General features: G+C 72.0%; 53 protein-coding genes, 3 pseudogenes and 1 riboswitch (1 of these 57 running past the window's edge). Of the genes and pseudogenes, 20 read left to right on the top strand and 36 right to left on the bottom strand.

All coding sequences use genetic code 11. The annotated features are described in order from the left end of the window. The 3 genes in view from ACGFIE_RS07765 to pdhA are tightly spaced (each overlapping or abutting the next) and all read right to left on the bottom strand, a layout consistent with a single transcriptional unit that may run on beyond the window. Positions 1-109: the 5' portion of a dihydrolipoamide acetyltransferase family protein gene (locus tag ACGFIE_RS07765; protein ID WP_393293195.1), read on the bottom strand. Its footprint begins 1,307 nt before the window's first position; 109 of the gene's 1,416 nt are visible here — the first part of the coding sequence; its start codon is at positions 107-109; the stop codon falls past the left edge of the window. Then, positions 94-1,098 carry an alpha-ketoacid dehydrogenase subunit beta gene (locus ACGFIE_RS07760; RefSeq protein ID WP_393293194.1) on the bottom strand — a complete coding sequence of 335 codons (1,005 nt, stop codon included), beginning with the start codon at positions 1,096-1,098 and terminating at the stop codon, positions 94-96. The genes ACGFIE_RS07765 and ACGFIE_RS07760 overlap by 16 nt, the downstream gene beginning before the upstream one ends. Next, positions 1,095-2,261, bottom strand: coding sequence for a pyruvate dehydrogenase (acetyl-transferring) E1 component subunit alpha (pdhA, locus tag ACGFIE_RS07755; RefSeq protein ID WP_393292182.1), 1,167 nt, complete (start codon positions 2,259-2,261; stop codon positions 1,095-1,097). Before pdhA ends, ACGFIE_RS07760 begins: the two co-directional genes overlap by 4 nt. Before the next feature lie 169 nt (positions 2,262-2,430). Between pdhA and ACGFIE_RS07750 the strand changes: the two genes are divergently transcribed. After that, complete coding sequence (locus ACGFIE_RS07750; RefSeq protein ID WP_363688198.1) at positions 2,431-2,874, top strand: Lrp/AsnC family transcriptional regulator; 444 nt, start codon at positions 2,431-2,433, stop codon at positions 2,872-2,874. A 75-nt stretch (positions 2,875-2,949) separates the two neighbouring features. Further along, positions 2,950-5,109 carry an acyltransferase family protein gene (locus ACGFIE_RS07745; RefSeq protein ID WP_393292180.1) on the top strand — a complete coding sequence of 720 codons (2,160 nt, stop codon included), beginning with the start codon at positions 2,950-2,952 and terminating at the stop codon, positions 5,107-5,109. Positions 5,110-5,130: 21 nt separating this feature from the next. Here ACGFIE_RS07745 and ACGFIE_RS07740 read toward each other — a convergent pair whose 3' ends face one another. Both ACGFIE_RS07740 and ACGFIE_RS07735 read right to left on the bottom strand, forming a co-directional pair. Continuing rightward, positions 5,131-6,102, bottom strand: coding sequence for a DNA polymerase domain-containing protein (locus ACGFIE_RS07740; protein ID WP_393292178.1), 972 nt, complete (start codon positions 6,100-6,102; stop codon positions 5,131-5,133). Positions 6,103-6,139: 37 nt separating this feature from the next. Then, positions 6,140-6,319: a hypothetical protein gene (locus tag ACGFIE_RS07735; RefSeq protein ID WP_393292176.1), complete on the bottom strand. Its 180-nt coding sequence runs from the start codon at positions 6,317-6,319 to the stop codon at positions 6,140-6,142. Between ACGFIE_RS07735 and ACGFIE_RS07730 the strand changes: the two genes are divergently transcribed. From ACGFIE_RS07730 to ACGFIE_RS07720, 3 genes are all read left to right on the top strand, one after another. Then, positions 6,318-7,049, top strand: coding sequence for a histidine phosphatase family protein (locus ACGFIE_RS07730; protein WP_393292173.1), 732 nt, complete (start codon positions 6,318-6,320; stop codon positions 7,047-7,049). The two genes, ACGFIE_RS07735 and ACGFIE_RS07730, sit on opposite strands and share 2 nt — an antisense overlap. Then, positions 7,033-7,902 (top strand): NAD(P)H-hydrate dehydratase, encoded by an 870-nt coding sequence (locus ACGFIE_RS07725; RefSeq protein ID WP_393292171.1) that lies wholly within the window; start codon positions 7,033-7,035, stop codon positions 7,900-7,902. The genes ACGFIE_RS07730 and ACGFIE_RS07725 overlap by 17 nt, the downstream gene beginning before the upstream one ends. A gap of 79 nt (positions 7,903-7,981) precedes the next feature. Further along, complete coding sequence (locus ACGFIE_RS07720; protein ID WP_358100694.1) at positions 7,982-8,482, top strand: hemerythrin domain-containing protein; 501 nt, start codon at positions 7,982-7,984, stop codon at positions 8,480-8,482. A gap of 61 nt (positions 8,483-8,543) precedes the next feature. Here ACGFIE_RS07720 and ACGFIE_RS07715 read toward each other — a convergent pair whose 3' ends face one another. Continuing rightward, on the bottom strand, positions 8,544-9,350 hold the full coding sequence (locus tag ACGFIE_RS07715) for an SDR family NAD(P)-dependent oxidoreductase (RefSeq protein ID WP_393292168.1): 807 nt from the start codon (positions 9,348-9,350) through the stop codon (positions 8,544-8,546). Between the two features lie 128 nt (positions 9,351-9,478). Continuing rightward, positions 9,479-9,568, top strand: a riboswitch (ZMP/ZTP riboswitch). A gap of 19 nt (positions 9,569-9,587) precedes the next feature. On the opposite strand from ACGFIE_RS07715, the gene ACGFIE_RS07710 reads away from it, so the two are divergent. After that, a complete protein-coding gene (locus ACGFIE_RS07710; protein WP_363688092.1) occupies positions 9,588-11,024 on the top strand; it encodes a glycine hydroxymethyltransferase in 1,437 nt (478 codons plus the stop codon). Positions 11,025-11,145: 121 nt separating this feature from the next. On the opposite strand, the gene ACGFIE_RS07705 is transcribed toward ACGFIE_RS07710, so the two are convergent. From ACGFIE_RS07705 to ACGFIE_RS07680, 6 genes and pseudogenes are all read right to left on the bottom strand, one after another. Further along, the gene (locus ACGFIE_RS07705) at positions 11,146-11,406 is read right to left on the bottom strand and encodes a hypothetical protein (RefSeq protein ID WP_007460594.1); all 261 of its coding nucleotides are present in this window, start codon (positions 11,404-11,406) and stop codon (positions 11,146-11,148) included. Then, positions 11,406-12,734, bottom strand: a complete 1,329-nt coding sequence (locus ACGFIE_RS07700; RefSeq protein WP_393292165.1) for a PLP-dependent aminotransferase family protein — start codon at positions 12,732-12,734, stop codon at positions 11,406-11,408. Before ACGFIE_RS07700 ends, ACGFIE_RS07705 begins: the two co-directional genes overlap by 1 nt. A gap of 3 nt (positions 12,735-12,737) precedes the next feature. After that, positions 12,738-13,853 (bottom strand): alpha-hydroxy acid oxidase, encoded by a 1,116-nt coding sequence (locus ACGFIE_RS07695; RefSeq protein WP_393292163.1) that lies wholly within the window; start codon positions 13,851-13,853, stop codon positions 12,738-12,740. Between the two features lie 115 nt (positions 13,854-13,968). After that, positions 13,969-14,889 (bottom strand): annotated as a pseudogene (locus ACGFIE_RS07690) (alpha/beta hydrolase); the annotation flags it as partial. A gap of 9 nt (positions 14,890-14,898) precedes the next feature. Continuing rightward, positions 14,899-16,110 (bottom strand): cytochrome P450, encoded by a 1,212-nt coding sequence (locus ACGFIE_RS07685; RefSeq protein WP_393292161.1) that lies wholly within the window; start codon positions 16,108-16,110, stop codon positions 14,899-14,901. Positions 16,111-16,177: 67 nt separating this feature from the next. Next, on the bottom strand, positions 16,178-17,482 hold the full coding sequence (locus ACGFIE_RS07680; protein WP_393292159.1) for an SGNH/GDSL hydrolase family protein: 1,305 nt from the start codon (positions 17,480-17,482) through the stop codon (positions 16,178-16,180). Between the two features lie 262 nt (positions 17,483-17,744). On the opposite strand from ACGFIE_RS07680, the gene ACGFIE_RS07675 reads away from it, so the two are divergent. From ACGFIE_RS07675 to ACGFIE_RS07655, 5 genes are all read left to right on the top strand, one after another. Next, positions 17,745-19,301 (top strand): AMP-binding protein, encoded by a 1,557-nt coding sequence (locus ACGFIE_RS07675; RefSeq protein WP_393292157.1) that lies wholly within the window; start codon positions 17,745-17,747, stop codon positions 19,299-19,301. Continuing rightward, positions 19,298-20,521 (top strand): MFS transporter, encoded by a 1,224-nt coding sequence (locus tag ACGFIE_RS07670; protein ID WP_393292155.1) that lies wholly within the window; start codon positions 19,298-19,300, stop codon positions 20,519-20,521. Before ACGFIE_RS07675 ends, ACGFIE_RS07670 begins: the two co-directional genes overlap by 4 nt. A 196-nt stretch (positions 20,522-20,717) precedes the next feature. Then, a complete protein-coding gene (locus ACGFIE_RS07665; RefSeq protein WP_393292153.1) occupies positions 20,718-23,465 on the top strand; it encodes an ATP-binding protein in 2,748 nt (915 codons plus the stop codon). Then, positions 23,428-23,994, top strand: coding sequence for a hypothetical protein (locus tag ACGFIE_RS07660; RefSeq protein ID WP_393292151.1), 567 nt, complete (start codon positions 23,428-23,430; stop codon positions 23,992-23,994). Before ACGFIE_RS07665 ends, ACGFIE_RS07660 begins: the two co-directional genes overlap by 38 nt. Before the next feature lie 100 nt (positions 23,995-24,094). Then, entirely contained in the window at positions 24,095-25,006 is a 912-nt protein-coding gene (locus ACGFIE_RS07655; protein WP_393292149.1) for an aminoglycoside phosphotransferase family protein, read from the top strand. A gap of 216 nt (positions 25,007-25,222) precedes the next feature. Here the strand turns inward: ACGFIE_RS07655 and ACGFIE_RS07650 are convergent, their stop codons facing one another. Further along, positions 25,223-25,633, bottom strand: coding sequence for a hypothetical protein (locus ACGFIE_RS07650; protein ID WP_393292147.1), 411 nt, complete (start codon positions 25,631-25,633; stop codon positions 25,223-25,225). A gap of 300 nt (positions 25,634-25,933) precedes the next feature. Between ACGFIE_RS07650 and ACGFIE_RS07645 the strand changes: the two genes are divergently transcribed. The 3 genes and pseudogenes from ACGFIE_RS07645 to ACGFIE_RS07635 form a co-directional block, all read left to right on the top strand. Next, on the top strand, positions 25,934-26,878 hold the full coding sequence (locus ACGFIE_RS07645; RefSeq protein ID WP_393292145.1) for a hypothetical protein: 945 nt from the start codon (positions 25,934-25,936) through the stop codon (positions 26,876-26,878). After that, positions 26,875-27,558, top strand: a complete 684-nt coding sequence (locus ACGFIE_RS07640; RefSeq protein ID WP_393292144.1) for a hypothetical protein — start codon at positions 26,875-26,877, stop codon at positions 27,556-27,558. The genes ACGFIE_RS07645 and ACGFIE_RS07640 overlap by 4 nt, the downstream gene beginning before the upstream one ends. Positions 27,559-27,678: 120 nt before the next feature. Further along, positions 27,679-28,353, top strand: a pseudogene (locus tag ACGFIE_RS07635) (SGNH/GDSL hydrolase family protein); the annotation flags it as partial. Between the two features lie 137 nt (positions 28,354-28,490). Here the strand turns inward: ACGFIE_RS07635 and ACGFIE_RS07630 are convergent. The 12 genes from ACGFIE_RS07630 to ACGFIE_RS07575 form a co-directional block, all read right to left on the bottom strand. Continuing rightward, positions 28,491-29,849, bottom strand: a complete 1,359-nt coding sequence (locus ACGFIE_RS07630) for a hypothetical protein (RefSeq protein WP_393292142.1) — start codon at positions 29,847-29,849, stop codon at positions 28,491-28,493. Continuing rightward, complete coding sequence (locus ACGFIE_RS07625; RefSeq protein WP_393292139.1) at positions 29,846-30,814, bottom strand: alpha-ketoacid dehydrogenase subunit beta; 969 nt, start codon at positions 30,812-30,814, stop codon at positions 29,846-29,848. Before ACGFIE_RS07625 ends, ACGFIE_RS07630 begins: the two co-directional genes overlap by 4 nt. Positions 30,815-30,869: 55 nt before the next feature. Continuing rightward, the gene (locus ACGFIE_RS07620) at positions 30,870-31,841 is read right to left on the bottom strand and encodes a thiamine pyrophosphate-dependent dehydrogenase E1 component subunit alpha (RefSeq protein ID WP_393292137.1); all 972 of its coding nucleotides are present in this window, start codon (positions 31,839-31,841) and stop codon (positions 30,870-30,872) included. Next, complete coding sequence (locus ACGFIE_RS07615) at positions 31,838-32,629, bottom strand: DUF3050 domain-containing protein (RefSeq protein WP_393292135.1); 792 nt, start codon at positions 32,627-32,629, stop codon at positions 31,838-31,840. The genes ACGFIE_RS07620 and ACGFIE_RS07615 overlap by 4 nt, the downstream gene beginning before the upstream one ends. Position 32,630: 1 nt before the next feature. Then, positions 32,631-33,539, bottom strand: a complete 909-nt coding sequence (locus ACGFIE_RS07610) for a phytanoyl-CoA dioxygenase family protein (RefSeq protein WP_393292133.1) — start codon at positions 33,537-33,539, stop codon at positions 32,631-32,633. Next, a complete protein-coding gene (gene hppD / locus ACGFIE_RS07605) occupies positions 33,536-34,627 on the bottom strand; it encodes a 4-hydroxyphenylpyruvate dioxygenase (RefSeq protein WP_393293193.1) in 1,092 nt (363 codons plus the stop codon). The genes ACGFIE_RS07610 and hppD overlap by 4 nt, the downstream gene beginning before the upstream one ends. 74 nt (positions 34,628-34,701) lie before the next feature. Next, positions 34,702-35,940 (bottom strand): beta-ketoacyl-[acyl-carrier-protein] synthase family protein, encoded by a 1,239-nt coding sequence (locus ACGFIE_RS07600; RefSeq protein ID WP_393292131.1) that lies wholly within the window; start codon positions 35,938-35,940, stop codon positions 34,702-34,704. A 22-nt stretch (positions 35,941-35,962) separates the two neighbouring features. Further along, positions 35,963-37,579 carry a class I adenylate-forming enzyme family protein gene (locus tag ACGFIE_RS07595; RefSeq protein WP_393292129.1) on the bottom strand — a complete coding sequence of 539 codons (1,617 nt, stop codon included), beginning with the start codon at positions 37,577-37,579 and terminating at the stop codon, positions 35,963-35,965. Next, positions 37,576-38,070, bottom strand: a complete 495-nt coding sequence (locus tag ACGFIE_RS07590; protein WP_393292127.1) for a beta-ketoacyl synthase chain length factor — start codon at positions 38,068-38,070, stop codon at positions 37,576-37,578. The genes ACGFIE_RS07595 and ACGFIE_RS07590 overlap by 4 nt, the downstream gene beginning before the upstream one ends. Before the next feature lie 80 nt (positions 38,071-38,150). Then, the gene (locus ACGFIE_RS07585; RefSeq protein WP_393292125.1) at positions 38,151-39,263 is read right to left on the bottom strand and encodes a beta-ketoacyl-[acyl-carrier-protein] synthase family protein; all 1,113 of its coding nucleotides are present in this window, start codon (positions 39,261-39,263) and stop codon (positions 38,151-38,153) included. Then, positions 39,256-39,501 carry an acyl carrier protein gene (locus ACGFIE_RS07580; RefSeq protein WP_393292123.1) on the bottom strand — a complete coding sequence of 82 codons (246 nt, stop codon included), beginning with the start codon at positions 39,499-39,501 and terminating at the stop codon, positions 39,256-39,258. Before ACGFIE_RS07580 ends, ACGFIE_RS07585 begins: the two co-directional genes overlap by 8 nt. Continuing rightward, positions 39,501-39,767 (bottom strand): acyl carrier protein, encoded by a 267-nt coding sequence (locus ACGFIE_RS07575; RefSeq protein ID WP_007460627.1) that lies wholly within the window; start codon positions 39,765-39,767, stop codon positions 39,501-39,503. The genes ACGFIE_RS07580 and ACGFIE_RS07575 overlap by 1 nt, the downstream gene beginning before the upstream one ends. Before the next feature lie 15 nt (positions 39,768-39,782). Here ACGFIE_RS07575 and ACGFIE_RS07570 point away from each other — a divergent pair, with 15 nt between their 5' ends. Then, positions 39,783-40,550, top strand: coding sequence for a 4'-phosphopantetheinyl transferase family protein (locus tag ACGFIE_RS07570; RefSeq protein ID WP_393292121.1), 768 nt, complete (start codon positions 39,783-39,785; stop codon positions 40,548-40,550). On the opposite strand, the gene ACGFIE_RS07565 is transcribed toward ACGFIE_RS07570, so the two are convergent. Then, entirely contained in the window at positions 40,478-41,872 is a 1,395-nt protein-coding gene (locus ACGFIE_RS07565) for a class I adenylate-forming enzyme family protein (protein WP_393292118.1), read from the bottom strand. The two genes, ACGFIE_RS07570 and ACGFIE_RS07565, sit on opposite strands and share 73 nt — an antisense overlap. Positions 41,873-42,172: 300 nt before the next feature. Further along, positions 42,173-43,000 carry a M55 family metallopeptidase gene (locus ACGFIE_RS07560; RefSeq protein WP_393292116.1) on the bottom strand — a complete coding sequence of 276 codons (828 nt, stop codon included), beginning with the start codon at positions 42,998-43,000 and terminating at the stop codon, positions 42,173-42,175. A 112-nt stretch (positions 43,001-43,112) separates the two neighbouring features. Between ACGFIE_RS07560 and ACGFIE_RS07555 the strand changes: the two genes are divergently transcribed. Further along, positions 43,113-43,685 carry a dihydrofolate reductase family protein gene (locus ACGFIE_RS07555; protein ID WP_393292114.1) on the top strand — a complete coding sequence of 191 codons (573 nt, stop codon included), beginning with the start codon at positions 43,113-43,115 and terminating at the stop codon, positions 43,683-43,685. Between the two features lie 13 nt (positions 43,686-43,698). On the opposite strand, the gene ACGFIE_RS07550 is transcribed toward ACGFIE_RS07555, so the two are convergent. The 9 genes from ACGFIE_RS07550 to ACGFIE_RS07510 are packed head-to-tail and all read right to left on the bottom strand — an operon-like array spanning position 43,699 to position 52,003. Then, a complete protein-coding gene (locus ACGFIE_RS07550; protein WP_393292112.1) occupies positions 43,699-44,016 on the bottom strand; it encodes an antibiotic biosynthesis monooxygenase family protein in 318 nt (105 codons plus the stop codon). After that, positions 44,013-45,263 (bottom strand): beta-ketoacyl synthase N-terminal-like domain-containing protein, encoded by a 1,251-nt coding sequence (locus ACGFIE_RS07545; RefSeq protein ID WP_393292110.1) that lies wholly within the window; start codon positions 45,261-45,263, stop codon positions 44,013-44,015. The genes ACGFIE_RS07550 and ACGFIE_RS07545 overlap by 4 nt, the downstream gene beginning before the upstream one ends. Beyond that, a complete protein-coding gene (locus ACGFIE_RS07540) occupies positions 45,260-46,534 on the bottom strand; it encodes a beta-ketoacyl-[acyl-carrier-protein] synthase family protein (RefSeq protein WP_393292108.1) in 1,275 nt (424 codons plus the stop codon). Before ACGFIE_RS07540 ends, ACGFIE_RS07545 begins: the two co-directional genes overlap by 4 nt. 55 nt (positions 46,535-46,589) lie before the next feature. Then, positions 46,590-46,994 carry a cupin domain-containing protein gene (locus ACGFIE_RS07535; protein ID WP_393292106.1) on the bottom strand — a complete coding sequence of 135 codons (405 nt, stop codon included), beginning with the start codon at positions 46,992-46,994 and terminating at the stop codon, positions 46,590-46,592. Then, positions 46,987-47,742 (bottom strand): SRPBCC family protein, encoded by a 756-nt coding sequence (locus ACGFIE_RS07530; RefSeq protein WP_393292105.1) that lies wholly within the window; start codon positions 47,740-47,742, stop codon positions 46,987-46,989. Before ACGFIE_RS07530 ends, ACGFIE_RS07535 begins: the two co-directional genes overlap by 8 nt. Continuing rightward, entirely contained in the window at positions 47,739-49,202 is a 1,464-nt protein-coding gene (locus tag ACGFIE_RS07525) for an acetyl/propionyl/methylcrotonyl-CoA carboxylase subunit alpha (RefSeq protein ID WP_393292103.1), read from the bottom strand. Before ACGFIE_RS07525 ends, ACGFIE_RS07530 begins: the two co-directional genes overlap by 4 nt. 19 nt (positions 49,203-49,221) lie before the next feature. Further along, entirely contained in the window at positions 49,222-49,953 is a 732-nt protein-coding gene (locus ACGFIE_RS07520; protein WP_393292101.1) for an acetyl-CoA carboxylase biotin carboxyl carrier protein, read from the bottom strand. Further along, positions 49,950-51,668: an acetyl-CoA carboxylase carboxyltransferase subunit alpha gene (locus ACGFIE_RS07515; RefSeq protein ID WP_393292099.1), complete on the bottom strand. Its 1,719-nt coding sequence runs from the start codon at positions 51,666-51,668 to the stop codon at positions 49,950-49,952. Before ACGFIE_RS07515 ends, ACGFIE_RS07520 begins: the two co-directional genes overlap by 4 nt. Beyond that, entirely contained in the window at positions 51,665-52,003 is a 339-nt protein-coding gene (locus tag ACGFIE_RS07510; protein ID WP_363688162.1) for a TcmI family type II polyketide cyclase, read from the bottom strand. Before ACGFIE_RS07510 ends, ACGFIE_RS07515 begins: the two co-directional genes overlap by 4 nt. 447 nt (positions 52,004-52,450) lie before the next feature. On the opposite strand from ACGFIE_RS07510, the gene ACGFIE_RS07505 reads away from it, so the two are divergent. From ACGFIE_RS07505 to ACGFIE_RS07490, 4 genes and pseudogenes are all read left to right on the top strand, one after another. Beyond that, positions 52,451-53,263, top strand: coding sequence for a BTAD domain-containing putative transcriptional regulator (locus tag ACGFIE_RS07505; protein ID WP_393292097.1), 813 nt, complete (start codon positions 52,451-52,453; stop codon positions 53,261-53,263). A 93-nt stretch (positions 53,264-53,356) separates the two neighbouring features. After that, positions 53,357-53,704 carry a TcmI family type II polyketide cyclase gene (locus ACGFIE_RS07500; protein WP_393292095.1) on the top strand — a complete coding sequence of 116 codons (348 nt, stop codon included), beginning with the start codon at positions 53,357-53,359 and terminating at the stop codon, positions 53,702-53,704. A gap of 1 nt (position 53,705) precedes the next feature. Further along, positions 53,706-55,055, top strand: coding sequence for an FAD-dependent oxidoreductase (locus ACGFIE_RS07495; RefSeq protein ID WP_393292093.1), 1,350 nt, complete (start codon positions 53,706-53,708; stop codon positions 55,053-55,055). Between the two features lie 240 nt (positions 55,056-55,295). Next, a pseudogene (locus ACGFIE_RS07490) lies at positions 55,296-55,815 on the top strand (hypothetical protein); the annotation flags it as partial.

Below are 55,815 nucleotides of genomic sequence, written 5' to 3'. Positions count from 1 at the left end.
CGCCCACGGCGACCCGCCACTCGACGATCTCGGCCTCGCTCAGCCCCTCCCCGAGGTCGGGCAGGAGGAAGACCTGGGTCCGCTCGACGGTGGTCATGCCGCCGCCCAGCGCGCGTCCGGCTGGTCGTCCCACTGCAGGCGGGCCACCGCGTCGAGCACCCGGTCCACCCCGGGCAGGTGGGTGTGCTCAAGCATCGGCGCCGGATACGGGATGTCCAGCCCGGCGACCCGCAGCACCGGGGCGTGCAGCGCGTGGAAGCAGCGCTCCTGCACCCGGGCCGCGATCTCGGCGCCGACGCCGGCGAACCCGGGTGCCTCCTGGATCACCACGCACCGGCCGGTACGCCGGACCGACGCGGTGATGGTGGCGTCGTCGAACGGCACGATGGTGCGTACGTCGACGACCTCCAGGTCCCAGCCCTCCTCGCGGGCGGCCTCGGCGGCCTCCAGCGCGACGGGGACGGCCGGCCCGTACGCCACCAGGGTGGCGTCGCGGCCCCGACGGCGCACGACGGCCCGGCCGAACGGCTCGGTACGCGCCGGCAGCTCCGCGTCGGCGCTGCCGAAGTAGAGCTTCTTGGGCTCCATGAAGACCACCGGGTCGGGGTCGTCGATCGCCTCGCGCAGCAGCGAGTACGCGTCCTCGACTGTCGCCGGGGTGACGACCTTCAGGCCGGGGGTGTGCGCGTAGTACGCCTCGGACGAGTCGCAGTGGTGCTCCACCCCGCCGATGCCACCGGCGTACGGCACCCGGATGACGATCGGCACGCTGAGCTTGCCGCGGGTCCGGTTGCGCAGCTTGGCGACGTGCGAGGCGATCTGCTCGAACGCCGGGTACGCGAACGCGTCGAACTGCATCTCGACCACCGGCCGCAGCCCGGACATGGCCAGGCCGACGGCGAAGCCGACGATGCCGGCCTCCGCGAGCGGGGTGTCGAAGCAGCGCTTCTCGCCGAAGCGGGCCTGCAACCCGTCGGTGATCCGGAAGACGCCGCCGAGCGCGCCGACGTCCTCGCCGAAGACGACCACCCGGTCGTCGGCCGCGAGGGCGTCGGCGAGCGCGGTGTTGAGCGCCTTAGCCATGGTGGTGGCCATCAGGCGTCACCCTCCTCGTCGCGCGCGGCGGCCAGCTCGGCGCGGACCTGCTCGCGCTGCTCGACCAGCTGCGGGGTGGGCTCGGCGTAGACGTGGTCGAAGAGGCTCAGCGGGTCGACAGTGGGCTGGGTGTTCATCCGGGCGCGCAGGTCCGCCGCGTACGCCTCGGCCTGCTCGGCGACCTCGGCGACCGCCGCGTCGTCGAGCACGCCACGGGCGCGCAGGTACGTCTCCAGGCGGGCCAGCGGGTCGCGGTCGCGCCAGGCGTCGACCTCGGCGCCGTCGCGGTAGCGGCTGGCGTCGTCGGCGTTGGTGTGCGGCTCCATCCGGTAGGTGTGCGCCTCCACCAGGAAGGGCCCCTTTCCGGCGCGGGCGTGCGCGACCGCGCGGGTCAGCACGGCGAGCACCGCGACCGGGTCGTTGCCGTCGACCTGCTCGCTGGGCACGCCGTAGCCGACGCCCTTGTACGCCAACGACGGCGCGGCGGTCTGCCGGGACAGCGGGACGCTGATGGCGTACCTGTTGTTCTGGACGAAGTAGACGACAGGCGCTTTGAACACGGCGGCGAAGTTGATGCCCTCGTGGAAGTCGCCCTCGCTCGTCGCGCCGTCACCGATGAAGGCAAGCGCCACCGTGTCACGCCCCTGGTACGCCTCACCGTGCGCCAGACCGGCGGCGTGCACGCACTGGGTGGCGAGCGGGGTGCACTGCGGCGCGGTGTGCACAGCGGTGGGGTCGTAGCCGCAGTGCCAGTCGCCGCGTAGCAGCGTGAGCACCTCGACCGGGTCGATGCCCCGGGCAACCAGCGCCATCGATTCGCGGTAGGTGGGGAACACCCAGTCGGTGTCGCGAACGGCGAGCACGGCTGCCACCTGGCACGCCTCCTGGCCGCGCGACGACGGGTAGACGGCCAACCGGCCCTGCTTGGTAAGCGCGGTCGCCTGGGTGTCGAACCGGCGGCCGAGCACCATCCGGCGGTACAACTCCCGCAGCGCCTCCACGGGCGGCTCCGGGTAGTCGGTGCGGGCCGGCAGCGGCGTACCGGTCGGATCGAGCAGGCGGACCGGTTCGGCGTCCGGCAGCAGCGGGCGTGCCGGGTCGGGCGGGGTGACCGTCCGACGAGCGCGCGGGGATGCCCTGCGGACCGCCTGGGGTGTGGTCGTCACGGCGGGACCTCCTGGGACGTGTGGTGTGCCTATGCTTCCGCCTGAGGGATGATTGACTCAAGATCCACGCAGAAGGCGGGACGTCTGGCATGCGGGAGGCGTGTAGGTGAGCCAGGAGACCGGAGACACGGCGGGCGGGCCAACCGGATCGGGACGATCGGCCCGAGCCATGGACGAGGTCGACAGGCGGATCCTGGACGAGCTGGTCCGCGACGGGCGGACGTCGGTCCGCACCCTGGCCGAGCGGATCCACATCTCGCGCACCAACGCGTACGCCCGGGTGGAGCGCCTGCTGCGCGACGGCGTGATCACGGGCTTCCGGGCGCAGGTGGCGCCCGAGGCGGCCGGGTTGGGCACGTCGGCGTACATGGCGTTGACGATCGAGCAGAACACCTGGCGGGAGGTGTCGGCCGAACTGGCCCGAGTGCGCTACGTCGAGCACGTCGCGTTGCTCAGCGGCGAGCACGACGTGCTGGCCCTGGTCCGGGCTCCGGACAACGCCACCCTGCGGGACGTGGTGCTGGACCGGGTGCAGCGGATCGCCGGAGTCCTGTCGACGCGGTCGTGGCTGGTCTTCGAGGAGTTCGACGGGACACAGAGCCCGTGGCAGTAGCTCTATAACACGAACCAGTTGACAAATACCCCGATCGGCGGGTTCGGGGAATAAATCCCCCGTACGCTCCGCGACGTGGCTATCGCAAACGAGTTGTGGACACAGGCCAGGGTCGTCGCCACCCCGCCCCCACCGCCCGCGCCGACATCGACGTCCGCCGACCCGCGCTCCTTCCGCGGGGACATCGAAGGCATGCGGGCCGTGGCCGTACTGCTGGTGCTCCTCGGCCACGCCGGAGTGCCGCACCTGCCGGCCGGCTTCGTCGGCGTGGACGTGTTCTTCGTGATCTCCGGTTTCCTCATCACCGGCCTGCTGCTCGACGAACTCGACAACCGTGGGCGGCTCTCGCTCGCCACCTTCTACGCCCGGCGGGCGAAGCGCCTCCTTCCCGCCGCCGCGACGGTGCTCGTCGCCACCCTGGTGCTCACCTACTTCTTCCTACCTCGCGGCCGCTGGTCCACGACGGCCTGGGACGTCATCGCCAGCGCCTGCTACGCCATGAACTGGCGCATGGCCGGGCAGTCCGTCGACTACGTCGCGGCCAACAGCGCCCCGAGCATCGCCCAGCACTTCTGGTCCCTCGCCGTCGAGGAGCAGTTCTACCTCGTCTGGCCACTGCTGCTGCTCGCCCTGGGCTGGTTCGCCCGCCGTCGGGGACGCGGGCACCGCGGCCTCTACCTGCTCGGGCTCGCCCTGATCGCGGTCCCGTCGTTCGCCTGGGCGCTGTACGCCTCGCCGACCGACCCGTCGGCGTACTACGTCACCACCACCCGGATGTGGGAGCTGGCCCTCGGCGGTGCCGTCGCCGTCACGGCGACCCGGTTGAGCCGGTCTCCGCGCCTGGTGGCCGTACCCCTGGCCTGGGCCGGGCTGCTCGCCGTCGGCACGTCGGCCGTGCTGATCGGCTCGACGGCCGGCTTCCCCGGGTACGCCGCGCTCGGCCCCACAGTCGGCACCGCCGCCGTCATCGCGTTCGGACCGGCGGCCGGCCGCGCCGGGCCCGCCCTCCTGCTGGGCAGACAACCACTGCGCTACGTCGGCGGGATCTCGTACTCGCTCTACCTGTGGCACTGGCCGGTGCTGATCGCCGCGCAGGCGCAGTTCGGCGACCTCGGCGTCGGCGCCGCGCTCGCTGTCGTCGCCGTCTCGGCGATCCCCGCCGCCCTGACGTACCACCTCGTCGAGAATCCGGTACGCCGCTCACCGACCCTCACCGACCAGCCGGCCGTCGCCCTGCGCGTCGGCGCGGTGTGCACCGGCGCGGCCGCGCTGGCCGGCCTCGCGTTCCAACTGGCCATCCCCTCGACGGACAACCCGACCCCCGCCTCGTCGGTCATCATGGGCCAGGTGCCCGGCGCCAGTACGCAGGCGGCGCCACCGGCGGCGCCCGGGGCCGTGGCTCTCGGCTCCTCGCCGCGCACCAGCCCGGCCGGACGACCCGTCGACCGGGTCGACTCGATCACCCCCAACCCGGTGACGGCGGCGCGCGACGCACCGTCGTTCCTGACGACGAAGAGTTGCCACGTGTCGGTGGAATCCTCGACGCCCGAGGTGTGCGTCTACGGCAACCAGAACGCGGCGACCACGATCGCGCTCGTCGGCGACTCCCACGCCGACCACTGGGTTCCGGCCATGCGGCGGGCAGCGGAGACGAACGGCTGGCGCCTCGCCACCTACACCAAGTCCGGCTGCCCGTTCCTCACGGCGGAGATCACCCAGAACGACAGGCCCTACACCTCCTGCACCGAGTGGAACCGGAAGGTACGGGAGGGACTGCTCGGCGGGAACCGGCCCGACCTCCTGATCGTCACCAACGCCGAGTACCCGGTCGACGGCGAGCCGGGGCGGTCCGCGATGGCCCGCGAGATGCGCAAGACGTGGAGCGGCATGGTCGCGGAGAAGATTCCGGTGGTGGTGCTGCGGGACACGCCGCTGCACCTCACCGACATCGCCGAGTGCGTGTCCAAGAACCCGAAACGCCTGACGAAGTGCGCCACTCCCCGGCAGGAGGCCCTCGGCCGTGGGGGCGGCCCCGCCCAGGAGGAGGCCGCCGACGGTCTCGACGGCGTCCGGCTGGTCGACCTCAACGACTGGATCTGCCCCGCGGACCGCTGCGCCCCCGTCATCGGAGGCGTCCTCGTCTGGCGCGACGCGCACCACCTGACCGCCACCTACTCGGCGACCCTCGCACCTCGGGTGGGCGCCGCGCTCAAGCCGATAATCGCCGGGCTGTGACAGCTACGACCGGCGGGAGGCTCACCGCTCGGGCGGGGCCTCCAGGCCCTCGCGGTCGGCAAGCTCCAGCAGGGGCTCCAGCGAGTGCCGGTCACCGTCGAGGCCGGCGTGCGGGTCACCGCGCTCGGCGAACCGGGCCGGGACGGTGAGCACGTCGAAGTCCTCCGGTCGGGCATCGTCCAGCTCGGCCCAGTCCAACGGCGCCGACACCGGCGCCCGGGGGGTCGGCCGAATCGAGTACGCCGAGGCCATCGTGTGGTCGCGCGACATCTGGTTGTAGTCGACGAAGACCGGCTTGTCCCGCTGCTCCCGCCACCACGTCGTGGTCACCAGCTCCGGCAGCCGGCGCTGCATCTCGAGACCCAGCGCGAGGACCGCCCGGCGACACTCGCCGAAACTCCACCTCGGCTCGATCGACAGGTAGACGTGCAGGCCCCTACCGCCGGTGGTCTTCGGATAGCCGGTCATGCCCAGCTCGGCGAGGAACGCCCGCACCTCCCGGGCCACCGGCACCACCTGCTCGAAGCCGACGCCAGGCATCGGATCGAGGTCGATGCGCAGCTGGTCCGGGCGCTCCACGTCGGTGGCCGACACCGGCCACGGGTGGAAACGCAGGGTGCCCAGGTTGGCCGCCCAGATCACCACCGCCAGCTCGCTCGGCGCGACCTCGTCGGCGGTCCGGCCGCTGGGAAAGGTGATGTGGGCGGTCCGCACCCAGTCGGGCGCGCCCGCCGGCAGCCGCTTCTGGTAGAACGCGTCGCCGCGGTTGGTCTGCCGGGTCGCTATCGTCGCGCCCTCGAAGACGCCGCGCGGCCAGCGTTCCAGCATGGTCGGCCGGTCGCGCAGCGCGCGCAGGATGCCGTCGCCGACAGCCAGGAAGTAGCGGACCACGTCCAGCTTGGTCAGGCCGCGCTCCGGGAAGTACGGCTTGTCGGGGCTGGAGACGCGGACCAGCCGCTCCCCCACCCGGATCTCCTCCGCCGCCGTGGCCACGCCCCAGAGGGTACGGCGTGGGACGCCGGCCCGGGGGCTACCGGCCGGACAGCGTGGCGCAGTGCCGCGGCATCGGCCGGCCGGCCGCAGAGGAGCCGGTGGCCGGGACCCGGCACCGTCGGGCGGGCACCGCGGTCTCGGCGTGCCGGTCATCGCTCGGCACCCGGCCGAGCACCGCGCGGTTACGCGGTGCGGCGCCCGGGTAGGGGGTCGGCATGGCGGAACTGTCGACGCTCTGGATCATCCGGCACGGGGAGAGCACCGCGAACGTGGCGGCCACCCGGGCCGAGGCTGACGGCGCGGAGTTGATCGGGCTCAGCCACCGCGACGCCGACGTGCCGCTCTCCCCCACCGGCGAGGAGCAGGCGCGGGCGACCGGCCGGTGGCTCGCCGGGCTGCCCGAGGACCGGCGCCCCGACGTGGCGGTGGTGTCGCCGTACCTGCGGGCGGTGTCCACGGCCGAGCTGGCGCTGCACGGCACCGGGGTGCCGGTGAGCCGGGACGAGCGGCTGCGCGACCGGGAGTTGGGCATCCTCGACGGCCTCACCGGGCACGGGGTGCGCCGACGGTTTCCGGACGAGGCCGAGCGCCGCGACCGGCTGGGCAAGTTCTACTACCGGCCGCCCGGCGGTGAGGCCTGGACCGACGTGGCGCTGCGGCTGCGGACGCTGCTCGGTGACCTGCGCCGCGACCACGAGGGCCAGCGGGTGCTGCTCTTCGGTCACGACGCGCTCGTCTTCCTGCTGCGTTACCTGGTGGAGGGGCTGACCGAGCCGGAGCTGATGGCGCTGACCCGCGAGCACGTGATCGCCAACTGCTCGATCACCGACTGGACCGCCGACGGCGACGGCCAACTGACGCTCGGTGGATTCAACGAGATCGGCCACCTGCACCGGCAGGGCGCCGAGCCGACCAGGGAGGACGAGATCCATGCCGAACCGGTCTGAGGTGAAGGTGATCACGCCGGGACTGCTGCGGGACTGGGCGCTGCCGGTGCCGGCCGGCGGCAAGGAGAGCCGGGGCACCGTGCTCGTGATCGGCGGTTCCCGCTTCACCCCCGGGGCGGTCCTGCTCGCCGGGGTGGCCGCGCTGCGCGCCGGCGCCGGGGTGCTCCAGCTCGCCGCCGCCGAGTCCACCGCGGCCACGCTGAGCATCCAGGTGCCCGAGGCACTGGTGGTCGGGCTGCCGGAGACCTCCGACGGCGCGGTCGCCGCCGATCGGGACGGCCAGCTCGGTGAGCTGGTCGCCGCCGCCGACGTGGTGGCGCTGGGCCCCGGCCTGAAGGGCATCGACGAGACGGGCCGGCTGCTGGATCTCGTCCTGGAGGCGGCCGGGCAGCACACCCCACTGGTCCTGGACGCGTACGCCCTGGGCGCGCTCAGCCACGAGCCGAAGCTGTTGGTCGGCTCGGGCCGCCCGGTGGTGCTCACCCCCAACGTCACCGAGGCCGGGCACCTGCTCGGCCGGGATCCGGGTGACGACCTGGGCGCCGAGGCCGCCGAGCTGGCCGGCCGGTACGAGGCCGTCGTCTCGCTCTACGGCCACGTGGCCGCCCCGGACGGGCGCGGCTGGCGGGAGGAGAGCGGGGACGCGGGGCTCGGCACGTCCGGCAGCGGCGACGTGCTCGCCGGCCTGCTGGCCGGGCTGCTCTCCCGGGGCGCCGACCCGGCGCAGGCGGCCTGCTGGGGGGCGTTCGCGCACTCGGTGAGCGGCCAGCGGTTGATCCCCCGCTACGGCCGGATCGGTTTCCTGGCCCGGGAACTGCTCGACGAGATCCCCCGCACCCTGGCGATGGTCTGAGGCGGTTTCACCTGTTTCCCCGTTCGGCGTGGGGGTACCGGATGCCCACCAGCCAAGACTTTTCAGGGAGGTCATGCCGGTGTCGACCGATGCCATCGTCCTGCTCAAAGAGGACCACAAGGAGATGCGCCGCCTGTTCAAGGCCTTCCAGGATGCCGAGGAGGGGCCTGCGAGCAAGCGGCAGAAGCTGGTGGACCAGATCCTGGAGGCCCTCACGGTCCACACCTACCTGGAGAACGAGGTGATGTACCCGGAGGTCCGCCGGCTCCTGCCCGACCTGGAGGACGACATCCTCGAGTCGTACGAGGAACACCACGTCGCGGACGTGCTCTGCCTCGAACTGGCCGCCATGAACGCCGACGACGAGCGCTTCAACGCCAAGACGACAGTGCTGATCGAGAACGTCACCCACCACGTCGAGGAGGAAGAGGAGGAGTGGTTCCCCAAGGTCCGCGAGGCGTTGGGCCGTAAGCAGCTCCAGGAGATCGGCGAGAAGATGATCGCGCTGCGTGCGGACGCGCCGCGTACCCCCACCCAGCCGAAGGCGATCAAGAAGGCACGCGACGCGGTGACGGCCTGAGCCCACCACCGTCCGACGAGGGGCCCGGCGCGATGCCGGGCCCCTCGTCGCGTACCGCGGATCAGTCGCCCGAGCCCGGCTCGGCCATCCGACGGTGCTGCTCGGCCTTGAGCTTGTCCGGGATGATCTTCCCGGCGGCCGTCTGCACCTTGTTGACCAGCGAGCCGGCGGTGACGGTCTGGTCCCCCTTCATCAGCGCGGCGAAGCCCTGCGCGGCGACCTCGGCCGGGTCGTCCTTCTTTCCGGCGCCCACCCGGGTGTCCTGCATCTCGGCCCGCTCGAAGAACGCGGTGTCGGTCGGCCCGGGCATCAGCGCGGTAACCGTGACGCCGGTGTCCTTCAGCTCGTTGCGCAGCGCCTCGGCGAACGACTGCACGAACGACTTCGACGCGTTGTAGACCGCCTGGAACGGTCCCGGCATGGTGGAGGCGATCGACGAGGTGAACAGCACCCGGCCCGCGCCCCGCTCGACCATGCCGGGCAGCAGTCGCTTGGCCAGGTGCACGGTCGACCGCACGTTGAGATCGACGATCTCCAACTCGTCACGCAGGTTGGTGCCGCCGACGAACGCGCCGCCGGCTCCCCGACCGGCGTTGAGCGCCAGCGCGTCCAGGGGGCGTCCGGTCCTGGCGACCGCGCTCACCAACTCCTCGACGCCCTGCTCGGTGGACAGGTCGACGCGGACCGGCTGGATCTGGGCGCCTCCGTCGCGGCGCAGCTTGTCGGCGGCCGCGGCGATGGCGTCGTCCTCGGCGGCGACGACCAGGTCGAAACCGTGCTCGGCGAACTGCACGGCCAACTCGTAGCCGATTCCGCTGGACGCCCCGGTGACCAGTGCGAGCGGCCGGCCGGTGGTCGGTGTGGTCATGGTTGTCGACTCCTCTCCTACGGGTGCGGCAGACCTCATTCGAATGCCCTCCCACGGGCGGTCCAACCACCTCGGCGTGTCACGTCGGTAGGTCGGCCGGGTCCGCCCCGGCCGACCCCGGTAGGATCGGCGCGGGCCGTTACTGGCGCGTGGGGATGGAGAACCATCGGGGAGCGGCCCCGTCACACGGACGTTTGCCGAGCGCCTGGGCCTTCCCGCACGTCTGTTGGAGGTCGCATGTCGCACAACGCCGAATCCACCGCATTCCGGAGCGCCCTCGAGGTGATCCGGGCTGTCGAGCCGCGGGTGGCCGACGCCATCGGCGCCGAGCTGACCGACCAGCGGGAGTCGCTCAAGCTCATCGCCAGCGAGAACTACGCCTCCCCGGCGACCCTGCTGGCCATGGGCAACTGGTTCAGCGACAAGTACGCCGAGGGCACCGTGGGGCGTCGCTTCTACGCCGGCTGCCAGAACGTCGACACCGTCGAGGCGCTCGCCGCCGAGCACGCCCGTGAGCTGTTCGGCGCGGCGCACGCCTACGTGCAGCCGCACTCGGGCATCGATGCCAACCTGGTCGCGTTCTGGGCGGTGCTCGCCGACCGGGTGGAGTCCCCCGCGCTGAAGAAGGCCCAGGTCCGCCAGGTCAACGACCTCACCGAGGCGGACTGGTTCGCGCTGCGCCGCGAGCTGGGCAACCAGCGGATGCTCGGCATGTCGCTGGACGCCGGCGGTCACCTCACCCACGGTTTCCGGCCGAACATCTCCGGCAAGATGTTCGACCAGCGCAGCTATGGCACCGACCCAGCGACCGGCCTGATCGACTACGACCGGGTGGCCGAGGCGGCGCGCGAGTTCAAGCCGCTGATCCTGGTCGGCGGCTACTCGGCGTACCCCCGGAAGGTGAACTTCCGGATCCTGCGGGAGATCGCCGACTCGGTCGGCGCCACCTTCATGGTCGACATGGCGCACTTCGCGGGCCTGGTGGCCGGCAAGGTCTTCACCGGCGACTTCGACCCGGTGCCGCACGCGCACATCGTCACCACCACCACCCACAAGTCGCTGCGCGGCCCGCGTGGCGGCATGGTGCTCTGCCAGCCGGAGCTGGCCGACCAGGTGGACCGGGGCTGCCCGATGGTGCTCGGCGGTCCGCTGCCGCACGTGATGGCCGCCAAGGCCGTCGCCCTCGCGGAGGCCCGCCGCCCCGACTTCGCCGACTACGCCCAGCGGATCGTGGACAACTCGCAGGCCCTCGCCGAGGGGCTGCTGCGCCGGGGCGCGACGCTTGTCACCGGCGGCACCGACAACCACCTGGTGCTTATCGACGTGTCCGGCTACGGGCTCACCGGCCGGCAGGCCGAGCAGGCCCTGCTCGACTCGGGCATCGTCACCAACCGCAACTCGGTCCCGCAGGACCCGAACGGCGCCTGGTACACGTCCGGCATCCGGATCGGCACCCCGGCGCTCACCACGCGCGGGCTGGGCACCGCCGAGATGGACCAGACCGCGGAGCTGATCCACACCGTGCTGACCCAGACCACGGCCGGCGCCAACGCCGACGGGACCCCGTCCAAGGCGAAGTACACGCTCGACGCCGACCTGGCCGACAAGATCGCCCGCCAGGCCACCGACCTGCTGGCCCCGTACCCGCTCTACCCGGCCATCGACCTGGCCTGACGGTCGCGCCGGCCGAGCGGTCGGCGGCACTCGCCCCCACGAGCGGTATACCGCGGCGTCATGACCATGACTCCGCGGTATACCGCTCAGCGGTGTGACCGCCCCGGCGGGCGGGCGGGGGTCAGTTCAGGGGACGCTTGAGGTGATAGCGGTGGACCTCGGTGCTGCCCTGCACGTTGTTCACGTCCTCGGCGGCAGAGACCAGCTCCCAGCCCTCCCGGCCGGCCCGGTTGAGGTGCGCGATGGCCGTGTCGCCGTAGGCGGTGATGTCCTTACGCGACCCGTCCGGGCCGTACCAGACGAACGAGACGGTGAAATTGCGGCCCTGTCCCTGATAGCGGCGGACGAGCAAGGCGTACTCCCAGGCAACCATGCGGCCCATTATGACCGTCCACGCAGGAGCTCGTCGGTGATGAGGGCGGCGAGCCGGTCCAACCCCGTGTCGATCTGCTCGGGCGTCACCGCGCTCACCGACAACCGCAGCGCGCACACCGGCGCCGTGTCGTCGTAGAAGTGCGCCATCGGCGTCCAGAGCACCCCGTAGTCCCGCGCCGAGCGGTCCAGCAGCGCGTCGTCGACAGCGAACGGCACGGTCACCACCACGAAGAACCCGCCGGCCGGCACCGTCCACCGCACCACCGCCGGCCGGCCGGGCCGGTCCGGGAAACGCCGCGCCAGCCCGGCGACGAGATGGCGCAGATTGCGGGCGTACGCGGCCCGCTCCCGGGTGTTCGCGGGCACCAGGCTGCACCCGTGCTCCAGCAGCCGACCGCCGATCACCGCCTGCGCGATCGGCGAGGTGTTCACAGTGACCATGCTCTTGATCATGGCGAGCTGGTCCGCGAGCGGGCCGACCCGACCGTCCGGCCCGGCCACCCGCTGGTCGGCGACCACGTAACCGACCCGCGCCCCGGGCAGCACGGTCTTGGCGAACGAGCCGAGGTAGACCACCCGACGGTCGGTGTCCAGCGCCTTGAGGGTGGGCGGACGCGGCCCGTCCTCGACGGGAAACAGCCCGTACGGGTTGTCCTCCAACAGCAGCAGATCCTCCTCGGCGGCCAGCGCCAACAGCCGCCGTCGGTCGGCGACGTCGATGCTGACCCCGGACGGGTTGGCGAAGTCGGGCAACACGTAGCAGGCGCGCGGCCGGCGGCCCTCCGCCCGGGCCCGGCGCACCTGTGCCCGCAGGTCGGCGAGATCCACCCCGGACGGTCCACCGGCGACCGGCCACACCGGCAGGTCCACCAGGCGAGCCGCCCCGGTCAGCCCGACGTAGGTCGGGGCGACCGCCAGCAGCACGTCCGCCGGACTGGCCCGCAACGCCCGCAGCACCAGGAACATCGCCTCCTGGCAGCCGACGGTCACCACGACGGCCTCCGGGTCGACGGTGATCCCCTCGTCGATCGCGAGGTTGCGGGCGATGAGGTGGTGCACGATGCCCTTGGTCCGGCCGTACTGCAGCAGCAGCCGTCGCGCCTGCTCGGGCGTGTGACCCCGCTCATCGACGAGGTGCCTGTGGAACGTGTCCAGGTGCCGGTGCACCGCCGCGACGTCGAAGAACTCCTCGTACGGGCGTCCGGCCGCGAGCGACACCGCCGCCGGATAGCGTTCGGACACCTCGTTGAGGAAGTTCATCGAGGTCAGCGCCGGGTCACCCAGCGCAGGGTGCAGGTCGGCGACGCGCAGGTCGGCAGGCTCGGTCGCGGCCACCGCTCAGCCCACCCCGAGCGTCCGCAGCTCGGCCGCCCCCGCCGGGTCCGCGCAGCCGGCCAGGGTCAGGGCGTCGCGCACCTCGGCGGCGAGCACCGCCAACGCGTCCTGCGCGCCGCGCCGCCCGCCGACGGCCAGCGCCCAGAGCAGCGGACGACCCACCAGGACACCCGCCGCGCCCAACGCCAGTGCTCGCAGCACGTCGGTGCCCCCACGGATGCCGCTGTCCAGCAGCACCTGCGCACCGTCGCCGACGGCGTCGACGACCTCCGGCAGCATGGTGACGCTTGCCGGCGCTCCGTCCAACTGCCGGCCGCCGTGGTTGGACACCACCACCGCGTCCGCCCCGATGCGTACCGCCTCGACCGCGTCGCGGGGATCCAGCAGCCCCTTGACGACCAGCGGCAGGTCGACGTGCTCCCGCAGCCAGGCCAGATCCGCCCAGCCCAGGGCCGACTCGAACGACGCGTCGGTGTGCGCGGCGATCGCGGACACACCGGGGGCGCCGGCGTGCGCCAACGCGTCCCGGCCGTGCGGCAGGTTCGCGGCGACGACGTCGGCCGGGAGGCGGAACGCGTTGCGCAGGTCACGCGGGCGACGACCGAGCACCGGAACGTCCACGGTGACCACCAGCGCGTGGCAGCCCGCCGCGACGACCCGGTCCAGCAGGTCGCGGACCAGCGCCCGATCCCGCAGCCAGTAGAGCTGGAACCAGACCACCGCGCCGGCCGCGGTGATCTCTTCGATCGGCGTGCTGCTCAACGTGCTCGCCACATACGGCACGCCGGCCGCGCCGGCCGCCGCCGCGAGGCCGACTTCCCCGTCCGGGTGTACGAGCCGCTGGTACGCCATGGGGGCCACCCCGACCGGCATCGCGTACGGGCGGCCGAGCAGTCGGGTGCCGAGATCCACGGCGTACCCCCCGCGCAGCACCCGGGGCAGCACGGCGACCCGGTCCAGCGCGGCTCTGTTGGCGGCCAGGGTCACCTCGGCCGCGCTGCCGCCGGCGACGTAGTCCCACACGTCCGGGGCCAGCACGGCCCGCGCCCGCTGCCCGTAGTCGGCGAACGTCACCGGCGGCGTCCCGGTCGGCAGGTCGGCCAGCACCGGCTCAGCCACCGCGCACCCCCGCGTCGGCCGCCGCGCCACCCGGGCCACCCGGGCCACCCGGGCCACCAACCGGACCAGCGTCGGCCGGGTCGGCGAACGTTTCCTCCCGCAGCGGCGGCAGCCCGAAGCGTTCCCGCAGGAACGCCGCCGCGCTCGCCTGCGCCCGCCAGCCGTCGGTGAACACGCCGGGCATGGCGAAGAACCCGTGGATCATCTGCCGATAGTGGTCGAGGCGGGTGGGCACACCGGCGGCGCGCAGCCGCTGCGCGTAGCGCTGACCCTCGGCGCACAGCGGGTCCAGCTCGGCGGTGACCACAAGCGCCGGAGGCAGGCCGGACAGGTCCTCGGCGAGCAGTGGCGACGCCAGCGGATCGCGGGAGTGCTCCGGGTCGGCCAGGTAGTGCGTGCGGTACCAGGCCACCGAACGGCGGTTGAACAGCGCCGGGTCGTCGTCGACCGGGCCGGACGGCTCGGCGCTGACGTCGGTGTTCGGATAGACCAGGAGCTGCGCCACGAGCGCGGGCCCGCCGGAGCGGCAGAGCAGGCTCACCGCCGCCGCGAGGTTCCCGCCCGCGCTGTCCCCGCCCACCGCCAGCCGGGTCGGATCCACGCCGAACGAGTCGGCGTTCCCGGCGATCCACACGGTGGCGGCGTGGCAGTCGTGCACCGCGGCCGGGAAGGGGTGCTCCGGGGCCAGCCGGTAGCCCACGGTCACCACCTGACAGCCCACCGCGTTGGCCAGTCGTCGGCAGATGCCGTCGGCGGTGTCGATGCTGCCGAGCGTCCACCCGCCGCCGAAGAAGTAGAGCAGGGTGGGCAGCGGCCCCGGCCCGGCCGGCCGGTACACCCGGATCGACAGGTCCCCGCCGGGACCGGGGATGCGCTCGTCGCGTACCTCGGCGACCTGCTCGACCGCGCCGCCGCCGGCGCGGATCGCGGCCAGGTCCGCGGCGCGCGCCTCGGTGAGGGTCTGCGTGTACAGCGGCGGCGTGCCGGCCGCGGCGCGGGCGGCGCGGTACGCCGCCACCTCCGGGTGCGGGGCCATGCGGGTCTCCTATCCGCCGGTGCTGACCAGCAGCTTGTCGATGCCGCGCAGGAAGAGGCTGCCGCTGTACGTCGGGGTCTCGGTGACCGCGAGCCCGGGGAACCGGGCGAACAGGCGGGGCAGCGCGAGGCGGCCCTCCAGCCGGGACACCGCCGCGCCGAGGCAGAAGTGCAGGCCCACACCGAAGGCCAGCGACGGTGGGCCGGGACGGGTGGGGTCGAAGGCGTCCGGGTCGGGAAACCGCGCCGGGTCCCGGTTGGCGGCCCCGACGATGATGAGCACGTTGTCGTCGCGGGCGACAGGCACGCCGGCCAGCACGGTGTCCTCCGGCGCGGCCCGGGCGAGGAAGTGCACGGGGCTCTGCAGGCGCAGCACCTCGTCGACGCAGCCCCTGGCGAGGTCGTCGTCGGTGGGCAGCGCGGTGACCGCCCCCGGGTGGTCCAGCAGCAGGGGCAGGCCGTTGCTGAACATGTAGACGGTGGTGACGAAGCTGGCGTTGAACAGGACGATCAGGTTGCTGATCAGCTCCTCCTCGGTCAGCTCCACCTCGCCCGAGCCGACCGCCTCCACGAGGCCGCTGATCAGATCCTCGCCGGGGGTGCGGCGGCGGTGGGCCAGCAACTCCCGGTAGAACGCCCGCAGCTCCTGCGCGGCGGTGTTCGCGGCGGCCAGCCGCTGCGGCGTCTTCCCGGCCACGTCGAGGAACTCGTCGATGCGCTCCACCCGGTCCCGGTACCAGGGCAGCTCCGCCGCTGGAATGCCGATGAACTCCGCCATCACCAGGGCGGGAATGGGGTACGCGAAGTCCGCCACGAAGTCGACGACACCGTCACCGGCGTCGGCCATCCGGTCCAGCAGCTCGTCGACGACCCGCACGATCACCGGCTCCAACGCGCCGAGGCGACGCGGGGTGAAGGTGCGGGAGAAGACGTGCCGCATCCGGGTGTGATCAGGCGGGTTGATGAACATCATCGAGGTCTGGAAGGTGCGCAGGATCTCGTGGTCCTCCCAGCCCGGCGGGGGCTGCTTGGTCCACTGCGGATCGCGCAGCAGCCCGTCGATCAGGTCGTAGCCGACCGCCACCGCCGACACCGTACGGTGCTCGGCGCGCGGCGGCACGGCGCTGACCGGCCCGAGCCGGTGCAGTTCGGCGTACCACGGGTACGGGTTCTGGCGGCCCTCTTCGCTGTACAGGCCGGTGAGCAGGTCCTGCACCGTCACGACGTTCTCCTCCCCAGGATGTCGGCGCCCGGGGACGGCGGGATCGGCCGCCGCCCCCGGGCCGGTGTCACAGGCCGAGCAACCGCAACGGCACGGCGTCGGCCATCGCCTGGTTGCCGGCGTCGTTCGGGTGGATGTGGTCCCCCGAGTCGTACGCCTGCAGCAACTGGCTGGGCCGGGCCGGGTCGCGCAGCACCCGGTCGAAGTCGAGCAGCCCGTCGAACTCCCGGCTGCCGCGCAGGTACGCGTTCACGGCCTGCCGGGTCGCCTCCTTCTCCGGCGTCCACACCCCCGGGGCGCCGTGCCCCTCGTACGGGGTCAGCGTGGCCACCAGGCTGGTCAGCCCGCGCTGCTGGAGCTGCTGGTTGATCTGCCGGAGAGTGGCGATGATCGCCTCCGGCGAGTCGTTGGACATCCAGATGTCGTTGATGCCCAGGTGTGTGACGACCGTACGGACCCCGGTCTGCGGATAGACGTCCTCGTTGAGGCGGGCCGCCGCGTTCGGGCCGAGCTGGAAGTAGCCGGGGTAGTCGCCGGCGCCCGGCTCGGTGCCCTCGTGGTTGAGGCGGTTACCGGCCAGGCTCAGGTTGAGCACGCCGGGGGTGCGCCGGTCCGGCCGGTCGGCGAGCAGCCGGTCGGAGAGCAGGTCGGGCCAGCGCCGGTTGGCGTTGACAGTGCTGCCGTTGGCGTCGCCGATGGAGTCGCTGAGCACCACAAGCGCGCCGGGGGTGGCCTTGCGCTGCACGTCCACTCCGGACAGGAAGAACCAGCAGCAGGCGGGTCGGATGGTGAACCCGGTGCCGTCGGCGGCCCCGGTCAGGTCCCCCGCGCCGATGAAGTTGGTCTGCTGGGACTGCCCGTGGAAGGTGGTCGGCCCGGTCGGTGTCGGGAAGTGCAGGGTGACCACCAGGTCGCTGTCGTCCGCGACGGTGAAGGTCAGCGGGTCGCTGAGCAGCTCGGCGCCCCGGTTCATGGTGGCCGAGGCGGCGCCGGTGAACGTCAGCGCCCGCAGCGACGCCGGGTCGATGTCGGAGACGTCGTCGACGGTAGCGGTGTTCGGCCGGGCCACCGTGGCACGGCCCACCCGCACCGCCTGCTCGCCGTAGAGGTTGCTCAGCCGTACGCGCACCGCCGGGCCGCCCACCGAGACGTGCACGACCATCCGGACGCTCTGGTCGTTCAGGCCGGTGTTCGTCAACCCGACCGAGTTGCCCCGGGTCACCGCGGCGGCCCAGCTGCCCGCCCACTCGCCCCGGTCCGACCGGGCGGCGACGGTCGGGGCTCCGCCGGCGCTGGCGACGACGGCGGGTGTGGCCGTGACCAGCAGCGCCGCGGCCGCGGCGACGACATGCCATCTCTTCGGGGTCGACATTGAACCTCCATCGTGTGGCAGCCCAGGGCCGTCCGCTGACAGCTCCCGCCTGGACGATGGTCCAGAAACCTAGCCGCCGCTGATGACGGGCGTCAATCAACCTGATCGACGTGATCAAATGTCCACCGGGCCTGGCAGATCGCTCTTCTCACCCGGTCCCGCCCCGCCCTCGCCGGCCTAGGCTCGCAGGCGGCGGCGGTGCGGTCGTCTCGTCACCGGGAAGCGGCCCGGGGCCGCCGCTTTCTCGGATGGGGGCTGCCGAATGACTGACGGACCCGGGCACACGACGTACGTGGACAGGGCACTGGATCTCTTCGCCGACTTCGGCGACCGGGAGGCGCTTGTCGGTGGTGACCGCCGCATCACGTACACCGAGGCGGCCGCGCTGGTGCGCGCGATGGCCGCGGCCCTGACCCGACACGGCGTACGGCCCGGCGCGGCGGTGCTGGTGACAGTGGCGAACGCGGTGGAGGGACCGCTGCTCCAGCTCGCCCTGCACCTGCTCGGCTGCCGGACGATGTGGGTCGCCCCGGTCACCGCCCGCCGGGAGGTCGACGAGTTCATCCGGCTGGCCCGCCCCGACGCGCTTGTCTACGACGCGCGCGACCCGGCCAGCCTGGGGCCGGAGCTTGCCGCCGCGCTGCCCGGCGTGCCGGTGTGCTGCCTGGGCCCCGGCGGCGCCGGCCCGGACGTCACCGCCGACACCGGGACGACTGAGCTGCCGGCACCCGTGCCCGCGCCGGAGTCGTTCCTGCAGACCAGCGGCACCACAGGCGCTCCCAAGTTGGTGCACCACACCGAGAGCTTCTACGCCCAGATCCTCACCCTCGCTGCCGACTTCCGGGCCGCCGGATTCCCGCTGCTGCGGCACCTGTCGCACTCGCCGATGTGGCTGGCCAGCGGCCAGATCACCACCCTGTTCAACCTGTTCACCGGCGGGGTGCTGTTCCTGCGCGACGACTGGGACCCGGTCGCGTTCGTGTCCACCGTGCAGCGGGAACGGATCAACTCCACCTTCGTCACCCCACCGATGCTCTACGAGCTGCTGGACCACCCGGCGCTTGTGGGCGCCGACTTCTCGGCCATGTTCATGTTCAACGTGGGCGCCGGGCCCGCCGCGCCCGCCCGGCTGCGCCAGGCCATCGCGCGGTTCGGCCCGGTGCTGCGCATCGTGTACGGCCTCAGCGAGGCCGTGGTCATCACCGCGCTGCCCGGGCTGACCGACGATCCGGAGCACCCGCAGCGGCTGCGCTCCTGCGGGCGACCCTACGGCGACGTCCGCATCGAGATTCGCGACGACGACGGCACGGTGCTCCCGACGGGCCGCGACGGCGAGGTGTGGGTGCAGACCCGGCTCAGCTTCGCCGGCTACCACGGCCAGCCCGAGTTGACCGCGCAGACCCTCGTCGACGGGTGGGTGCGTACCCGCGACATCGGCCACCTCGACGACGACGGTTTCCTCTATCTGGTCGACCGGGCGCACGACATGATCGTCACGACCCGGCGGAACTGGGCGATCTTCTGCCGGCCCATCGAGGATGTGCTGGCCGGGCACCCGCAGGTACGGGCCACCGCAGTGATCGGCGTACCGGACCAGACGGTAGGCGAGGTGCCGTACGCGTACGTGGTGACCGCGCCCGGCGCGACGGTCACCGAGGCGGAGCTGATCGACCTGGTGACCGCCGAGCTCAACGAGATGTGGGCGCCGGCCGCTGTGGAGTTCGTCGACAGGTTGCCGGTGAACCGGTCGGTGAAGGTGGACAAGCGGGCGCTGCGCGAGCGGTACGCCGCGCGCCGGGCGGCGGCGGTCGGGGCGTGACACCCCGCCGGCAACTGGTAGTCCTGGTCGGCGCGGACCTGGTCTCCAACCTGGGCACCCGCATCTCGGTGGTGACCATCCCCTGGCTGGTGCTGGTCACCACCGGCAGCCCCACCAAGATGGGCCTCGTCGCGTTCGCCGAGACGCTGCCGTACCTGCTGTCCAGTGCTCTGGGTACGCCCTGGGCGGACCGCATCGGCCTGCGCCGCACCTCGATCCTGTGTGACGCGGGCAGCGCGGTGGCCATGGTGGTCGTCGCGTTGACCCCGTGGCTGGGCTTCGCACCCCTGGTGGCTCTCGTCGCGGTGGCCGGTGGGCTGCGCGGCATCTCCGACCGGGTCAAGCACGTCATGTTCCGACCGGTCGCCGAGGCCGCCGGGGTGCCACTGATCCGCCTGACCTCGGCGTACGACGGGTTGAGTCGGGTGGTGACGCTGTTCGGCGCCGCCGTGGGCGGCCTGTTGATCGCCGCGTTCGGGGTGAGCCAGGCGATCCTCATCGACGCGGCCAGCTTCGCGATCTGCGCGCTGCTCATCGGTCTGCTGGTCCGACCGCCGGCCGCCCCGGCGCAGCCCACCGCCCCGGTCGGCTACCTACGCGCGCTGCGCGACGGGTTCGGCTTCCTCGGCCGGGACCGGCCACTACTGGGCATGCTGGTGGTCGTCTCGGCGCTGAACATGGTCGCCAACGCCAGCGTGGCCGTCTACATCCCGTTCTGGGTCGCCCGGGAACTGCACGGCCCGCGCGGGCTCGGTCTCGTGCTGGCGGCGTTCTCGGCGGGCGCGCTGCTGGGCAACGTGCTGTTCACCGCCCTCGGCACTCGGCTGCCCGGCCGGCTGACGTTCCTGCTCGGGGCGACTGTCGCCGGCACGCCCCGGCTGGTCGCGCTGGCGATCAGCGACGAGTTGCCTGTCGTGCTCGTGGTGACGTTCCTGTCCGGGATCGGCATCGCGGCGGTCAACCCGCTGCTCGGGGTGGCGCTCTACGAACGGGTGCCGCCGGAACTGCAGACCCGGGTGCTCGGCATCGCCGGCTCGCTGGCCTTCGTGGGCCTGCCGGTCGGCGCGCTGCTCGGCGGCTGGTCGGTGGACGCGCTCGGGCTCACCCCGGCGCTGCTGGCCATGGCCGTGGCATGCCTGCTCGTCACCGCGTTCCCACTGGTGAGCCGGCCGTCCCAGCCGAAGGCACCGACACGATTGGCCCCCACCGCCGCACCCTGACGTCGACCTGGTCACCGTCACACAACTCCAGCTATCGACTAGTGGCACACCAGCACCACGGTCCGCGAGGGGCCGGATTCGTAATACCACAAGGTTGGCGAGGATGCCGGCCCTCCAGCTGGAAGATCATGGACTCTAAACATCGTTCCCATTGTCTAGCATCGTCACCTCGCGCTTCAGTCACGGTGGAGACGAAATGACAACGGACTTCATGCAGTCACGGCTCTGGCTACGAACGCTGGGCGCGGAAGACTCGGGGGTGGGTAGCGAGCAGCGCGATCAACTTCGTGCTGCGTACCTACAATTCAGAAGCGTGGTCCGCGATTTGGCAAGCGAGATAGCCATTTCGATGCCAATGTTCACCGACCATTCGATCGATCACATCGATGCTCTCTGGGATACTGCTTCGCTTCTGACCGGAGATGATTTCCCGATCAATCCCGCAGAAGCTTTCGTCATGGGCGGATCGTTCCTCTTGCACGACCTAGGTATGGGCCTTTCGGCCTTCCCGGGTGGGGCGGACGACGTCATGAGCGACCCGATATTCGACGACCTGTTTGCGATGGCACTGGAGAAGCTGAAGAGCGCGAGTGTCGCAGGATCGAATGAGGAGGGGTTACGCAAGCTAGCCCGCGAAGATGCAATATCGACCGTTCTTCGACTCCGCCACGCGAAGCAAGCCGAACGTCTCGCCTCCCAACGCTTCCGAACCGCAACGGGTGGAGACTTCCCACTGCTGGAGAACACGGAGCTTCGCAGCGCTTTCGGCGCCGTAATCGGAAGAATTGCGCACAGCCACTGGTTCGACGTAGATGACCTTCCCAACCATTTCCCGAATGTCTTGGGATCCTACGCGCGCCATCCTGACAGTTGGCACGTCGACTCGCTCAAGATTGCCTGCATACTACGCCTGGCAGACGCCGTCCACATCGACAGCAGGCGAGCACCGACCTATCTCCACGCATTCCGTCGACCCACCGGGGATTCGAGCCGGCACTGGTATTTTCAGCAACGCCTGACGAGGCCACGGGTAACAGCAGATCGACTCGAATACACATCGAATCAGGTTTTCGAGGTGAGCGAAGCATCTGCGTGGTGGCTGGCATTCGACACCATCGGAATGATCGATCGCGAGCTTGGTAAGGTGGACGCTCTCTGCGCCGACCTCGATAGACCCAGGTTTCTGGTCCGATCGGTTGCAGGCGCAGAGTCGCCTGATCGCCTGGCGCGATTCATCCCCACGTCAGGTTGGCGGCCCATCGATGCCACATTGCGGGTCTCACAGGTAAGCGACGTTGTCGGCCGACTCGGCGGGAAGGAGTTGTACGGCGATCGCCCCGAGGTCGCGCTACGCGAGGCCGTTGCCAACGCCGCCGACGCGGTCCGGGCTCGATCGAGGCTTTTCGGTGGCAGCGACCTCGCTGTGATGGTACGTCTTAAGAAGGAGGACGAATCCTATTGGTTGACGATTGAGGATCACGGCATAGGAATGAGCGCAGACAAGCTGGTTGCCGCGCTCACCGATTTCGGGTATTCACACTGGCAATCCACCGACATGGCGAGCGAATATCCCGGCCTCATCTCTCGCGGATTCAAATCCACGGGTCAGTTCGGAATAGGGTTCTTCTCGATTTTCATGATTGCCGACTACGTCGAGGTCAAGAGTCTGAAGCACTTCGAGGCGGCAAATGAAACGAATGTGCTGGTTTTTCCGAACGGGCTGAACACCCGGCCACTGCTTCGTGTAGCTGACGAGGCAGAGCGCCTTCACGGCGGAGGCACTGTCCTTCGAGCCAAACTGAGGCACGACCCACTCTCAGAGGATGGATTATTCAGAACAGACACACTGAATCAATCTAGGACGCACATGCTGCGGACGCTGTTGCTGGAGCTCTGCGCCCTCGCTGATGTGGATATCCAACTAGACGGCCCGGACGAAGGATCCGCCACTGAAACCCTGCTGCGCGGTAACGACTGGAAGACACTGCCGCCCCGCGACCTTTTCCGTAGACTGTACCAAAGCAGCGAACTTCATCCCGCCGAGCAGGCCATGTATGACGCCTACGAGGAGGTCTTCGCCGAACACGTACGCGATCTGCGGGACGAGAATGGAGACGTGATCGGGCGAGCCATCCTTGCGTCTGGCCTGGAGTCCGAGACAGTGAAGGACCTATGGTGGTGGCCATCCCCGAGAGCCAAGATATACGTGGGTGGATTCTACGCGGACCAGATTTGGGACTGCCTTGGCGCATTTTGCGGAGCGCCTTTGAAGGCTGATCGATTCTCGGCGTTTCCCGTAGCCAAGACGGATGAATTGAGGGGATGGGCGGAATCACAAGCGGAACTTGTGCGGAGGAGCAAGTTCGCGACCGCCCGGAGCAGGTACGGAGCGGGCGATCTCGCGCGTTCAGTCGGAGCCGAGGTCCCACTCCTACCCTGCGGTTTTGTGGACGGTGGCGAAATCCTTCCGGCCGACCTCGTCACGATGCTGAGAGAGCGCGACGAACTCATCATGATCCCGAGTTGGGAGCTACACGTTTTCCACCGGGACGACGGCACGGCTGTTTACATCGACCAGACGAGGGGCAGGCAGGTGATCCTTCCCGCCCACGCGATCGTCTACGATTACCCGCATTGGTTCTTTCCGGAAGAGGTGCTAAAGCGACCCAAGGACGAACGGTTCTCCGAATTCGGCGCCGCCGAACGTGGCAAATGGAATCCGCGTAGATGGTGGTATTATGCTGGAAGAGTCGGGTCAACCAAGATTATCATCGAGGCGGCCTCACTTGCCTGGAACTGTGAACCCTTAGAATTAGTGGACAGTTTCGAATGCCTCGACCTTGATGAATCGGGTGACAATCGCCTGGTACTTGGGTGCGCAGACGGAGTCGGTGAGGCGAGGGTGGATGCCTACCGTTTACGTCGACCACCGGCGGATACTTAGGACCGTCATCGCAGCCGTCGAACACTCTTGGATTGGAGAAGATGTGCGGCCTGATTCTGACGACGGGCTCGCGCTGGCCGACAACATCCGGCTCGAGCGATACCGCTATATCTTGCGCCAGATCGAGAGTGTGAATCAGAATACCCACCGCTTCCTGGCGCTGTACCAGGCAATCGTGACGAGCTTGGCCACCGCCTGCGTGGCTCTCTTTCTTGGTTATGAGCAGTGGGGGGTAAAACCAGGAGTTGCCCGAGCCGGGCTGATAGCCTTGATGTTCCTTGCATCGCTGGTCGCCTGCTTTGCAGCAGTGCTCATCATCGCCGGCATCTTCTCCTGGTTGGATTACCGCCGGGAAGAGTGTCGACTGGTGAACCCGGTTGCAGGGGAGGGATTTCGGGATCCGCCGCAGTGGCGCAGCTTCCTCAGATGGTACGAGACGTGGGTCGCACTGTTTATCATTGCATCGATGGCGGCTATGTGGTTGGTGGTGCTGCACCTCTTGCTACCCGTTCTTGACGCGGCTCAGTGACCATGAGAACAACGTGTAGCCCAAGCGCCGGCCGCGATCGGCTCTGCCTGCGACGCAAATCGGTTGCTGGCCACCCTGCGGTGCCCCCAGGCTCGAACAGATGAGCGCACCGCCCCTGCCTGACGTGCCAAACGACGGCACAAGGATCGACACGACCCTGGTCCGCCGGCTGGTCGCCGAGCAGTTCCCCCGGTGGGCCGAGCTGCCGGTGCGCTCGGTCGAGGTCGGCGGCTGGGACAACCGCACCTTCCACCTGGGCGAGGACATGACAGTGCGGCTACCCAGCGGCGAGGGGTACGCGTCGCAGGTCGCCAAGGAGCAGCGCTGGCTGCCGTGGCTCGGCGCGCGGCTGCCGCTGGAGATCCCCATTCCGCTGGCCCACGGCCGGCCCGGCGCGGACTATCCGTACGGGTGGTCGGTCTACGGCTGGATCGACGGCCGGACCGCCACCGCCGAGCGAATCGAGGACCTCACCCGGTTCGCGACCGACCTCGCCGCCTTCCTTCGCGCCCTGCGCGCCGTCGACGCCACCGACGGTCCGGTGGCCGGCCCGCACAGCGCCTGGCGCGGTGGGCCGCTGTCCACGTACGACCCGGAAACGCGGGCGGCGATCGAGGCGCACCGCGACCGGCTGCCCGTCGACGTGGTCACCGACATCTGGCAGGCCGCCCTCGATGCCACCTGGGACGGGCCGCCGGTCTGGTTCCACGGCGACGTCGCGGACGGCAACCTCCTGGTCCGCGACGGCCGGCTGGCCGCCGTCATCGACTTCGGCTGCTGCGGTGTCGGCGATCCCGCCTGCGACACCGTGATCGCCTGGACCCTGCTGCGCGGCGCCTCCCGGGCGGCGTTCCGCGACGCGCTCGACGTCGACGCGGCCACCTGGGCGCGCGGGCGCGGCTGGGCGCTGTGGAAGGCGCTCATCACTCTGGACGCCCCGGCGCCGGCCACGGCGGCCTGGGCCCGGCGGGTGCTCGACGAACTGCTCGCCGAACACGCCGTGCCTCGCTGATCACCGCACGATGCCAACCAATCGCCAATTGAAACGGCTTCCGCCGAATCGCGTTGCCAAGACCACCGGACGTGCCCGCGCGAAGGACCTCGCCGACCGTGCGGCCGTGGCGTGCCTGCTCGTCACCGCGTCGCCGATCCTGGCCCGCGCACCCGGATCCCGAACCGCCGTACCAACCCCCACCCGAGGGTGGGTGATCACGAGGACGCCCCGCCGTCAGTTCGGAGCGGGGCTGACGGTGGGCTGGCCCGCGCCCGGGTCGCACACCGTCCAGCGCTTCTCGTGCTTGCGGAAGTGCAGCGTCACCGGCTCCTGACCGGCCACGGTGACCTGCGCGGTGGCGGTGTCGCCGGTGATGCTGACCGCGGTCGTGGAGACCCGCATCCGGTGCTCGGCGGGCATCTCGATCGGGTCGTTCGCCTCCGGGTGGAGGTCGACCTCGTCGTCATCGAGCGCGGCGGCCTCCTCCGGGCAGAGCAACTCGGCCAGCTTCGGCTGGTCGGCGGTGTCGATGGCGGCGGCGAACTCGGTCACCAGGTTGCTGATCGCGCGTTCGTCGCTGTGCTCGTCGACGCGCTGACGCAGCGCGGTGACGACGACCACCGCGACCACGGCGAGGACGACCACGGCGGCCGCACCCGCGATCAGGATGACCCGACGCCGCGGGCCGCGCGACCGTTCGGTGGGAGGCGGCCCGGTCAGTGCTGGCGGCCAAGTCGGTGCTGGCGGCCCGGCCGGTGCTGGCGGCCAAGTCGGTCCTGGCGGCCCGGCCGGTAACGCTTCGCTCGACGCTCGCGGCTCGGGAGTTGGCTCGACGGAGGCGTCCGGATCGTCGGTCATCTCGCCCCTTCGCCTCGCTCGGACCTGCGTCAGGCCCCACCAGCATAGGCGGTTACTGATATCCGGCGTACACCCGCCTATGCTCCGATGGAGACAGACGGGATCCACGGACGTAAGGGCGGTGCGGTGTTGCCGACCACCAGCAGGTTCAAGCCGATAGCTCGCGTCGTCACCGCGCTGACGTTGCTTGTCGCCCTGGTGACGGCAGTGCCCGCGCCGGCGTCGGCGGCGCCCTGGGACAAGGATGCCTGCGCCGGGCAGCAACGCGCCGTGGAGCAGGTCCTGGCCCAGATCAAGGTGCACAACGCGAAGCCGCACCTGTTCACCCTGCCGAGGCAGGCCGCCGCCTACAACGCGTACAACGCCGAGGCCGCCGCCCTCGACGCGGCGCGTACCCAGGCCGCGGCCGCGCTCACCGCCTGCGCCTCCGCCATCGCCGCGATGGCGGACCAGCGGCCCGGGTCGCCGACGTTCACGCCGCCGACGGCGCGCGAGTTGAGCGACCTGACGGAGGCGCTCAAGAAGATCCCGCCGAACTTCCCACCACGCACCACACCGGTCGGGGGTGGGAACACGTGGACCGTCCCGATGACCAGCCCCGAACGCCCGCTGTTCGATGTCCTTCGCAACTACTCGCCCGGAGACCCGCGGAACTGGCGTGCCTTCACCCTGCAGGGTCAGCGGATGCCCACGATCGGCGCCGCCGACCCGTCGGCCCCCGGCCGGGTCGTCGGCGTCTGGCCGAAGTCCGGAGCGCCGGGCGTGTCGCCCGACCACATCGTCCCGCTAGCCCGCATGATCTACATGCCGAACTTCATGAAGCTGACCCCACAGAACATGTTCCGGGTGGCGAACGCACCGGTGAATTTCCAGTGGATGTCGAGATGGGCCAACACGAGTAAGGGATCACGGAGCGTGGGAGCGCTGACCAAGTTCGACCCGGCGTGGCAGGCCGCTCAGGTCCGCCGGGAGGCGCGGGCCTACCGGCAACTACAGGACATCATCAACAAACTGGTGAAGAGTCAGGGGTGAGCGAGCTGCCCGGCGTCACCGACGACGCGATCCTGGACGCCGCCTTCGCCCCGGCGCTGAGCCTCGTCACCGGCATCCCGGATGACCTGCATCCGGAATGGCTCCCCGTGGTCACGGCGCCCACCGCCGAAGAGCGGATCGCGGCGGCTCTGGCTCGGTGGACGCCGGACTTCACCGACCTGCTGCCACAGTTCTTCGGCGAGTTCCGCACTCGGCTGCTGGACGTCCGGCTCGGGCGGGCAGCCGGCGAACTGGCGCTGATCTACGTCGTCCGCGGCCGAGACGACGAACTGGTCCTCTGGATGGGTTGGGACCCCCGGCGGTTCCGCGAGCCACGATTCTGGAACCGGTTCCCCGCCGCCGCACGGACGTTCCTCCAGACCGTGCACGCCGGCTTCAGCCACCCCGATGGCGTCTCCGGCGGGTTGGCGCACGTGGGCGAGATGAGCACGTACGCGGAGTGGGCCGAGGAACCCGACGGTCTGGCGGACTGGGACGAGGAGCAGGAGATCGCCTCGACCCGCCTGCTGGTCGTCACCAGCAACGGGACCAACCTGCTCTATTGTCTCTCGCCCGACCTTCCCACCGGCACCATAGCCCTGGTATACGAGGGCGACATCGATCCGCAGCCGTTCGCCGCCAGCATCGACGCCCTCATGGTGCGTCCCCTGGAGAACTGAGGTCGGGTCGCCGTAGGACGCGCGTCAAAGCCCTGTCGACCGAGGACCGGCCGGTGGTTCGTCGGCGCGTGGCCAGTGGGGCTGCTGGCCGGCGGCGTGTGGTTCGGTTAGCGTGCCGGCATGCCATCGACGCTCACCGAATCGACGGATCCGTACTGCCTTCGTCCCGGGGAGGCCGCCGAGCTGCTGCGTGGGCACCCGTGGCGGCGGTTCGTGGCGATCGGCGACAGTGTCGTGGAGGGCATGTGCGAGCCGACCCCGGGCTACCCGGACGTGCAGTGGGTCGACCGGGTGGCCGCCGAGCTGAGCGCCGCCCGCCCCGGGCTGGCGTACCGCAATATGGGTCGGCGCGGGCTGCGCGCGCACCAGGTGCGGGCCGAGCAGCTCGCCCCGGCGCTGGCCTTCGCGCCGGACCTCGCGCTCGTCGTCTGCGGCGGCAACGACGCGTTCCATCCGAAGTACGACGCCGACGCGGTGGACGCCGAGCTGACCGCGATGATCACCGCGCTGCGCGACGCCGGCGCGGACGTGCTCACCGTGGGCATGTTCGACGTCTCGCACAGCCCGGCGGTGCCCGACGCGCTGCGGCCCGGCCTGGGCGAACGAATGCGCCGCCTGTCAAGACACACGGCGAGCCTGGCCCAGCGCCACAACACCATCCACGTGCACCTGACCGACCACCCGCTGACAGCCGACCCGACCCTCTACAGCTCCGACGGCCGCCACGGCAGCGCCCGCAGCGACGCCATAGCGACAACGGAAACCCTCCGCACCCTCTCCCACCACCTCCACCCCCCTGCCCCCCAACCCCCCAACCCCCCACCCCCCCAACCCCCCCCAACCCCGTTGATCATGAAGTTATCGCCACGACACGCCGCTGCGGAGGGCAATAACTTCATGATCGACGAGGAAAGGGGTGGGCCTGGGGGGGGTTAGTTGGACAGGAGGATTCCGGTTAGGAGGACTCCGTGGGCCAGGTTGAGGATGCCGTCGCCGCCGGGGTAGCCCACCCTGGCCAGGCCGCCGGAGGCCGTGCGGCCGAACAGGTACGGGGCCAGGGAGTACGGGACGTCGGCCGTCACCGTCTCGCCGGTCTCGATCTGCACGAAGTCCATCGGCACCCGGTCCGCGGGCAGGTACTGCTGCAGGATCGCCCCGCCCCGGTCGACGGCGGCGCGCAGGCCCTCGGCCCAGTCCGTCGGGCTCAGGTCGGGGCCGATCAGCACACCGAGCCCGGCCGAGCCGTCCGCCGGTTTCGCCACCAGCTCGGCCTGCTCGGCGAGCGCCCGATCGAGCAGCGCGGCTGTCAGCGGCACCGTGTACGGCACGTGCCGGCGGATCAGCGTCTGGTCGTCGGCGGGCAGGGCGTCCACGTCCTCCCACAGCCAGGCGAAGGTGGTCTTGTTGCCCAGCAGCCAGGCCGCCGCCGACACGTACATCGGCAGCGTGCCCGCGGCCAGCGCGCCGGCCACCGCGTCCAGGCCGGCGGTCGGGGTGACCCGGTTGGGCACGAAGAGCCGGAACAGCGCGTCGACAGGTGCGCCGTCGACCACGAGCCGGCGCTCGGCGTCCAGGGTGGCCGTGGACAGGGGCGCGATGACCAGGTCGATGCCGAAGTCGCGGGCCCGCACGGCGAGGGGGTCGAGGATCCGGATGAACGTCTCCGGGTCGTCCAGGCCCGGGTAGTCGGCGTCGAAGTCCATCAGCAGCGCCAGCCGTGCGCCGTCGGGCAACCCCAGCTCCGCGCGGATCGCCACGAACCGCTGGTCCAGCAGCGACGGCGCGGCGCGTACCGGCAGGTCGTCGAGGATGCCCTGTTCGGCGTAGAGCTGCGCGAACCGCTGGATGACGGTGTCGGCGTCGAATCCTCCTCCGAGGCTGCTGTCGATGTTGTACTCGACGAACTTCGGCACGCCCTCGGTGAAGATCACATCCGGCCGGTACGCCGCCAGCAGCGCCTCGGTCAGCGGCTCCGACTCGTCCAGTAGCCGGGTCTCCCCCGCCGGGACGCCGAGCAGCCGGCGCAGCTCACCGGCAGTGGCCACCCGCCGCCGGCAGGCGTCCAGGACGAGTTGGGCGAGCCTGTCGCAGACCTCGTTCAGCTCCCGCCAGGCGTCGGCGGTCAGGACCGGGGGGCGGGCCAGCCGCCACTGCTTGTTGTAGGTGGCCCGGCCATGGAAGACGCGTTCCCAGGCGGCTGCGCCGCTGGCCACCATGGCCCGGCGGGCCGGCTCGGGCAGGTCGGTCCAGGCCCCGTCGGCGGACGGCCACGAGTAGTTCGGATCGATCATGATGAGTCCTTCATGGTCAGGTGGATGGCGGTGGCGAGCTGCTCCCGGGAGGGCTGCACGGCGCGGTCCAGGGCTGGCGCGAACGGCAGCACCGCGCCGTCCGGGCGGGTGACCCGGCGCGGTGGGGCGAGCAGCCGGACCCGCTCCACCACCGAGGCGATGATCTCGGCGGCCATGCCGCAGGAGCGGTTGCCGTCGTCGAGGACCACGAGCCGCCCGGTGCGGGCCACCGACTCGGTCAACCCGTCGATGTCGAACGGGTACAGGGTGCGCGGGTCGAACACCTCCACCGAGACCTGGCCGGCCAGCTCCTCGGCCACGGCGAGCGCGTCGTGCACGAGGTGCCCGATCGCGACAACCGTGACGTCGTCGCCGAAGCGGTGGACGCGGCCCCGGCCCAGCGGCACCGGCTCAAGGTCGGCCACGTCGTCGCGGACGTCCATCGCGCCGGCCGGTGCGAACACCACCACCGGGTCGTCGTGCCGGATCGCGGTGACCAGCAGCCCGTACGCGTCGGCCGGGGTGGCCGGCACGACGGTGACCACGCCGACGTGGGCGAAGAGGCTGTACGGGTGGTCGGAGTGCTGCCCGGCCCAGCCGGTGCGCGACCCGGAGCCGGGCACCAGGTAGGTGACGGGAACACTGCACTGCCCGCCGGTCATCAGCGGGAACTTGTGCGCGTGGTTGACGATCTGCTCGAAGACCAGGAACAGCAGCGACGGGATCTGGAACTCGATCACCGGCCGCAGTCCGGCCAGCGCCGCCCCGGTGGCGAAGCTGGTGAACGCCTGCTCCGACAGGGGGGTGTCGCGGACCCGGTCGGTCCCGAACCGCTTCGCCAGGCCGGTGGTCACCAGCGACGCCCCGACCTGGACGTCCTCGCCGAGCAGGAACACCGCCTCGTCGCGCGCCAACTCGTCGGCGAGGGCCCGGGTCAGTGCCCGGCGGTACGACAGTCGGGGCACCTCAGCCACCTCCGGTGCGCAGGGACATTCAGCCACCTCCGGTGCGCGGGGACATTCAGCCACCTCCGGTGCGGGCGGTCAGGCCGCTGGCGTACAGGTAGGTCAACGCGTCGGCCGGGTCGGGTTCCGGGCTGTCCAGGGCGAAGCGCACCGCCGCGTCGAGAGTCGCCTCGACCTCGGCGTCCACTGCGGCACGGTCGACGTCGGAGAGTCGGTCGCCCTGGATGCGAACCGGGTCCCGGGCCTGACCCCGGCGCACCTCGTCGGGCGGTCGGTAGTCGAGGCGTACCGCATGTTCGAAGGTGTGGTGGGCGTCGAAGCGGTAGGTACGGGCCTCGACCAGCTCGGGGCCGCCGCCGGCGCGCATCCGGCCGACGGCGGCCGCCGCCGTGTCGCGTACCGCCTCGGGGTCCTGGCCGTCGACCTGGACGGCCGGAATGTCGAACGCGGCGGCGCGGCCGGCGATGCTGCCGGCCACCGCGCCGGCGACCGGCATGGTGGTGGCGTAGCCGTTGTTCTCGCAGACGAACAGCACCGGCACCCGCCACAGCGCGGCCAGGTTGAACGCCTCCAGCAGCATCCCCTCGTTTACCGCGCCGTCGCCGAAGAAGCTCACCCCGACGGTGTCGTGGCCCTGCCGTCGGCGGGCCCACACCGCGCCGGTGATGATCGCCCCGGAGGCGCCGACGATGGCGTTCGCGCCGAGCACGCCGATGCTGAAGTCGGCGGCGTGCATCGAGCCGCCCCGTCCGGCGTTGAGGCCGGTCAGCCGGCCGCACAGCTCGGCGAGCATCCGCGCCGGATCGGCACCGCGGGCCAGCACGTGCCCATGGCCGCGGTGGGTGCCGGCGAGCACGTCGTCGACACCCAGGGCGGCGCAGACGCCGGCGGCGATCCCCTCCTGACCGAGGTACGGGTGGATGCCGCCGACGATCTGCCCGCCGTGGACCAGCTCCACCGCACGTTGTTCGAACCGGCGGATCAGCCGGACCGTGCGGTAGAGCCGGACCGGGTCGGCGTCGGTCACGCCGGCCCCTTGACCGCGGCGAGGATGTCGTCCCAGAGCCGGGCGCGGGCGGCGAGGGCGGTGTTTACCGTGTCGGCGCACTCCTGCCACTTGGCGTCGTCGTCGCCGCACAGGTCGGCGAGCATCTGCATGGCCATCGGGGTGTGCTGTTCGCCGTCGACCTCGATGTGCCGTTCCAGGTAGTCGACGAACGTGTGCAGCCGGTTGCTGCGCTCGTTGACCGCGACGACCTGCGTGAACATGTCCGGGATGAGGTCCTCCCGGCCGAACGCGAAGGCCGCCGCCTGGCAGTGCACAGGCGTGGACTCGATGATGTGCCAGGTGGTCGCGGCGAACGTCGCGGACGCGGCAGGCGCCCCCGCCTCGGCGAGCGCGTCGGTCACCGGCCGGCCGGCGCGCAGCAGATCGACGAGGGCGTTCACGGCTGTGGTGTCCGCGCCGGCCTCGGCCATGCCCCGCACGTACAGCTCGAAGTGGCTGATGTAGCCCTCGCCCAGCTCGTCGCTCTCCTCCACCATGACGATGTCGTTGATGAGGCGACGGCTGCCGGTCGGGCCGGTCGGGATCCACGGGACTGTCACGCAGGTCAGCTGCCGCTGCAACGACTTCAGCAGGGACATGAAGTCCCAGACCGCGAACACGTGGTGCTCCATGAAGGTGACGAGCGCCTCGTGGGTGTCCAGGTTGGCGTAGAGCGGGTGCTTCACCACGGCGTCGCGTCGCTCGGTCACCGCCCGTTCCAGCCGTTCGATGCCCGGGTGCGTCCTACCCCAGTCGTAGCGTGACATGTCAGCCTCCCTGCGGGGCGCGGTGGCGCCAGATGACGGGGCAGTAGTCCGGGTCCGCGTAGTCGGGCCGCCCCTCGTGGGTGCGGCGGACCAGCACGTCGTGGTTGTACGCGGCGAGCGAGCCGTCGGAGAGCGGATACTCCCGCCAGGCGTTGTCGCCGTCCTGCAGGTGCAGCGAGATCGCCTGCCGGGGGCGTCCGCTGACGTTGGGGCCGCTGCCGTGGTAGGTCCGGCAGTGGTGGAAGCTCACGTGCCCCTTGGGGATCACCATCGGGATCTTGCGGATCTCCGCGCCGTTGTACGCGGCGTTCTCGGCCAGCATCTCCTCCAGCTGGCTGCGGTCGCGGTCGGCGAAATGCCGCACCACCGTGTCGTCCGCGCCGATCTCCTTCCACCGGTGCGAGCCGTCGACCATGGTGATGGTGCCCATCTCCTCGCCGCAGTCGTGGAAGGGGATGAACGCGGTGAGCATCTTCTCCGACGACGACGACGCCCAGTAGTGCTTGTCGAAGTGCCAGGGCACGATGTTGCTCGGCTCGCCGGAGATCGGCGGCTTGTAGATAAGCGTGGACTGGAAGACCCGGATCTCGTCGGCCTCGGCGAGCCGGGCGGCCACCGCGCCGACAAGCGGTTTGCGCAGGATCGCGCCCAGCCCGTCATGCTCGTGGTGGACGTAGTCGTTGTGCCGCTGCACCGGCCCCCGGGCGGGCTCCCAGTAGGCGAGCTTCGGTGGGCGTACCGGCAGCCGGCGGTCGCGTTCGCCGTTGTAGTAGCGCTGCGCTGCGGCGGCGAGGGCGTCCACCTCGTCGTCGGTGAAGATCTTTTTCGACAGGTACCAGCCGTGCTCGGCGTAGTGCCGCACGTCGTCGTCGGAGGGCAGCAGCGCCTGCTCCTCGGGCGTCAGGCTCACGCCCCCACCCCCTGTGGCGTGGCCGCCGCTGCGGCCAGTTCCCGCTCCTTGGCCTCGTACAGCGCCTTGATGTTGCCGCTGCCGAAGCCGCTCGCCCCGCGCCGCTCGATCAGCTCCAGGAAGAGCGTGCGGCGCACGTGCATCGACTCGGCGAAGATCTGCAACAGCTGCCCGCCGTGGTCGGAGTCGACGAGCACCCCCAGCTCGCGCAGCCGTTCCAGCGGCGCGTCCACCCGGCCGACCCGCGCCTCCAGGGCGTCGTAGTAGCTGGCGGGGGTGCCGGCGAAGCGGACACCACGTCGGCCCAGCGACTCCACGGCGGCGACGATGTCGTCGGTACGCAGCCCCAGGTGCTGCACTCCCCCACCAGCGTGCTGGTCGAGGAACGCGTCGATCTGCCCCGGCCGGCGGGCCCGGTCCGGCTCCAGCAGGACCACGGTGACCTGTCCGGACGGGCTCTGCACCACCTTGGAGTTCATGCCCTGCCCGTCGACCTCGATGTGCTCCTCGAAGATCTGCGCGAAGTCGAACAGCGCCTCGAAGTGCCGGACCGTCTCGTCCAGCTCGCCGGGCGGCACGCAGACCGCCAGGTGGTCGACCTCGGCGAGGACCGGCTTCCCCTCGTCCGCCGCGAACGGCGTCGGTGTGATCACGCCGGGCAGGAAGTCGGCGCGGCTCCCGGTGCGCTGCACCAGGCGGTGCCGCACGTCGGCGAAGCCCTCCACCTCGGCGGTCACCACCTCGGCGTCCGCGCCGGTAAGCGTGGTCGGTGGCGTCACGCCCGTGGCGCCCCGGCCCACCAGCTCGGCGTACGCCTCGGCGACGTCGCCGACCTCGACGGCGACGACCGCGATGCCATCGCCGTGGCGCTGCACGTACCTGGCGGCCGGATGCTCGGCGCTCAGCCCGGAGGTGAGCAGCAGGCGAATGTCGCCATGGCAGAGCAGCAGTGAACGCTGCCCGGTCAGCCCGGTCTCCGGGCCACCCTGGCCGCAGATCTGGAAACCGACGGCGGTGCTGAAGTAGAAGGCCGCCTGCCGGGCGTCGCCTACGTAGAGTTCGATGTGGTCGATCCCACGGATGTCCATCTTCTCAGTGCCCTTCCCCATGCTTTCCCCCCGTGTTGCCGTCCGGACGCCCCCCGTCCGGGATGCCGCGTCGCTCACCTCCTCGGCTCGGCGACCCGCGCGAGCAGCAGGCTCACGTTCTGGCCGCCGAACCCGAACGAGTTGGTGAGCGCGTACTCCGGGTCGGCCTTACGGGGCGCGCCACGGATGTGGTCCGCCGGGCAGGCCGGGTCCGGGTCGTCGAGGTGGTACGTCGGTGGCAACAGCCCTCGACCGAGCGCCAGCGCGGTCACCGCCGCCTCCAGCACCCCGGAGGCGCCGAGCAGGTGACCGGTGAGCGCCTTGGTGGAGCTGACCGGCACGCCGCCGTCGCCGAAGACGTCCGCGAGGGCGGTGGTCTCGGCGACGTCGCCGAGCTTCGTGCCGGTGCCGTGCGCGTTGACGTAGCCGACCACCGCCGCGGGCACGCCCGAGCTGCGCAGCGCGCCGCGCATGCACGCGGCCGCGCCGGCGCCGTCGGGGCGCGGGGCGGTCGGGTGGTACGCGTCGGTGGTCGCGCCGTAGCCGGCCACCTCGGCGTACGCGGTGGCGCCGCGTGCGGCGGCGTGCTCGGCGCTCTCCAGCACCAGCAGCGCCGCCCCCTCCGAGAGCACGAACCCGGAGCGGGACGTGTCGAACGGCCGACTCGCCCGGGACGGATCGTCCCCGGCGCGAGCCAGCGCCCGCGCGTTGCCGAAGGTGTCGGCGAAGGTGGGGAACAGCGGCGCCTCGCTGGCCCCGCAGACCACCACGTCGGCCTCCCCCGCCCGGATCAACCGGACCGCGTCCGCGACCGCCTGCGCGCCGGACGCGCAGGCCGTGCCGACCGACGAGCTGTAGCCCCGGATGCCGTGCGCGATGGCGATCCGGGCCGCCGGCATGTTCGGCAGGATGCCGGTGAGCAGGTACGGGCTGACCGCCGCGCGGCCCCGGGCGGCGCGGGCGAGCACCTGGGTCTCCAGGGTGGCCATCCCGCCGACCCCGCCGACGATCACGCCGATCCGGCCGGGGTCGACGTCGCGGCCCACCTCGATGCCGGCGTCGGCGAGCGCGTCCGCGGCGGCGAGCAGCGCGAGCACCACGATCCGGTCCAGCACGCGGCTCTCCGGCCCGGACACGACGCTGCGGGGGTCGATGTCCGGCAGCAGGCCGGCGACGTCCAGCGACGCGTGCGCCGGATGGCCGTCGGGTGGCCGGGTCAGCCCGGACCGGCCGGTGGTCAGCGCGTCGAAGGTCTCCTCGACGCCCCGCCCGACTGGGGTGAACAGGCCCATCCCGGTGATCAGCGCGGTCACGACAACACCCCGGATCGGCCGCTCACGACGACGCCTCGGTCAGGTAGCGCTCGCGCAGCGCCACCTTGCGGACCTTGCCGGTGACGGTGACCGGTATGTCGTCCGAGCGCACCGGCACCACCCGGCGCAGCGTGGCGCCGACGTCGGGGCCGAGCGCGGCGCGGACCCGTTCGGTGCGGTCCTCGGCCTCGTCGGCGCCGGCGGCCAACTCCAGCAGCACGTCGGTGACCACGCCGCCGGCCTCGGCGACGATCACCACCGTGCAGTCGGTGACGTCCGGGCAGGTGGCGAGGATCTGCTCCTCGGCCAGGGCGGTGAAGAACCGCCTGCCGTCACCGGCGTCGACCGAGTCGACAGCCCGGTCCAGGTGGTAGTAGCGGCCGTCGGCGTCGGCGCGGACCAGGTCGCCGGTGAGGTACCAGCCGCGCTGGCGGAACCGGTAGGTGGTGACCGAGTCGTTCCAGTAGCCCCGGAACAGCGACGGCGAATCCACGCCCAGGAAGCCCACCTCGCCGACCGGCACCGGTTCGCCCTCGGCGTCGAGCACCGCCACCCGGGCGAACTCGTACGGGCGGCCGATGCAGCGGCCGTACCTGTCGGTGTCGGCGCGGTGGGTGATGTGGAACATGGAGTGCCCCATCTCGCTGGAGCCCAGCCCGTCGATGAAGACCGAGCCGGGCACCCGGGCCACCCCGTCGCGGGTGACGGTGTCCCGCCAGCCGACGGCGACGAGCCTGCGGATGTGCGGCTCGTGCGAGCAGTCGCCGGTGTTGAACCACAGCCGCACCGAGTCCAGGTCGTACCCGGACAGGTCGAAGCGGGCCAGCTCGGCCCAGGTGACCGAGAAACCGAACACCCCGTCGGGACGCCAGCGCTGGATGGCGTCGAGCACCCGATCGCCGCCCTGCTCGGACAGCAGGAACATCTCCGCGCGGTTGCCCAGCGCCTGGTTGACCATCAGCACGGTGGCCGTGTGCGGCGCGGGCAGGGCGTTGAGGATCCGGCGGGTGCCCTGCGCCTGCGGCATGGTGAGCAGGTGCCGGGTGGCGGCGAAGAGGCTGGCGTGCGAGTGCAGCACCGCCTTGGGCACCCCCGTCGTCCCGGACGTGTGGGTGATCACGATCGGGTCGTCGCTGTGGTGCCGGTAGTGCGCCGGAGCCTGCGCCGGGTCGCCCGTGCCGGCCTGCGCGGGCGTGCCCAGCAGCGGTACGCCGAGGTCGTGCCCGGCCAGCAGCGCGGTGTGCGCGTCGTCGGCGAGCACACCGACGCCCCGCAGCCGACGGATGTACTCGGCGGCGATCTCCGGACGGAGCTTGCCGTTCATCAGCGCCGGGATCGCCCCGAGCCGGGCCAGCGCCAGGAAGCTCAGCACCATGTCGGCGGCGGCGGTGGCCCAGACGGCCACCGGGTCGCGGGGGCGTACTCCCCGCTCGTGCAGCCAGGCGGCGCGGGCGGCGACCCGCTCGTCGAGCTGGCCCAGCGTGAGTGGCGTCTCGGCCGGGTGCCCGTCGACGGCGGTGTCGAAGGTCAGGCCGGGCCCGTCCGGGTCGGCGCCGTGCGCCAGCACCCGGGCCAGCATGTTGCCCGCGCCCACCTCGGTGTCGGCGGCCAACGCGCCGCGCAGTCCCGGTGTCCTCATGGTCGTGCTCCTCCCCCCACCAGCACCGCGACCGCCTCGGTGGACGTGTCGGGCGCCTGTTCGATCAGGACCAGCAACACCTCGTCGGCGTCGCCGTCGTCGCACAGCAGGGCCGCCTCGGCGGTGCCGTCGGCGTACGGGTCGCCGGTCGGGCTGAGGCAGACCACCGGGCCGCGCAGCCCCCAGCGGGCCGCGACGTGCCCGGCGACGCTGTTGGGCACGGACTGGTAGAAGAACAGCGGGCCGACCCGCCCGCCGGCCTCGACAGTGGCCCGCACGTGCTCGGCGCTGGCCCGGTCGCCGCTGGCGCTGACCAGCAGGATCGCCGTCCGCGTGTCGGCGGGCACCGGCCCCGTCCCGTACCGTCGCCGCAGACACCGCTCGGCCACGGCGACCACCACCGGAGCGAACGCGGAGTGCACGAACCCCGGGACCCCCGGCACGTCCCCGTCCCCGGCCTCGGGCCAGCAGGCCCGCGCAAGCTCCCGCACGGTGGTCTGGGTCGTTGTCTCGGGTGCCTCGCCGGATCCGTCGGCGTCGACAACGCACGATCGCGGGGCGGCGGGGTTGGTCACGGGGTGCCGACCAGGAGGGCGGTGTTGGCGCCACCGAAGGCGGCGTTGAGGGTCAGGGCGTGGGTCGCGGTCGTCCGGCGCGGACGGTCCGTGATGACGTCCAGGGGGCACGCCTCGTCCGGGGCCCGCCAACCGGCGTTGACGGGCAGTTCGCCCCGGCGCAGCGCCAGCGCGGTGACCACCAGCTCGAGCAGCCCGGACGCCTCCAACGCGTGCCCGTGCAGCGCCTTCGTGGAGCTGATCGGCACCTGAGCGGCGTACCCGTCGAGGGCCTGTCGCAGCGCCGCCGCCTCGGCGGCGTCGCTCTGCGCGGTGCCTGTGGCGTTGGCGTTGACGTAGCCGACGGCCCGCGGTGGCAGCCCGGCCCGGCGCAGCGCGGCACGCACCGCGTGCGCCAGCCCGGTGCCGGACGGGTCCGGCTGGCAGGGGTGGAACGCGTCCCCGGCCCGGCCCCAACCGACCACTGTGGCCACCGGCTCACCGCCGCGTCGACCGGCCACCGCGCGGGACTCGAGCACCACGGCGGCCACACCGTCGCCGAGCAGCAACCCACGTCGACCGGCGCTGAACGGGCGGACCGCACCGTCGTCGGCGAGGGCCCTGCCGGCGTCGAAGAGCGCGAACTGGTCCGGCTCGACCAGGTAGCCGGCGGCCACCACCGCCCGGTCCAGGTCACTCCGGGCGATCAGAGCAGCGGCGTCGGCCACCGCCGTGCTCGCCGACACGCAGGCGCTTGTGTAGACGCGCGTGGGTCCGGACAGTCCGGCGCGCAGCGCGAGTTGGCCGGCGAGCGCGGCCGGGGTCGGCCCCGCTCCCGGCGCCGGTCCGCCGTGCACGGCGAGCAACAGGGCGCACCCCGCCCGGTGTACGTCGTCCAGGCCGGCCGCCGCGCAGGCCGCGTCGATCGCGGCGGCCAGCTCGTCGGCGAGGGTACCCACGTCGGGCAGGGTGGCGGCCACGGCGACGCGGCGGGCGGTGGTGTCGAAGCGGCGTACCGGGCGAAACGCCGGCGCACCGGCCAGGACCCCGGCGAGCTGCGCGTCGGCGCCACGCCCCAGGGCGCTTACCGCGTGCACACCGGTGAGCTGGACGACGGGCGGCTCAGCCATCTGCGGGGGCGGCCAGCGACGCCCGGAAGACCACCAGGGCGTCGTCGACGGTACGGATGCCGGCCAGGTCGTCGTCGGTGAGGTCGAGCCGACGTTCGTAGCGCTGCTCGATGAGGTGCACGAGCCAGGCGAGTTCCATCGAGCCGATCCGGTCGGGGACCTCGGCGGCGGGTTTCGCGGTGAGTTCGGCGAGCATGGTCAGCAGGTCAGCTCGCCCCAGGTCGGGCCGACCGGGCATCAGGCGTTGTCGCTCGTCGCCTCGGCGACGCGGTCGGCGACCATTGTGGTGAACTCGCCGACCGTCATCAGGGCCAGCTTCTCCGACTCGTCGTCGGCGAACGTCAGGCCGTAGCGGTCCTCGACGCGGACGGACAGGTCGGCCAGGGCCAGCGATTCCAGGTCGACGCCGGACGGGCCGAGCGTGGTGTCGTCGTCGAGCCCCTCGACGTCGTAGTTCATGTCGGCGAGCTGCTCGACGACGAAGGCACGGACCTCGGCTCTCATGGATACCCTCTCTGCGTGGGCCAACTGACGGCGTCCGATCGGGACACCGCCTACGTGTGGGTCGGTCGGGACACCGGCGGTCGGCCGGATCCGGCCAGGGGGCTGCTGCTGCGCGCGGGTTCCGCGCTGCTCGGCCGCTCGGAGGCCGAGCTGGTGCTGACGCAGCGGCCCGGTGGGAGCCCGGTCCTCCGGGTGGGCGGGCCGGTCGAGCGGGTCCGGATGGACGGGCCGGTCGAGCGGGGCCGGCAAGCCGAGCCCGCCGACGAGGGTCGGCGCACCGGGCCCGTGGAGTTGCCGGTCAGCGTCAGCCGCACCGACGGTGTCGTGGTGGTCGCGGCCCGTCTCGGCGGCCCGGTCGGGGTGGACGTGGAGCGGGTCCGCCCGCTGCCCGCGCTCGCGCTGGCCCGCCGCTGGTTTCCGCCCGCCGAGTCGTCCTGGCTGGCCGCCCGGCCCGAGGTCGGGCACGCGGTGGACTTCCTGCGGCTGTGGACCGCGAAGGAGGCGGCCGGCAAGGCGCTCGGGCTGGGGCTGCGCGACGGCGGCCTGCGCCGGGAGATGCCGCTGCCGGTCGGGCCCGCGCTGCGGGCTCTGCCCGGTCACCCGACCCTGCGGGTCGGCCACCCGGAGGTGGGCCCGGATCTCGTCCTGGCCGTCGCCGTACGGGTGGAGGAAGGAGTCGACCTCGACGTCGAGGTGGTGCAGCGGGCCGGTCACGGCGTCGCCGCCGAGCGCAGCGCGCCGGTCGAGCGGACCAGCTTGCCCGTGGTGGTGCGGGGCAACTGATCGAGCAGGCGCAGCACCCGGGGTCGCTTGTAGCCGGCCAGCCGCTCGGCGAGGAGCTTGTCCAGCATCTCCTCCGACAGCGGGCCGTCCGGCTGGACGTAGGCGGTGATGCCGTCGTCCCACACCACCACTGCGGCTGCCACGCCGGGCAGTTCGGCGACTGTGGCCTCCACCTCGGTGAGGTCGACCTTCATCCCGCCCACGGAGACCTGCGAGTCGAGCCGGCCGCGCACGGTGACCAGGCCGGAGCCGGCGTCGACGGTGCCCGCGTCGCGGGTGTGCAGCCAGCCGTCGGCCCAGCGGGTCGGGTCACTCAGTCCGACGTACGGCGACGCCGGGCAGGACACCCACAGCTCGCCGTCGGCCTCGCGGACCTCGATGCCGGGCGCCGGGGTGATCGACGGCCGGTGGGATCCGTGCAGGTCGGTGCCGATCACCCCGACCTCGGTCATCCCGTACATGTTGCCCAGCGGCACCCCGTACCGGTCGGTGAACGCCTGGGCCACAGCGGCCGGCACCAGTTCGCCGCCGGTGGTCATCCGCCGTAGCTGCGGCAGGGGGCCGGACGGTCGCGTGGAGGCGAGCAGACCGATGTGGAACGGCACGCCCAGCACGGTGGCCGGCGTCGGGTCGGCGGCGATCGCGGCGAGCACGGCGTCGCCGCTGAGCCGCTGCGGTGGCACCAGTTCGACCCCGGCGTGCAGGCCGTAGAGCAGGCCGCCGACGAGCCCGAGCACGTGCACCATGGAGGGCAGCAGGATGATGCGCTCGCCGGGCAGCGCCACGCCGTCGATGCGCGTGTAGCGGCCCACCTCGGCGACCAGGTCGGCGGCGGTACGGCCGATCACCTTGGACGGACCGGTGGAGCCGGAGCTGAGTTGGATCACGGCGTGCCCGCTGACCGCCGGCAGGTCGGCGTAGCGGGTGACGCTCTCGGTGACGTCGACGAAGACCTTCAGCGCGCCGCCGGCCGTCCGCAGCGGCGCGATCACCACCTGCGGGGTGAGCCGGGTCAGCGCCCGGTCCACCTCGTGGTCGGTGAGCCGGTGGTCGAGCAGGATCGCCTGTCCCCCGGCGCGCCAGGTGGCCAGCAGGTTGACCACGTACGCCAGCGAGGGTGGCAGCCGCAGCGCGGCGGCGCCACCGGGTCGCAGGCCGGCGGCGGTGAGCCGGTCCTGTGCGGCGGTCACCAGCCGGTGCAGGGTGACCCGGTCGATCGGCTCCGGCAGGCGGAGACAAACATCTGTCGGACGGCCGGAGAACAGGACATCGTCCACCCATCCCGGGTTTTCAGCCGTAAGGTTTCCTGTCGATTGATCCATCGCCCTCGCCGTTCAACCCGCAGCACAAATTAGGGCATAATCCCCGTTTGTGAACATCTTTCGGGGTGCTGACGGAACCCTACGACAGCCGCGAGGAGCATCGCTAGATGCAAATGGCTAGATCAAATCAAGCGCCCGGACCGATTGCCACATACCGCCGCCGACCATCGGCCAGGCGGTCCGATCAGGCGGCCCGATCAGGCGGCCGGCCCCGCTCATGATCGACTCGGATTCACGGAATCCGGGGTGTCCGACCCGATCGGACACCGCAGTTTGCAGGAATCCGAGTCGATCGCCAGGCTAGCCGGGCTTGATGCTGGCGAGTTGGACGAGCAGCTGCACCAGCCGGTAGGCCTCCGCGACGTCGACGGCGTGGAAGGCGACCGTCCGGCCACCGCCGACGCGCGTCACACCCGGCACCAGAGTGGCGAGGTCGACCATGTACGGGCCGTACAGGTCGACCTCGACGTCCACCGACCCGGTCAGCTTCGCCGGCGGAATCGAGGCACGGCGGGCGATGGCGTCGGCGGCGGCGTGGCGCAGCCGCTCCCGCGCCTCCTGCGGGTGCAGCGCCACCGCGGCGGTCTGGCCCAGGGCCTGCTTGACGGCGACGGTGACCGCCGAGGGCACCAGCTCGCTGAATTCCGTGCACGCGGTGTCGTCTCCGCTCAGGAGGACGACTGGCGCGTCCAGGTGTCCCGCCATGGCCACGTTGAGGCCGATCTCCCCCAGCGATCGTCCGGCCACCCGCACATCCAGGATGGCGTCGCTGATCGTGTGTGCCAGGACGGCGGGCCCGGCGCCGGCCCGGGCGTGATAGCCGACGAACAGAACGGCGTCCGTGTGCTCGTCCAGCCCCGCGAGCATGCCCAGCGGGCGGGGTTTGCCGCGCACCAGGTGAGCACGCCTGTCGAGGTCCTCCGGCAGGAGGTTCCGAAACGTTCCGTGCGCGTCGGCGACCCAGACCACCGCATCCGGTTCGGCATCGAGGACCCCGGCGATCACCGCGTTCGCCTCGGCCGTCATCACCGCCCGGCCACGCTCGTAGTCGTACCGATCGGGATTCGTCTCGGCGGAGTGGACGATCCCCGAGATGCCCTCCATGTCCACCGAGATCAGCACCTTCATGGGTCCAGGACCCTACGCGCTCCGGGGCTTCATCGCTGCCGGCGCGGGCGTGGTCAGGCTCTGGAAGCATGGGCGCAGCAGGTACCGCTTTCGACGCGATGGGTGTGCGGCCATGTTGATCTACGCGATGAGCGTCTCGGTGGACGGGTATGTCGCCGACCGGAACGGCGAGTTCGGCTGGGGGGCACCCAGCGAGGAGTTGTTCGGCTTCCACCTCGACCGGGTGCGCGGGCTCGGCGGCTATCTGCTGGGCCGTCGGCTCTACGAGGACATGCTGGTGTGGGAGACCGATCCGTCGATGCGCGACACCGACCTCAAGGCCGCGTTCGCCGACGCCTGGTCCGCTCTGCCGAAGGTCGTCTTCAGCCGTACGCTCGACAGGGTAAAGGGCAACGCCCGGCTCGCCGAGGCGTCGGTGGCCGAGGAGGTCGCCGCGACCCTGGATGCGACCGATCGGGACGTCGAGATCGGCGGCCCCGGCGTCGCCTCGGCGGCGTTCGAACTCGGCCTCGTCGACGAGCTGCGCATGTTCCGCCATCCGGTCGTCGTCGGTGGCGGCACGCCCTACCTGCCACCCGTCACCGAGGACGTACGGCTGGACCTGATCGAGACGAGGACGTTCGACTCGCGGGTGATCTACGAGCGTTACGGCCGCGTCCGGGACGACCCGGAGCGACGTCCCTGATCAGCGCGGGCGGTCAGGCCAGCGCCGGTGTCTGGGCGTGGATGTGGAAGCGCAGCGAACGGGCGTCGGTGAAGCATTCCCGCATCGGGCGCACCAGGTCCCGGTGCTCGGGGGTGCGCTCCCAGTTCTCGAAGTCGGCCAGGCTCGCCCACTCGCTGGTGATCAGCCACTGTTCCGGGTCGGTCGACGAACGGCAGACCTGGTCGACAAGATGTCCCGGCACGCCGTCGGCGACCAGGTGCCGCACCTGCTCGTACGCGGCGAGGAACCGCTCGGTGCGCGGCGTCGGCACCCGCACCAGGAAGACCACTCGGGCCCGTTGCTCGCTCATGGCGTCTCTCCCCTCGTCGGCGCGGCCCCCCGCAGGACCAGCGCGCTGTTGAACCCGTCGAAGCCCCGCGCGCAGACCAGCGCGAGCCTGCTGCGCGGCCGGCGGTGCTCCCGCAGGAAGTCCAGCTCGCACCCGTCGGCCACCCGGTCCGGGCCGGCGGACGCGGGCAGCGTGTCGTGCGCGAACGCGAGCAGGGCGGTGGCCACGTCCAACGCCGAGCCGCCCTGGTGCGCCCTGCCGGTCAGCGACTTCTGCGTGGTCACCGGGGGCGGCCGGTCGGCGAACACGGCGCGCAGCGCCTCGGCCTCGCTGCGGTCGTAGCGGGGCACACCGAGGGCGTCGGGAAGCACCACGTCGATCCCCGCCGCCGCGACGCCCGCCCGGTCCAGGGCCAGTCGCATCGCGCGGGCGTACTGGGCCGGGTCGCCGGCGCTGTCGGCAGTGGTGTGCGCGGCGTCGTGGGTGGCGCCCCAGCCGCTCACCTCGCCGTAGATCCGGGCGCCCCGTGCCAGGGCGTGCGCCAGGTCCTCCACCACGAACACCGCTCCCCCCTCGGCCGGCAGGTAGCCGCTGGCCGACGCGTCGAACGGCCGGTACGCCCGCTCCGGGTCGGCGACGTCGCTGAGCAGCCCGGAGCGCAGTTGGCAGGCCAGGGCGTACGGGCTCAGTGGACACTCGGTCGCCCCGGCGATCACCACGGGTGTGCCCCGGCGTACCGCGCGGGCGGCGTGCGCGAGGCTGTCCAGCCCGCCGGCCGTCTCCGCGACCAGCACCCCGCTCGGTCCCTTGAACTGGTGGTGGATGGAGAGCTGTCCGACGCTTGCCGCGTAGAACCAGGCGATCGACTGGTACGCGCCGACGGTCCGCGACGTCCCGCCCCACAGCCGTTGCAGCTCCCGCTGGCCGAACAGGTTGCCCCCGGACGAGCTGGCCAGGGTCATGGCGTAGCCGTACGGGTCGGGTGCCCGCTCGGGCAGGCCGGCGTCGGTGAGTGCCAGCCGGGTGGCGGCGAAGCCGAGGTGCGTCCACCTGTCGGTCTGCACCAGTTGCCGGCTGTCGGCGTACGAGCCGGCCGTGAAGTCGGGGACCTCGCCGCCGAAGCGGGTCGGGTAGCCGGACGGGTCGAACAGGGTGATGGGCCCGGTGCGCCGGGTACCGGCCAGCACGGTACGCCAGTGCGCGTCCACGCCCACACCGCTGGGCGCGACCACCCCGATTCCGGTGACGACCGCCCGGGCGGTGCTCACGCCGCCACCGTCGGAGGCAGCCGGCGGAACACCATGGCCGACTGGAAGCCGCCGAACCCGCTGCCCACCGACAGGGCCACGTTGACGGGCACCTCCCGCGCCTCGTTGGGCACGTAGTCCAGGTCGCACTCCGGGTCGCGGGTGCTCCAGTTCGCCGTCGGCGGCACCACGCCGAATTCGATGGCGAGGGCGCAGGCGGCCATCTCGATCGACCCGATCGCCCCGAGCGAGTGCCCCACCATCGATTTGATCGAGCTGATTGGCACCCGGTACGCGGCCTGGCCCAGCGCCCGCTTGAACGCGGCCGTCTCGTGCCTGTCGTTCTGCCGGGTGCCCGAGCCGTGGGCGCTGATGTAGGAGACCTGCTCGGGGGCGACGCGGCCCTGTCGCAGCGCGTCGGTGACGGCGAGGCCCATCTCCAGCCCGTCCGGGCGCAGCCCGGTCATGTGGTAGCCGTTGCTGCGGCTGGCGTAGCCGGCGACCTCGCAGTAGACGTGGGCGCCGCGCCGTCGGGCGTGCTCGGCCTCCTCCAGCACCAGCACCGCGGCGCCCTCGGCCAGCACGAACCCGTGCCGGTCGGCGTCGAAGGGACGGGAGGCGTGCGCGGGGTCGTCGTTGTCGGGGCTGGTCGCCTTGATCGCGTCGAACGAGGCGACGGTGACCGGTGAGATCGGCGAGTCGGCCGCGCCGGCCAGCACGATGTCCGCCTCGCCGTCCACGATGAGCTGGTGGGCGTACCCGATGGCGTCGATGCCCGACGTGCAGCCGGTGGAGACGACCTGCGCCGGGCCGTGCAGCCCGTGCCGGCAGGCCACGTCGGCGGCCAGGCTGCTGGGCACCAGCGCCTGGTACAGGTACGGGCCGCCGAGCGCCGCGTCGACAAGCCAGTTCCGGCCGTGGTCGCTGACCCGCACGTACTCCTCTTCCAGGGCCATGGTGCCGCCCACGGCGGTGCCGAGCACCACCCCGGTGCGGTCCCGCTCGGCGTCGCTGAGCACCAGGCCGGCGTCGGCCATCGCCTCGGCGGAGCAGGCCAGCGCGAACTGCACGTACCGGTCGGCGCGACGCCGCTCGGCGTCGGTGAGTCCGGCGGCGATCGGGTCGAAGTCGCACTCGGCGGCGATCTGCGAGCGGAACGGCGACGGGTCGAAGAAGCTGATCCGCCGGGTGGCCGTCCGTCCCTCGGTGATGGTCTTCCAGAAACGGTCCCGGCTGGCGCCGCCGGGAGCGACCACCCCGATGCCTGTCACCACCGTGCGTCGCCCGGTCATCGCGCCACCTCTGTTCGCGACTGCGGGGCTCGCAAACCCGGCTCACTCCTCGCGCTCATGACCCGCCCCGTTGCTCGACCAGCTCCGTGTCGACGTGTCCCAGCTCGGGCCGAGGTGCCAGCGGGCCCAGGTGGAAGACCACCTCGGCCGGCTCCACGCCGGTGTTGCGCAGCCGGTGCCGCACGTTCACCGGCACGAACAGCGCTTCGCCCGCGGACACCGCCGTGGGCTGGTCGTCCAGGTCGACAGTGATCGCGCCGCGCGCCACGTACAGGAACTCCTCGCTGTACGGGTGGTAGTGCTCGGCGATCCGCTCCCCCGGCGCGAGGGTGGCCACCCCGAGGAAGCCGGAGGTGCTGCCGACGGTGCGGGGCCCGAGCAGCACCCGCAGCTCGCCGCCGCGCCGCCGGTCGGCCGGTACGTCCGCGGCGGCGATCGGCCGGGTGCCCAGGTCACTCATCGCCGGCCCCCGTCGACTCGCCGCCGGCCACAGCGCGGTCCTGCTCCTCGCGCTGCCGGGCGATCCGCTCCACCCGGTCCTTGATCACCGCGAGTTGGATGACGCTGTTGGTGTTGATCCGTTCGGTCATCGCGGTGTTGTCGACGGGTGCGGTGGGCTTCATGGCGAAGTCCTGCGTCCAGGCCATCCGGGTGCCGTCGGCCTCCTCGGTGTAGCGCCAGTGGATCCGCATGTACTCGAACGGCCCGGTCTCCACCCGGTGCGCCCGCACCTGCCGGCTGACCGGGTCGGCGGTGCGTTCGCTGACCCAGCTCCACGCCACCCCGTTCTCGTCGGGGTACATGGTGAGCCGGAACCGTACGGTGTGCCCGTCGCGGTGCAGGATCTCCACCACGGCGTACTCGGTGAACAGCTCCGTCCAGTTCGCCACGTCGTTGGTGACGTCCCAGACCAGTGCGAGAGGGGCGTCGATGACCACGGAGTTCTCGGTGTGTCCGGGCGGGTCGGTGCGGCGGGCGACCAGGTCGGCCACCGCCGGGATGCTCAGTTGCCCGGCCTGTTCGGGGATGCTCACCTGCCACCGGTCGGCGACGACTGCGGAGAGTTCCAGCAGCGCGAGTGAGTCCATGCCCAGTTCCTCGAGTGACGCGGCGGGCGCTCGTGCCGCGGCGTCTGCGTCCAGCCCGCAGTGCGACACCAGGATGTCGGTGATCTCGGCGGTCATCGGGCGGCCATGGGTGACGGTCATCGGGTCCTCCGGTTGGATACGTCGGGCTGCGCGGCGGGCGCGGCGCGGGGTGTGGGGGTGGCCGCGGACCGCTGCGCGGGCGCGGGCGACGGCGGCGGTGGTGGCGGCGGCGACGCGGCGAGTAGGCGGTCGACCAGGCCTGTGGTGTAGCGGCCCTTGCGGAACGCGGCGTCGTCGAGCACCCGCCGCACGAACGGGATGGTGGTGTGCACGCCCGGCCCGGCGATGTCGAACTCCTCCAGGGCACGCTCCAGCCGGTTGAGCGCCAGTTCCCGGTCGGGTGCCCAGACGATCACCTTGGCCAGCAGCGAGTCGTACCAGGGGCCGACCAGGTAACCGGCGCTGGCGTGGGTGTCCACGCGGGTGAACGGTCCACCGGGTGGGGTGAACCGCTCCAGGCGGCCGGGTGTGGGCGCGAAGTCGCGTTCGGGGTCCTCGGTGTTGACGCGGCACTCCACGGCGACGCCGTGCAGCCGGATCTCCTCCTGCCGCCACCGCAGCGGCACCCCGGCCGCGATGTGCAGTTGCTCGTGCACCAGGTCGATCCCGGTGACCATCTCGGTGACGGGGTGTTCCACCTGGATCCGACAGTTGATCTCCAGGAAGTGGAAGCGTTCCTCGGCGTCCACCAGGAACTCCAGCGTGCCCGCGCCGACGAAGCCGACCTCCAGGGCGCCCCGCAGCGCGGTTTCGGCGATGGCGTCGAGCGTGGCGGCGGACAGCGCGGGAGCGGGCGCCTCCTCGACGAGTTTCTGGTGCCGGCGCTGCACCGAGCAGTCCCGGGTGCCCAGGTGCACGCCGTTGCCGTGGGAGTCGCAGAGCACCTGCACCTCGACGTGCCGGGCCTCGGTGAGGTACCGCTCGACGTACACCCTGTCGTCGCCGAAGGCGGCCTGCGCGGCGGCCCGCGTCCGCGCGTACGCCCGGGCCAGCTCGGTCGGATGGTGCACCACTGTCATCCCTCGGCCACCGCCGCCTGCGGCTGCCTTCACGATCACCGGGTAGCCGACAGCGTCGGCGACCTCGGCGGCCGCCGCGGCGGTCGCCACCGGCGCGACGCTGCCCTCGGTCAGCGGCAGGCCGGCGCGGCTCATGAGGGCCCGGGCCGAGGACTTGTCGGCCAGCGCCGCCATCACCGCCGGCGGCGGGCCGATGAACGTCAGGCCGTTGTCGGCGCAGATCTCGGCGAAGTCGGCGTCCTCGGAGAGGAAGCCGTACCCGGGATGCACGGCCTGCGCGCCCACCTGCCGGGCCGCCTCCACGATCGCGGCGGCGTTGAGGTAGCTGCGCCGGCTCGACGCCGGCCCGATCCGGACGGCCTGGTCGGCGAGGCGCACGGCCACGGAGTCCGCGTCGGCGGCGGAGTAGACCACCGCAGTGCGGATGCCCAGCTCCTTGCAGGCCCGCAGCACCCGCAGCGCGATCTCACCACGGTTGGCGATCAGCACGGTCTCGAACATCTGTCACTCATCCCCGCCGTCAGGCCGGATCCAGCTCGACCAGTGGCTGGTCGTACTCCACTGGCTGGCCGTCGCCGACGAGGATCGCGACCACCCGCCCGGCCCGGTCGGCGGTCACCTCGTTCATCAGCTTCATCGCCTCGACGATCGCGACCGGTTGACCGGGACGGACCAGGTCACCCACCGCGACGAACGGCCGTGCGCCGGGCTCCGGCGCGCGGTAGAAGGTGCCGACGATCGGCGCCCGGACCGCGGCGCGGCCGGGGACCGGCGGCCGGATCAGCGCGGCCGGCTGGCCGGGCACGGCCGTGCCCGCCGTCGGCGTGGCACCGAAAGGCGGCAGCGCCGGGGGTACGGGCGACAGGGCGGCCGCCTCGTCCGGATGCCACTGGACCTCCAGCACCGTCGTCCCGCTGCACAACCGGATCCGACGCACCGGCCCGGGCAGCTCGGCGAGCAGGTGCCGCGCCTGTCGACGCAGCCCGACCAGCACCGCCTCACCGTCCGCGGCGGCCCCGCCCTCCGGGTGCCGCCCGTCCGGGCGGACGTCGTCGCGGCCGTCGGCCGCCTCGGGGCCGGTACGCGCAGCAGGCTGGGACTCGCCGTCGACGTGGCCGTTCGCGCCGTCGAGCTGACCGTCGCCGTCGGACCGAACAGCGCCGTCTGGCCGAACAGCGCCGTCGAGCTGACCGTCGCCGTCGGACCGGGCGTTCTGGCCGTCGGCGGTGTCCACTGTGGGTGCGGCGGTCATCGGGCGACCGCCCGGATACCGGTGCGGGTGGCGCCGAACCGGCGGAATCGCTGCCGGCGCAGGCGGACCAGCATCGCGGGCGGCACGTCCAGCAGCGGCAGCAGGTTCGCCAGCAACGCGGCGCGCAACCGTCGGGCCGTCTCGGCGGGGTCGTCGTGGGCGGCCGTCGCCGGCTCGGGGACGATCTCGTCGACGACGCCGAGGCGACACAGGTCGGGTGCGGTCAACCGGAGCGCGCGGGCGGCCTGCGGCGCGGCGGAGCGGTCCGGCCAGAGGATGGCCGCGCATCCCTCGGGGCTGATCACCGAATAGACGGCGTGTTGCAGCATCAGCACCCGATCGGCGACGGCGAGGGCCAGCGCGCCGCCGCTGCCACCCTCACCGGTGATCACGGCGAGGACGGGGGTGGGCAGCACGGTGAGGGTGAGGATGTTCTCCGCGATGGCGGCCGCCTGTCCCTGCTCCTCGGCGCTGATCCCCGGGTCGGCGCCGGGGGTGTCGACCAGGGTGACCACCGGCAGGCCGAGGCGGGCGGCGAGACGCATCAGGCGCAGCGCCTTGCGGTGCCCGGCGGGGCTGGCCATCCCGAAGTTGCGGGCGACCAGGTCGGCTGTGGTGTGCCCCTTCTGGTGGCCGATGACCATGACGTGCCGGCCGGCCAGCCGCGCGACACCGCCGACGATGGCGGGGCAGTCCCCGCTGAGCCGGTCGCCGTGCAGCTCGACGAACCCGTCGAACACCGAGTCCAGATAGTCCAGGGTGGTGGGGCGGCCCGGGTGGCGGGCCGTGCGAACGGTTTCCCACGCGTCGCGTACCGCCGGTTGGGTGCCGTCCGCGGCTGGGGCCGCGCCGGCCAGGCGCTCGTGGTGTGGCGCCGGCTCCTGCCGGGGTACGGGCGGACGCGCCGGACGGCCGGTGCCGGCCGCCGCGAGCAGCGCGGCCAGTCGACCCCGCAGCGACCGGCGCTGCACCACCATGTCCACCTGACCGTGGCGCAGCAGGAAGTCGGCGGTCTGGAACCCCTCCGGCAACGCTCGGCCGGTGACCTGACGGATCACCCGTGGACCGGCGAAACCCATCCGGGCGCCACTCTCGGCGAGCACCAGGTCGGTGTTGGTGGCGAACGAGGCCGCCACCCCTCCGTAGGTCGGGTCGGTGAGCACGCTGACGGTGAGCAGACCCGCCTCGCGCAGCGCGGCGATGGCCTGGCTGACAGTGGCCATCTGCATCAGCGACAGGGCGCCCTCCTGCATCCGCGCCCCACCGGACGCGGTGACCAGGATGAGCGGCACCCGGTCGTCCAACGCCCGCTCGGCGGTACGGGTGATCAGCTCACCCACCGCGCAGCCGAGGCTGCCGCCGAGGAAGCGGAAGTCCATCACGGCCAGAGCGGCCGGGTGTCCGCCGATGGTGGCGGTGGCACAGAGGACCGCCTCGGCCAGGCCGGTGCTGACCCGCGCGGCGCTGAGCCGGTGCGGGTACGGCAGCACGTCGACGAAGTCGATCGGATCCGCCTCGGGCAGCCGGTCGGGCAGGAGGCACAGGGAGCCCGGGTCCACGAGCTGCCGCAGTCGTTCCGGGGCGCCGAGCCGGGTGTGCTCGCCGCACTCCGGGCAGACGTCCAGGTTGCGGCGCAGCCGCTTGCGGTAGAGCAGGCTCGCACAGCCGGCGCAGCGGGACCAGAGCTGCTCCGCTTGTCCGGCGGCGGCGGTCACGAGCGTCCCCCGGCGTCGGGAGCGTCGAACCGGTAGAAGCACTGCGCCATGGCGTCGCGCGGCGAGCGCCAGGTCGGCAGGTACGGCGAGACGTACGGCCGCAGCCGGTCGCTGACCCGGACGAACTCGGGGTGACCACGGGCGGCCTCCACCGCCTCCTGCGCCGGATGCTCGGTGTCGAGCAGGTGCACGTAGAGGTCGTGCAGGCGGTACAGCGAGCGGTGCCGGACGCCGACCAGGCGCGGCAGCTCGGTCGCGTCCGACTCGGCGAAGATCTCGGCTACCCGTTCCTCGGCGGTCGGTACGACCTTCGCGACGATCAGCGATCGGTCCATGGCTGGGCCTCCCCCCACGGTGTCCGGGCCGGCCGGGTGAACCTCCGGACGCGCTGGACGACTGCGGCCACGATGCGGCAGTCGTCGTCACGGCGCCGTCACCGCGGCGGACCAGCCAGCAACGCAGCTTGGTGACGCTGCGTTGACGCAACCTGTGTATGAGCTATGCGTCCCATGTGCACGACCGGATCCGTCAGAATGGCGTTTGAGCAGTTCAGAACCGATCTCATGGTTGGCCGCAGGCAACTGATGGCCGACAGTGGCGTTGACTCACCGTGACCATCATTGATAATCTTCACGGTGGTCAGCCCGACGGCTCCGGCGGGCGGTGCCGCCGCCTGGACAGCCCTTGTCGCATTCCATCGACGGGATCGACGGTGGCGACGCGGGCAGCCGGTCCGGAACACAGCAGACAGTCGGAACGAGCGTTCCGCAGGGGGTGCCGCCGTGGCCGCTGATCCGTCCGTCCCGACCGCCGCACGTGGCGGCGCGGCCGACCTCGCGCTGCACCTGCTCGGCGGTTTCCGGCTCCTGCACGCCACCGCGCACATAGTGGTGCCGCGCGGCCTGCAACGGGTGATCGCGCTGATCGGACTGCGCCCCGGCGCCACCCGCAGCCAGTTGGCCGGCCTGCTCTGGCCCGACGTGTCGGAGGAGCGGGCACTCTCGTCGCTGCGGACCGCGCTGTGGCGGCTGCGGCAGGACCCGTGCTGCCCGATGATCGTGGCCGGCGACACCGTCCGGCTGGACCCGGAGGTCGGGCTCGACGTGGACGACCTCGTGCAGACCGCAGCCCGCGTCCGCAACGGCGACGACCCGAGGACCACCGCCGGGGCGCTCGCCGCCGGCCGACACGACCTGCTGCCCGGCTGGTACGACGACTGGGTGCTGCTGGACCGGGAACGGCTGCGGCAACTGCGCCTGCACATGCTGGAGCAGGTGGCCGCGCAGCACCTCGCGGCGGGGCGGCACGGCGAGGCCCTCGAAGCCGCGTTGGAGGCGATGGCCGCCGAGCCGCTGCGCGAGACGCCACACCGCCTGGTGGTACGCATCCATCTCGCCGAGGGCAACGCCTTCGAGGCCGTACACGCCTTCTACGTCTACCGTGACCTGCTGCGCCGAGAGCTGCGTCTGGAGCCCAGCCCGGCGATGAGCGCCCTGCTCGACGACACGCTCGCTCCGATCCGGGCGGCCACCCGTCCCGCGGCCCCCGGCCAGCAGACCGCCGCCCGGCCGTCACCGGCCGGACGACGCACGTGACGGTGACGTGACACACCCTGCGGCACGGTGGGCGCAACGAGCACGTGACCACCGGCCCCCGGGCCGGGATCGGCCACCGGCGGAAGGGTTCCCATGAGTCGTCTACTGATCGTCAGCCGGATCATCCCGGGCGCGGAGGAGCGGGTCGCCCAGATCTTCGCCGAGTCCGACGCCACCGAACTGCCCGGTCTCACCGGCGTCTCGCACCGGTCCCTGTACTGCCTGCACGACGTGTACGTCCACCTCATCGAGACCTCGGACGTCAACCCGGGTGCCCTCGCCGCCGCCCGCAACCACCCGCTCTTCCAGCAGGTCAACGAGCGGCTCGCGGCCCACACCTCGCCGTACCTGCCGACGTGGCGCTCTCCCCGCGACGCCATCGCCGACTGCTTCTACCGCTGGGACGCCGCCGACGCGGCAGCGCCCCACCCGGCCGGCTGACATGTCCACCACCGGACCGCACGTCCTGATCATCGGCGCCGGCACCGGCGGGCTGTGCCTCGCGCACGGGCTGCGCCGCGCCGGGATCAGCGTCACCGTCTACGAACGCCACCAGCACAGCACCGAAGGGCTGCTCGGCTACCGGGTGGGTATCGGCCCCACCGGCAGCCGGGCGCTGCGCGAATGCCTGTCACCGAAGCTGTTCGCCACGTTCCTGGCCACCTGCGCCCGGCCGCCGAGCTACTTCAACGTCGTCACCCAACGGCTGCGCCAGACCGCGTCGTTCGAGCTGCGGCCCACCGCCGACCCGGTGCACACCGAACACTCGGTGGCCCGGATGGTGCTGCGCCAGGTGCTGCTGACCGACCTGGGCGACGTGGTGCGCTTCGACAAGACCTTCGTCCGGTACGAGCAGCACGACGACGGCACGGTCACCGCGTACTTCGCCGACGGGACCAGCGCCACCGGCGACCTGCTGGTAGCGGCCGACGGCACCCACTCGGCCGTACGCCGCCAGTACCTGCCGCACGCGGTCACCCGCGACGCCGGCACCATCAACATCGCCACCCGCATCCCGCTGACCGCGCAGACCCGCGACCTCGTGCCCGAGCGGGTCCGCAAGGGCATCTCGCTGATCTTCGGCGCCGGCGGCACCATGGGCGTGCTGCACGTGATGGAGTTCAAGTGGGCCGCCGACCGGACGATCAAGCCCGGCGTCAGCGCCGACGACGCCGCTCTCCTGCGCGGCTGGCCCGGCCTGTCGACGGACACCAGCGCCGACTACATCAACCTGATCATCTGGAGCACGGCCCGCCGGTTCCCGGCCGACGTGCTGCAACGTCGGGGCGAGGACCTGATACGCGTCGCCCTGGACCTCACGCCCAACTGGCATCCGCACCTGCGGGAGCTGTTGCGGATGAGCGATCCGGGCAGCGCCCTACCGATCAAGGTGAGCACGTCCGAGCCGACACCGCCCTGGAAGAGCAGCACCGTCACCCTGCTCGGCGATGCCATCCACACCATGACCCCGGGGCGCGGGGTGGGCGCGAACACCGCGCTGCGCGACGCCCGCCTGCTCTGCGCGCACCTCACCCGGGCCGCCGCCGGGGACACGACGCTTGTGCAGGCGGTGGCGGACTACGAGGCCGCCATGGTGCCGTACGGCTTCGCGCGGGTCGCCGAGTCGCTGCACCGCAGCGGCACCAGCGGCGACGACCGGATGTACCGGCCGGTGGTGGGCCGGCTGGCGCTGCTCGGGGCGCGCGGCTACTTCGGAGTGACCAGCCGGGTGCCTCCGCTGCGGCGCCGCTTCGTCGACGACTTCCACACCTACGAGGGTGACCAGGACTGAACACGGCACCGGCTGACCCGGGCACGGCGACAACGCGCCGGCCCGGGTCGCTCCGTGTCCGGCGATCGATCGCATCCCGCCGTGGTCGCGACGCTGTGTCACTCGTCGCGCACCGCATGCGGTGACCGTCCCGGCCACGGCGTCTACGACCGATCCTCTCTGTCGTCGGTAATGCGCGTGTGCGAAGCTGCGGCGAGTTTTTCTCGTGACTTTTTCGACGAGCTGAGAGGGAGGTTCGCCGTGGAGTGGTCTATCGGACACTCGCTGATAGTGCTACTGGCGTTGTTGCTGGGCCTGGCCGCCGGATGGTTGCTGCGCGGCCGGCAGGGCGCAGGGACCAACGGGCGGGGTCGGTCGATCGTGGACGGTGACCCCGTCGCCGGCCTCGCCGTGATCGACGCTCCGGTGCCGCCGGCCGCCTCCGACGAGGCCGCCCCGGTGGCGGCCGTGGACGCTCCCCCGGCAGCGGTCGCCGACGAGCCGACGCCTGTGGATACGGTCAGCGCACCCGCCGCCGTGACCACGCCGGACGACTCCGCCCCGAACGCCGTCGACCCGGGCGACATGGCCCTCACCGAAGCCCCGCCGCCCGTCCCGGCCACCGAGCGGACCGACGCGGTCGACGTACCCGCGTTCGCGGCCGACCCGGAGCCGGTCGCGGCCGACGAACAGCCGGCGACGGTGGTCGCCCCGCGCCAGCCGATGGACGACAAGACCGACACCCTGCCGGCCGAGGCAACCCCCGCCGAGGCCACCCCCG

The organism is Micromonospora sp. NPDC049275 (assembly GCF_043197115.1).
Lineage (GTDB): Bacteria > Actinomycetota > Actinomycetes > Mycobacteriales > Micromonosporaceae > Micromonospora.
This window is presented reverse-complemented; position numbering and strand designations above follow the sequence as displayed.

What these genes read in the sequence shown, in the direction of transcription:
- ACGFIE_RS07675 (WP_393292157.1), top strand. Translation starts at nt 17,745, where the DNA reads ATGACTGACGGACCCGGGCACACGACGTACGTGGACAGGGCACTGGAT.
- ACGFIE_RS07525 (WP_393292103.1), bottom strand. Translation starts at nt 49,202, where the DNA reads ATGTTCGAGACCGTGCTGATCGCCAACCGTGGTGAGATCGCGCTGCGG.
- ACGFIE_RS07715 (WP_393292168.1), bottom strand. Translation starts at nt 9,350, where the DNA reads ATGACCACACCGACCACCGGCCGGCCGCTCGCACTGGTCACCGGGGCG.
- ACGFIE_RS07550 (WP_393292112.1), bottom strand. Translation starts at nt 44,016, where the DNA reads ATGAGCGAGCAACGGGCCCGAGTGGTCTTCCTGGTGCGGGTGCCGACG.
- ACGFIE_RS07665 (WP_393292153.1), top strand. Translation starts at nt 20,718, where the DNA reads ATGACAACGGACTTCATGCAGTCACGGCTCTGGCTACGAACGCTGGGC.
- ACGFIE_RS07645 (WP_393292145.1), top strand. Translation starts at nt 25,934, where the DNA reads ATGGAGACAGACGGGATCCACGGACGTAAGGGCGGTGCGGTGTTGCCG.
- ACGFIE_RS07750 (WP_363688198.1), top strand. Translation starts at nt 2,431, where the DNA reads ATGGACGAGGTCGACAGGCGGATCCTGGACGAGCTGGTCCGCGACGGG.
- ACGFIE_RS07555 (WP_393292114.1), top strand. Translation starts at nt 43,113, where the DNA reads ATGTTGATCTACGCGATGAGCGTCTCGGTGGACGGGTATGTCGCCGAC.
- ACGFIE_RS07680 (WP_393292159.1), bottom strand. Translation starts at nt 17,482, where the DNA reads ATGTCGACCCCGAAGAGATGGCATGTCGTCGCCGCGGCCGCGGCGCTG.
- ACGFIE_RS07495 (WP_393292093.1), top strand. Translation starts at nt 53,706, where the DNA reads ATGTCCACCACCGGACCGCACGTCCTGATCATCGGCGCCGGCACCGGC.
- ACGFIE_RS07705 (WP_007460594.1), bottom strand. Translation starts at nt 11,406, where the DNA reads ATGGGCCGCATGGTTGCCTGGGAGTACGCCTTGCTCGTCCGCCGCTAT.
- ACGFIE_RS07535 (WP_393292106.1), bottom strand. Translation starts at nt 46,994, where the DNA reads ATGAGTGACCTGGGCACCCGGCCGATCGCCGCCGCGGACGTACCGGCC.
- ACGFIE_RS07710 (WP_363688092.1), top strand. Translation starts at nt 9,588, where the DNA reads ATGTCGCACAACGCCGAATCCACCGCATTCCGGAGCGCCCTCGAGGTG.
- ACGFIE_RS07615 (WP_393292135.1), bottom strand. Translation starts at nt 32,629, where the DNA reads ATGTCACGCTACGACTGGGGTAGGACGCACCCGGGCATCGAACGGCTG.
- ACGFIE_RS07560 (WP_393292116.1), bottom strand. Translation starts at nt 43,000, where the DNA reads ATGAAGGTGCTGATCTCGGTGGACATGGAGGGCATCTCGGGGATCGTC.
- ACGFIE_RS07595 (WP_393292129.1), bottom strand. Translation starts at nt 37,579, where the DNA reads ATGAGGACACCGGGACTGCGCGGCGCGTTGGCCGCCGACACCGAGGTG.
- ACGFIE_RS07735 (WP_393292176.1), bottom strand. Translation starts at nt 6,319, where the DNA reads ATGCCGACCCCCTACCCGGGCGCCGCACCGCGTAACCGCGCGGTGCTC.
- ACGFIE_RS07630 (WP_393292142.1), bottom strand. Translation starts at nt 29,849, where the DNA reads ATGATCGATCCGAACTACTCGTGGCCGTCCGCCGACGGGGCCTGGACC.
- ACGFIE_RS07500 (WP_393292095.1), top strand. Translation starts at nt 53,357, where the DNA reads ATGAGTCGTCTACTGATCGTCAGCCGGATCATCCCGGGCGCGGAGGAG.
- ACGFIE_RS07540 (WP_393292108.1), bottom strand. Translation starts at nt 46,534, where the DNA reads ATGACCGGGCGACGCACGGTGGTGACAGGCATCGGGGTGGTCGCTCCC.
- ACGFIE_RS07520 (WP_393292101.1), bottom strand. Translation starts at nt 49,953, where the DNA reads ATGACCGCCGCACCCACAGTGGACACCGCCGACGGCCAGAACGCCCGG.
- ACGFIE_RS07580 (WP_393292123.1), bottom strand. Translation starts at nt 39,501, where the DNA reads ATGCCCGGTCGGCCCGACCTGGGGCGAGCTGACCTGCTGACCATGCTC.
- ACGFIE_RS07575 (WP_007460627.1), bottom strand. Translation starts at nt 39,767, where the DNA reads ATGAGAGCCGAGGTCCGTGCCTTCGTCGTCGAGCAGCTCGCCGACATG.
- ACGFIE_RS07510 (WP_363688162.1), bottom strand. Translation starts at nt 52,003, where the DNA reads ATGGACCGATCGCTGATCGTCGCGAAGGTCGTACCGACCGCCGAGGAA.
- ACGFIE_RS07565 (WP_393292118.1), bottom strand. Translation starts at nt 41,872, where the DNA reads ATGGATCAATCGACAGGAAACCTTACGGCTGAAAACCCGGGATGGGTG.
- ACGFIE_RS07655 (WP_393292149.1), top strand. Translation starts at nt 24,095, where the DNA reads ATGAGCGCACCGCCCCTGCCTGACGTGCCAAACGACGGCACAAGGATC.
- ACGFIE_RS07660 (WP_393292151.1), top strand. Translation starts at nt 23,428, where the DNA reads ATGCCTACCGTTTACGTCGACCACCGGCGGATACTTAGGACCGTCATC.
- ACGFIE_RS07730 (WP_393292173.1), top strand. Translation starts at nt 6,318, where the DNA reads ATGGCGGAACTGTCGACGCTCTGGATCATCCGGCACGGGGAGAGCACC.
- ACGFIE_RS07530 (WP_393292105.1), bottom strand. Translation starts at nt 47,742, where the DNA reads ATGACCGTCACCCATGGCCGCCCGATGACCGCCGAGATCACCGACATC.
- ACGFIE_RS07585 (WP_393292125.1), bottom strand. Translation starts at nt 39,263, where the DNA reads ATGGCTGAGCCGCCCGTCGTCCAGCTCACCGGTGTGCACGCGGTAAGC.
- hppD (WP_393293193.1), bottom strand. Translation starts at nt 34,627, where the DNA reads ATGGACATCCGTGGGATCGACCACATCGAACTCTACGTAGGCGACGCC.
- ACGFIE_RS07725 (WP_393292171.1), top strand. Translation starts at nt 7,033, where the DNA reads ATGCCGAACCGGTCTGAGGTGAAGGTGATCACGCCGGGACTGCTGCGG.